The sequence below is a fragment of the Bacteroides sp. An269 genome (assembly GCF_002159755.1).
Classification (GTDB): Bacteria; Bacteroidota; Bacteroidia; order Bacteroidales; family Bacteroidaceae; genus Phocaeicola; species Phocaeicola intestinalis.
Genome location: NZ_NFJG01000010.1, coordinates 1 through 54432, shown reverse-complemented (window position 1 = coordinate 54432; position 54432 = coordinate 1). Strand labels below are relative to the sequence as shown.

50 protein-coding genes and 1 pseudogene are annotated in these 54432 nt (G+C 45.2%); 19 read left to right on the top strand and 32 right to left on the bottom strand.

Going from position 1 to position 54432, the window contains the following annotated elements; genetic code table 11:
- Positions 1-856: 856 nt before the first annotated feature.
- From rlmN to B5F71_RS03935, 8 genes are read left to right on the top strand one after another with little or no spacing between them, the layout of a single operon-like run.
- Positions 857-1927: a 23S rRNA (adenine(2503)-C(2))-methyltransferase RlmN gene (gene rlmN, locus B5F71_RS03970; RefSeq protein ID WP_087207832.1), complete on the top strand. Its 1071-nt coding sequence runs from the start codon at positions 857-859 to the stop codon at positions 1925-1927.
- 9 nt (positions 1928-1936) lie between these two features.
- Complete coding sequence (locus tag B5F71_RS03965; RefSeq protein ID WP_022039434.1) at positions 1937-3031, top strand: 4-hydroxythreonine-4-phosphate dehydrogenase PdxA; 1095 nt, start codon at positions 1937-1939, stop codon at positions 3029-3031.
- A gap of 2 nt (positions 3032-3033) precedes the next feature.
- On the top strand, positions 3034-3741 hold the full coding sequence (locus B5F71_RS03960) for an NTP transferase domain-containing protein (protein ID WP_087207849.1): 708 nt from the start codon (positions 3034-3036) through the stop codon (positions 3739-3741).
- A 47-nt stretch (positions 3742-3788) separates the two neighbouring features.
- Positions 3789-4658 (top strand): hypothetical protein, encoded by an 870-nt coding sequence (locus tag B5F71_RS03955; RefSeq protein ID WP_022039436.1) that lies wholly within the window; start codon positions 3789-3791, stop codon positions 4656-4658.
- A gap of 3 nt (positions 4659-4661) precedes the next feature.
- The gene (locus B5F71_RS03950) at positions 4662-5612 is read left to right on the top strand and encodes a CDP-alcohol phosphatidyltransferase family protein (RefSeq protein ID WP_087207831.1); all 951 of its coding nucleotides are present in this window, start codon (positions 4662-4664) and stop codon (positions 5610-5612) included.
- Positions 5609-6613 carry a lysylphosphatidylglycerol synthase transmembrane domain-containing protein gene (locus B5F71_RS03945; RefSeq protein WP_087207829.1) on the top strand — a complete coding sequence of 335 codons (1005 nt, stop codon included), beginning with the start codon at positions 5609-5611 and terminating at the stop codon, positions 6611-6613. The genes B5F71_RS03950 and B5F71_RS03945 overlap by 4 nt, the downstream gene beginning before the upstream one ends.
- Positions 6606-7331 (top strand): HAD family hydrolase, encoded by a 726-nt coding sequence (locus B5F71_RS03940; protein ID WP_087207826.1) that lies wholly within the window; start codon positions 6606-6608, stop codon positions 7329-7331. The genes B5F71_RS03945 and B5F71_RS03940 overlap by 8 nt, the downstream gene beginning before the upstream one ends.
- Positions 7332-7342: 11 nt before the next feature.
- Positions 7343-8560 carry a sugar MFS transporter gene (locus tag B5F71_RS03935; RefSeq protein ID WP_022039440.1) on the top strand — a complete coding sequence of 406 codons (1218 nt, stop codon included), beginning with the start codon at positions 7343-7345 and terminating at the stop codon, positions 8558-8560.
- A gap of 208 nt (positions 8561-8768) precedes the next feature.
- Here B5F71_RS03935 and B5F71_RS03930 read toward each other — a convergent pair whose 3' ends face one another.
- Both B5F71_RS03930 and B5F71_RS03925 read right to left on the bottom strand, forming a co-directional pair.
- A complete protein-coding gene (locus B5F71_RS03930; RefSeq protein ID WP_022039441.1) occupies positions 8769-9062 on the bottom strand; it encodes a hypothetical protein in 294 nt (97 codons plus the stop codon).
- Positions 9063-9490: 428 nt separating this feature from the next.
- Positions 9491-10306, bottom strand: a pseudogene (locus B5F71_RS03925) (sialate O-acetylesterase); the annotation flags it as partial.
- A 146-nt stretch (positions 10307-10452) separates the two neighbouring features.
- Here B5F71_RS03925 and B5F71_RS03920 point away from each other — a divergent pair.
- The 5 genes from B5F71_RS03920 (at position 10453) to B5F71_RS03900 (ending at position 15371) form a co-directional block, all read left to right on the top strand.
- Positions 10453-11607 carry a serine hydrolase gene (locus B5F71_RS03920; RefSeq protein WP_087207845.1) on the top strand — a complete coding sequence of 385 codons (1155 nt, stop codon included), beginning with the start codon at positions 10453-10455 and terminating at the stop codon, positions 11605-11607.
- A 120-nt stretch (positions 11608-11727) separates the two neighbouring features.
- On the top strand, positions 11728-12498 hold the full coding sequence (locus B5F71_RS03915) for a DUF1295 domain-containing protein (protein ID WP_022039444.1): 771 nt from the start codon (positions 11728-11730) through the stop codon (positions 12496-12498).
- 96 nt (positions 12499-12594) lie between these two features.
- Positions 12595-13830, top strand: a complete 1236-nt coding sequence (locus B5F71_RS03910; RefSeq protein WP_022039445.1) for an NADH:flavin oxidoreductase — start codon at positions 12595-12597, stop codon at positions 13828-13830.
- Positions 13827-14678 carry an SDR family oxidoreductase gene (locus B5F71_RS03905; protein WP_022039446.1) on the top strand — a complete coding sequence of 284 codons (852 nt, stop codon included), beginning with the start codon at positions 13827-13829 and terminating at the stop codon, positions 14676-14678. Before B5F71_RS03910 ends, B5F71_RS03905 begins: the two co-directional genes overlap by 4 nt.
- Before the next feature lie 66 nt (positions 14679-14744).
- Positions 14745-15371 carry an HD domain-containing protein gene (locus B5F71_RS03900; protein WP_225226367.1) on the top strand — a complete coding sequence of 209 codons (627 nt, stop codon included), beginning with the start codon at positions 14745-14747 and terminating at the stop codon, positions 15369-15371.
- Positions 15372-15472: 101 nt separating this feature from the next.
- Here B5F71_RS03900 and ndk read toward each other — a convergent pair whose 3' ends face one another.
- On the bottom strand, positions 15473-15940 hold the full coding sequence (ndk, locus tag B5F71_RS03895; protein ID WP_087207822.1) for a nucleoside-diphosphate kinase: 468 nt from the start codon (positions 15938-15940) through the stop codon (positions 15473-15475).
- 188 nt (positions 15941-16128) lie between these two features.
- Positions 16129-17031 carry a PfkB family carbohydrate kinase gene (locus B5F71_RS03890; RefSeq protein WP_022039449.1) on the bottom strand — a complete coding sequence of 301 codons (903 nt, stop codon included), beginning with the start codon at positions 17029-17031 and terminating at the stop codon, positions 16129-16131.
- A gap of 274 nt (positions 17032-17305) precedes the next feature.
- Here B5F71_RS03890 and B5F71_RS03885 point away from each other — a divergent pair, with 274 nt between their 5' ends.
- Positions 17306-18613, top strand: coding sequence for an inositol-3-phosphate synthase (locus B5F71_RS03885; RefSeq protein ID WP_087207820.1), 1308 nt, complete (start codon positions 17306-17308; stop codon positions 18611-18613).
- A 469-nt stretch (positions 18614-19082) separates the two neighbouring features.
- On the opposite strand, the gene B5F71_RS03880 is transcribed toward B5F71_RS03885, so the two are convergent.
- From B5F71_RS03880 to B5F71_RS03850, 7 genes are all read right to left on the bottom strand, one after another.
- Complete coding sequence (locus tag B5F71_RS03880; protein WP_022039451.1) at positions 19083-19655, bottom strand: AraC family transcriptional regulator; 573 nt, start codon at positions 19653-19655, stop codon at positions 19083-19085.
- A gap of 6 nt (positions 19656-19661) precedes the next feature.
- A complete protein-coding gene (locus tag B5F71_RS03875; RefSeq protein ID WP_087207818.1) occupies positions 19662-20804 on the bottom strand; it encodes an AMP-binding protein in 1143 nt (380 codons plus the stop codon).
- Complete coding sequence (locus tag B5F71_RS03870) at positions 20801-21883, bottom strand: o-succinylbenzoate synthase (protein ID WP_087207816.1); 1083 nt, start codon at positions 21881-21883, stop codon at positions 20801-20803. The genes B5F71_RS03875 and B5F71_RS03870 overlap by 4 nt, the downstream gene beginning before the upstream one ends.
- Positions 21884-21902: 19 nt before the next feature.
- Positions 21903-22724, bottom strand: coding sequence for a 1,4-dihydroxy-2-naphthoyl-CoA synthase (menB, locus tag B5F71_RS03865; RefSeq protein ID WP_022039454.1), 822 nt, complete (start codon positions 22722-22724; stop codon positions 21903-21905).
- 11 nt (positions 22725-22735) lie between these two features.
- Positions 22736-24382 carry a 2-succinyl-5-enolpyruvyl-6-hydroxy-3-cyclohexene-1-carboxylic-acid synthase gene (gene menD / locus B5F71_RS03860; RefSeq protein ID WP_087207814.1) on the bottom strand — a complete coding sequence of 549 codons (1647 nt, stop codon included), beginning with the start codon at positions 24380-24382 and terminating at the stop codon, positions 22736-22738.
- Positions 24383-24745: 363 nt separating this feature from the next.
- Positions 24746-25885 (bottom strand): isochorismate synthase, encoded by a 1140-nt coding sequence (locus tag B5F71_RS03855; protein ID WP_022039456.1) that lies wholly within the window; start codon positions 25883-25885, stop codon positions 24746-24748.
- Positions 25882-26307 carry a PaaI family thioesterase gene (locus B5F71_RS03850; protein ID WP_087207811.1) on the bottom strand — a complete coding sequence of 142 codons (426 nt, stop codon included), beginning with the start codon at positions 26305-26307 and terminating at the stop codon, positions 25882-25884. The genes B5F71_RS03855 and B5F71_RS03850 overlap by 4 nt, the downstream gene beginning before the upstream one ends.
- Positions 26308-26429: 122 nt before the next feature.
- Here B5F71_RS03850 and B5F71_RS03845 point away from each other — a divergent pair, with 122 nt between their 5' ends.
- Entirely contained in the window at positions 26430-27380 is a 951-nt protein-coding gene (locus B5F71_RS03845; RefSeq protein ID WP_087207840.1) for a DMT family transporter, read from the top strand.
- Here B5F71_RS03845 and bla read toward each other — a convergent pair.
- The 5 genes from bla to B5F71_RS03820 form a co-directional block, all read right to left on the bottom strand.
- Positions 27351-28235, bottom strand: coding sequence for a class A beta-lactamase (gene bla / locus B5F71_RS03840; protein WP_241148546.1), 885 nt, complete (start codon positions 28233-28235; stop codon positions 27351-27353). The genes B5F71_RS03845 and bla overlap by 30 nt on opposite strands.
- Positions 28236-28266: 31 nt before the next feature.
- On the bottom strand, positions 28267-28815 hold the full coding sequence (locus B5F71_RS03835; protein WP_087207809.1) for a hypothetical protein: 549 nt from the start codon (positions 28813-28815) through the stop codon (positions 28267-28269).
- A complete protein-coding gene (locus B5F71_RS03830; protein WP_022039461.1) occupies positions 28812-29192 on the bottom strand; it encodes a hypothetical protein in 381 nt (126 codons plus the stop codon). Before B5F71_RS03830 ends, B5F71_RS03835 begins: the two co-directional genes overlap by 4 nt.
- 10 nt (positions 29193-29202) lie before the next feature.
- Complete coding sequence (locus tag B5F71_RS03825; RefSeq protein WP_087207807.1) at positions 29203-29679, bottom strand: GNAT family N-acetyltransferase; 477 nt, start codon at positions 29677-29679, stop codon at positions 29203-29205.
- 188 nt (positions 29680-29867) lie between these two features.
- Positions 29868-31244: an NAD(P)/FAD-dependent oxidoreductase gene (locus tag B5F71_RS03820; RefSeq protein WP_022039463.1), complete on the bottom strand. Its 1377-nt coding sequence runs from the start codon at positions 31242-31244 to the stop codon at positions 29868-29870.
- Between the two features lie 162 nt (positions 31245-31406).
- Between B5F71_RS03820 and B5F71_RS03815 the strand changes: the two genes are divergently transcribed.
- The 3 genes from B5F71_RS03815 to B5F71_RS03805 all read left to right on the top strand — a co-directional run bounded on the left by B5F71_RS03815 (position 31407) and on the right by B5F71_RS03805 (position 33958).
- The gene (locus tag B5F71_RS03815; protein ID WP_022039464.1) at positions 31407-31970 is read left to right on the top strand and encodes a DapH/DapD/GlmU-related protein; all 564 of its coding nucleotides are present in this window, start codon (positions 31407-31409) and stop codon (positions 31968-31970) included.
- A 96-nt stretch (positions 31971-32066) separates the two neighbouring features.
- Positions 32067-33245, top strand: coding sequence for a MalY/PatB family protein (locus B5F71_RS03810; protein WP_087207805.1), 1179 nt, complete (start codon positions 32067-32069; stop codon positions 33243-33245).
- A gap of 200 nt (positions 33246-33445) precedes the next feature.
- Entirely contained in the window at positions 33446-33958 is a 513-nt protein-coding gene (locus B5F71_RS03805; protein ID WP_087207803.1) for an ECF transporter S component, read from the top strand.
- Positions 33959-34064: 106 nt separating this feature from the next.
- Here B5F71_RS03805 and B5F71_RS03800 read toward each other — a convergent pair whose 3' ends face one another.
- The 13 genes from B5F71_RS03800 to B5F71_RS03735 form a co-directional block, all read right to left on the bottom strand.
- Positions 34065-34559, bottom strand: a complete 495-nt coding sequence (locus B5F71_RS03800) for a GNAT family protein (protein WP_204428223.1) — start codon at positions 34557-34559, stop codon at positions 34065-34067.
- 95 nt (positions 34560-34654) lie between these two features.
- The gene (locus B5F71_RS03795; protein ID WP_022039468.1) at positions 34655-34909 is read right to left on the bottom strand and encodes a cyclomaltodextrinase C-terminal domain-containing protein; all 255 of its coding nucleotides are present in this window, start codon (positions 34907-34909) and stop codon (positions 34655-34657) included.
- 230 nt (positions 34910-35139) lie between these two features.
- Positions 35140-36300, bottom strand: a complete 1161-nt coding sequence (locus B5F71_RS03790) for a sodium ion-translocating decarboxylase subunit beta (protein WP_013618830.1) — start codon at positions 36298-36300, stop codon at positions 35140-35142.
- Between the two features lie 2 nt (positions 36301-36302).
- Entirely contained in the window at positions 36303-36731 is a 429-nt protein-coding gene (locus B5F71_RS03785) for a biotin/lipoyl-containing protein (protein WP_022039469.1), read from the bottom strand.
- A gap of 21 nt (positions 36732-36752) precedes the next feature.
- Entirely contained in the window at positions 36753-37682 is a 930-nt protein-coding gene (locus B5F71_RS03780; protein ID WP_022039470.1) for an OadG family transporter subunit, read from the bottom strand.
- A gap of 130 nt (positions 37683-37812) precedes the next feature.
- Positions 37813-39366, bottom strand: a complete 1554-nt coding sequence (locus tag B5F71_RS03775) for an acyl-CoA carboxylase subunit beta (RefSeq protein WP_087207801.1) — start codon at positions 39364-39366, stop codon at positions 37813-37815.
- Positions 39367-39479: 113 nt separating this feature from the next.
- Positions 39480-39884, bottom strand: coding sequence for a methylmalonyl-CoA epimerase (gene mce, locus B5F71_RS03770; protein ID WP_013618834.1), 405 nt, complete (start codon positions 39882-39884; stop codon positions 39480-39482).
- Between the two features lie 154 nt (positions 39885-40038).
- The gene (locus B5F71_RS03765) at positions 40039-43488 is read right to left on the bottom strand and encodes an AAA family ATPase (RefSeq protein WP_087207799.1); all 3450 of its coding nucleotides are present in this window, start codon (positions 43486-43488) and stop codon (positions 40039-40041) included.
- Between the two features lie 93 nt (positions 43489-43581).
- On the bottom strand, positions 43582-44844 hold the full coding sequence (sbcD, locus tag B5F71_RS03760; RefSeq protein ID WP_087207796.1) for an exonuclease subunit SbcD: 1263 nt from the start codon (positions 44842-44844) through the stop codon (positions 43582-43584).
- Between the two features lie 824 nt (positions 44845-45668).
- Positions 45669-46667 (bottom strand): aldo/keto reductase, encoded by a 999-nt coding sequence (locus tag B5F71_RS03750; RefSeq protein WP_087207793.1) that lies wholly within the window; start codon positions 46665-46667, stop codon positions 45669-45671.
- 19 nt (positions 46668-46686) lie between these two features.
- Positions 46687-47661 carry a GNAT family N-acetyltransferase gene (locus B5F71_RS03745; protein ID WP_022039477.1) on the bottom strand — a complete coding sequence of 325 codons (975 nt, stop codon included), beginning with the start codon at positions 47659-47661 and terminating at the stop codon, positions 46687-46689.
- Between the two features lie 82 nt (positions 47662-47743).
- Positions 47744-49381: a RagB/SusD family nutrient uptake outer membrane protein gene (locus B5F71_RS03740; RefSeq protein ID WP_087207791.1), complete on the bottom strand. Its 1638-nt coding sequence runs from the start codon at positions 49379-49381 to the stop codon at positions 47744-47746.
- Positions 49382-49392: 11 nt separating this feature from the next.
- Positions 49393-52134: a SusC/RagA family TonB-linked outer membrane protein gene (locus tag B5F71_RS03735; protein ID WP_087207789.1), complete on the bottom strand. Its 2742-nt coding sequence runs from the start codon at positions 52132-52134 to the stop codon at positions 49393-49395.
- A gap of 280 nt (positions 52135-52414) precedes the next feature.
- On the opposite strand from B5F71_RS03735, the gene B5F71_RS20105 reads away from it, so the two are divergent.
- Positions 52415-52597, top strand: coding sequence for a hypothetical protein (locus B5F71_RS20105; protein ID WP_158098031.1), 183 nt, complete (start codon positions 52415-52417; stop codon positions 52595-52597).
- A 59-nt stretch (positions 52598-52656) separates the two neighbouring features.
- Here the strand turns inward: B5F71_RS20105 and B5F71_RS03730 are convergent, their stop codons facing one another.
- From B5F71_RS03730 to B5F71_RS20735, 3 genes are all read right to left on the bottom strand, one after another.
- Complete coding sequence (locus tag B5F71_RS03730; RefSeq protein ID WP_087207787.1) at positions 52657-53457, bottom strand: N-acetylmuramoyl-L-alanine amidase; 801 nt, start codon at positions 53455-53457, stop codon at positions 52657-52659.
- Positions 53454-53996 carry a TlpA disulfide reductase family protein gene (locus B5F71_RS03725; RefSeq protein WP_087207785.1) on the bottom strand — a complete coding sequence of 181 codons (543 nt, stop codon included), beginning with the start codon at positions 53994-53996 and terminating at the stop codon, positions 53454-53456. Before B5F71_RS03725 ends, B5F71_RS03730 begins: the two co-directional genes overlap by 4 nt.
- A gap of 120 nt (positions 53997-54116) precedes the next feature.
- Positions 54117-54432, bottom strand: a 316-nt coding sequence (locus B5F71_RS20735; RefSeq protein WP_206423822.1) for a hypothetical protein, incomplete at its 5' end; no start/stop codon positions are given.

Here is a 54432-nt window from a genome sequence, read left to right as displayed (position 1 = left end):
ATGCTTGTATTATCGTGACAATGACAAATGACAAATGACAATTAACAAAGTGATGTAACGCACCACGAAGAAGAAAAGAGAATTGTAAATTAAATTATATTATATATATATTATAATATATATATAATATAATTTATAATGTCGCTCACCTGCCATTAAGGCATTTTCTGGAAAAAGTTAATTGTCATTTGTCATTTGTCATTGTCATCATTATGCTTATATCTTGCATATATCACGCATCTATATGCAAATTCCGGTATATATAGCTTCGCGCGCCTGTGCAAATAGTTGCATTTCAGTGGTTTAAGTATAACTTGCCAAAAAAAATAATTGCCGATTGTCAAATTTCCATTGTCCATTGCCTAATATCCATTGCCAATTGAAAAATTTTTCGTATCTTTGTGGAGTGAATCCTCCCTCACTATTCCCCTCTCCATACCGACATACGTGCCGAGACGGTGTATGTTTGACAGAGGGGGTCTCTGCGCAAGATAACAACGACCTACCTTGAAAGCAGGTCGTCTCTGAGATAAGGTAGTTTCAAACCACCCTATCCCGCAGGATGACCTTACTTGAATTAAGGTCATGGGGAAGACGATATGAGTTGAAACCATACCGTGCGCAGGGGTGTCGTTTCAACCTATACCCCTCTTGCATCCATTTTGTGAAAATAAATTAGCACATTGCCTATTATTCATTGGCACATTAAAATATCTGGTGAGAAAATGTACAATTTCATACCGCGCTTATTTTTCTTCCGGAAGTCTTAATTTGTAGTGTGAATTTCTGTATTCTGCTTTTTTATTTCGCGTAATTCAGAGATTTTGCCTATTTTTGCAAACAAAACAAGTGTTGAATGAGTGAAAAGAAGATATCCCTTTTGGGAAAAACACTGGGCGAGCTGACCGAAATCGTGACAAGCTTGGGAATGCCCAAGTTTACAGGGAAGCAGGTGGCACGCTGGATGTACGGGAGGAAGGTGGCTTCGATAGATGAAATGACCGACCTGTCGCTCAAGAACCGTGAACGGCTGAAAGAGATGTACGAGGTGGGGGCTTCTGCTCCGGTGCATGAGATGCGTTCGGTGGACGGCACGGTGAAATATCTGTTCCGTACGCCCGATAACAACTATATCGAGTCTGTTTATATTCCTGATGGCGAACGCGCTACGTTATGTGTGTCTTCACAGGTGGGATGCAAAATGAACTGCAAGTTCTGCATGACGGGTAAACAAGGCTTTTCGGGCAATCTGACCACTGCGCAAATCTTGAATCAGATTTATTCTATCCCTGAGCGGGACACACTGACCAATGTGGTGTTTATGGGGATGGGTGAGCCTATGGATAATCTGGATGCTGTGTTGCGGTCGCTGGAGGTGCTGACCGCAGACTATGGTTATGCCTGGAGCCCGAAACGAATCACGGTTTCTACGGTAGGCCTGAGACGTGGAATGGAACGCTTCTTGAAAGAGAGCGATTGCCACCTGGCGGTAAGCATGCACTCGCCTTTCCCGGCACAACGTGGTGAACTGATGCCTGCCGAAAAGGCTTTTTCCATTCGTGAAATTGTCGACATGCTCCGGGGGTATGACTTCAGCAAACAACGGCGCCTGTCGTTCGAATACATCGTTTTCGGCGGTGTGAACGATAATTTGGCATATGCCAAAGAACTGGTGAAGTTGGTGCGGGGACTGGACTGCCGGGTCAACCTGATTCGTTTCCATGCGATTCCGGGGGTGGATTTGCAGGGAACCGATGCGGATACGATGCTGGCATTCCGCGATTATTTGACCCGTCATGGGGTATTTGCCACCATTCGTGCTTCGCGGGGAGAAGATATTTTTGCTGCTTGCGGTATGCTTTCTACAGCAGAGAAACAGGCGGAAAGACAACATGTACATAAAGACAAGACAAAAATCAATAAATAAGGAAATGATATGGAAGGACGTAAAATAAAGGTGGGTATCACCCACGGAGATATCAATGGGGTAGGTTATGAGGTGATTCTGAAAACCTTCTCCAATCCGGCGATGCTGGATTTGTGCACACCGGTTGTTTACGGTTCGCCCAAGGTGGCGGCTTATCACCGTAAAGCGATGGACTTGCCTGCCAATTTCAGTATCATAAGTTCGGCATCGGAAGCGCAAGACGGGCGTCTGAACATTGTCAGCTGTACTGATGAGGAATTGAAAGTGGAACTTTCGAAACCTACACCCGACGGAAGCCGTGCCGCACTCGATGCACTGGAAAGGGCTTCGGCTGAATATAGTGAAGGATTATTTGATGTGCTGGTGACGGCTCCTGCAAACCAGAATGCCGTACAGACGGAAGAGTATCCTTTCTCCGGCCATACTGCTTATTTGGAAGAACGCTTTGGCAAGGGTAGAAAAGCACTGAAAATCTTGCTGAAGGATGATTTCCGGATGGCACTGGTGACAGGGCGTATCCCATTGAAAGAGGTATCTCCCAGGCTGACAAAAGAAGAGGTGATGGAAAAAATAGAAGTGTTCCACCGTTCGCTGAAGCAAGATTTCGGTATTGATAATCCGCGTATCGCCGTGTTTGCGCTGAACCCGCAGGCACAAAGCAATGTGCTTGTCGGTCTGGAAGAAGAACAGGCAATTGTTCCCGCCGTGGAAGCCATGACCAAACGGGGTATCTTATGCTACGGACCCTATGCCGCTGATACGTTTATGGGGTTGGGGTATTACCGGCACTTCGATGGGGTGTTGGCAATGTATTACGACCAGGGCGTGCTTCCTTTTATGACACTTGCCATGAATGAAGGAGTTTGCTATACCGCCGGCCTTTCCATTGTCCGCACGGCTCCGGTACACGATGCTGCATACGACCTGGCGGGGAAAGGTGTGGCTTCCGAGGATTCTTTCAGGCAAGCCATTTATGTGGCACTTGATGTGTTCCGCCGCCGGCAGATTGAAGAAGAAATCAATGCCCGCCCGTTGCGCAAGCAATATTACGAGAAACGTGACGATAGCGATAAGCTGAAACTGGACACGGTAGAGGACGAATGAATATGAAGTTTGCAATTATAGCGGCTGGAGAGGGGACCCGATTGTCACAAGAAGGTGTCCGGTTGCCCAAACCTTTGGTACAGCTGAATGGGAGAGCGATGATAGATCGCCTGATACATATATTTATGCAGAACGGTGCCGAAGAGGTAGTGGTCGTCATTAACAATGAATCACCTTTGACAAAGGCGCATTTGACAGAACTGGAAAAGCATTCAGACATTCCGTTGAGGGTGGTCGTCAAGACCACTCCCAGCTCGATGCATAGTTTCCACGAGTTGAGTCCTTATCTGAAAGAAGACCGTTTTTGCCTGACCACCGTAGATACTGTTTTCCGGGAAGATGAGTTTTCCCGCTTCATCGAAGCTTTCAAAGTTTCGGATAAAGATGGGCTGATGGCGGTTACGGATTATGTTGATGATGAGAAGCCGCTATATATCGGTACCGATACCGATTTGAACATTACCGGTTTTTATGACATGCCCATGCCTGGTATGAAATACATTTCAGGAGGCATTTACTGCCTGACTCCCCAAGCCATCGGCACTTTGGAGCATTGCATTTGTTCAGGTATGTCGCGTATGCGTAATTTTCAGCGGCAGTTGGTGAGCGACGGATTACGCTTGGAAGCATATCCGTTTTCGAAAATTCTGGACGTAGACCATGCTGCAGATATCCCAAAGGCAGAAGCATTTTTGAATGAAGTACATTGATGGGAGCTGTATATACTCCCAAAAATAAAGAGAGAAGCGCATAAGTCATGCAACACGAGGAGAGAAGAATCCAGCTTATTGGAGTGAGTCGTGGAAACCAGTTTTCACCCAATCATATCAATAATGATGCGGCTATTTTGATGAAGACAGCTGAAAAGCTGGGGAAAAAAGGCTGTGAGGTGAAACTGTTTTCAGAAACAGAGTTCGTACAACGGCGTATTCAGGCAGAATTCATTTTCAATATGGCACGCGACCATGCCACCATTCCATATTTGAAAGAACTGGAAAAGACAGGTAGTCTGGTTATTAATTCAGGACAGGGAATCGAGAATTGCATTCGCCAGCCGATGACCGAGATTTTAATGCATTACGGCATTCCACATCCCAAAAGTTATATCATTCCTACTGATCAGGGATTTACGCTTGATTTGTTCCCCTGTTGGATTAAACGGGGTGATTCACATGCTATGGTGAAAGAAGACGTGGTCTATGTAGAATGTAGGGAGGAGGCAAATATTGTTCTTGCTGATTTCCGGAACCGTGGGATACCGAGGGCAGTAGTCAACGAACATCTGGTAGGAGACTTGGTGAAGTTTTACGGGGTGAAGAATACCGATTTTTTCTATTCGTTTTATCCTACCGAACAATCGCATAGCAAATATGGACTGGAAGCCATTAATGGGAAGGCACGCGGTTTCCCGTTTTGTCTGGACAAACTGAAAAATTATGCCAACCGGGCGGCAGAGGTGCTCCAGGTACCTGTTTATGGAGGCGATTGTGTAGTAGGTCCGACGGGCGAAATCCGTATCATTGATTTCAATGACTGGCCAAGCTTTGCACCTTGTTGTGAGGAGGCGTCAACAGAAATAGCCGGTTATATTTACAATTGTATCATTGCCAAACAGAACAGCCATTAAGAGATGAGTACAGAAAAGAAAGGATTGAAAGCCTCTTTCAAGTCAATGGATACGGAAGAGTTTCTGGATATATATTTTAACCGTCCGATAGGTTATGCCTGGGCGTTGTTTTTCAGGCATTTCGATGTACACCCTAATGTAGTGACTATTTTGTCGATTCTGTTGGGCATAGGGGCAGGAATCATGTTTTATTATCCGGACTTGAAACATACGCTTGCCGGCATAATCTTGCTCATGTGGGCAAACCATTATGATAGCTGCGACGGGCAATTGGCACGTATGACTGGTAAAAAGACGCGTTGGGGACGCATGTTGGACGGATTTGCAGGCGACCTTTGGTTTATAGCCATTTATTTCACTATTTGTTTGCGTCTTACCTGCCAACCTTTGCCGTTAGGCATAGGCAGTAGTGAAGGAATGGTATGGGGAGCAGGCATTTGGATAATAGCCGCCTTGTCGGGGACACTCTGTCATAGCCGGCAATGTGCATTGGCAGATTATTACCGTAATATCCATTTGTTTTTCCTGAAAGGGAAAGCAGGAAGCGAACTGGATAACTTCAAACAACAGCGGGATTTGTTTTATAGCCTTCTCTGGAAAGGAAATTTCTGGTGGAAAGCTTTTCTGTATTTTTATGGCAATTATACCCGGAAACAAGAACGCATGACCCCGAATTTCCAACGTTTTTATGCCTTTATACAGCAGAAATATGGTGACGATATTCCCGGTACATTGCGCAACGAATTCCGCTCTTTAAGTCTGCCACTGATGAAATATGCCAATATCCTCACGTTCAACACACGTGCCATAGTGCTTTATGTATCGTTGCTTATGGGTGAACCGTGGGTATATTTTATATTTGAAATGACAGTTATGACTATCCTTTTTATCTATATGCGCCATCGCCACGAGGCTTTGAGTGCCTATCTGTATCATAAATACGCTCGACAATGAAAGAAAAAGCCCGTAACATATTTTGGTTTTTCGGTATCTTTGCCATTGTGGTGATGCTCTGCACATTTGATATGGACTACAATGAGTTGTGGAAAAATCTGCGTAGGGCAGGGATATGGCTTCCTGCTGTCATTTTCCTGTGGGTGTTTATCTATTACCTGAATGCATGGGCATGGTATGTGATTATCTGCGACGGGAAGAGTGGAAAAGTTCCTTTCAGACAAGTCTATAAACTGACTATCTCCGGTTTTGCCTTGAATTACGCAACACCGGTAGGGCTGATGGGAGGGGAGCCTTACCGTATCATGGAACTTAGCTCGTATGTGGGGGGAAGCAAAGCTACTTCTTCCGTAATATTATATGCCATGATGCATATCTTTTCGCATTTCTGGTTTTGGCTTGTATCGGCTGTGCTTTATGTGCTTTTTGAACCGATGAACTGGGGGGTAGGTATTCTGCTGGCTGTGGTTGTAGCGTTCTGTTCTCTGGCGATTTATTTCTTTATGAAAGGTTACCGGAACGGGATGGCGGTACGTGCACTGAACTGGTTATCGCACGTGCCTTTTGTAAAGAAGTGGGCAAAGCGGTTCTGCGTGGAAAAGAAAGATACGCTGGAACGGATAGATGCACAAATAGCAGAATTGCACAAACAGCGGAAAAGTACGTTCTATATTTCGTTGGGACTGGAGTTCTCGGCACGGATTGTGGGCTGCCTGGAAGTCTATTTCATTCTAAACATTCTGACTGCTGATGTCAGTTTCTTGGCTTGTATTTTGATTATGGCATTCACTTCGCTTTTTGCCAATTTATTTTTCTTCTCGCCCATGCAGCTGGGAGCTCGCGAAGGAGGATTTGTCCTGGCAACCGGAGGACTTGCCATTCCAGCTGCATTCGGTATCTATACCGGACTGATAGCTCGGGTGCGGGAGTTGTTTTGGATTATGATAGGAGTGTTGCTGATGAAGGTTGGCAACTGTAAAAATGAAAAGAAAAATGAGTGAAAAATTAATTGATATACAGGGTATCATCTTCGATTACGGAGGGACTATTGATACCAATGGCCGTCATTGGGCAGAAGTTTTATGGGAAAAGTATAAGACTTTTGACGTACCAGTCAGCAAACCGGAATTCCGTGAGGCATATGTATATGGTGAACGGACACTGGCACACAAACAATTGATAAAACCGGAATACGGCTTTCATGAAGTGCTTTCGGTCAAAACCCGTATTCAAGTGGATTATTTGATTGATAAAGGGGTCTTGTCGCGTACGAAAGCCGATAAATACGACTATGCAACACGTATAGCCGACAGTTGCTATAGGTATGTATGGGACGTATTACAGCGGACCCGTCCGGTTTTACAAACTCTGTCAAAACGGTATAAGCTGGTTTTGGTTTCCAATTTCTACGGAAACATTCAGGCGGTTTTGAAAGATTTCGGTCTGTCCGAAAGCTTTTCGGCCATTATAGAGTCATCGGTGGTAGGGGTACGCAAGCCCGATCCAGCCATCTACCAGTTAGGAATAGACGCTATGGGATTTCCGGCAGATAGGGTTTTGGCAGTAGGTGATTCGTATCCGAAAGATGTTGTCCCAGCCAAGCATATAGGATGCCGGGTGGCGTGGTTGAAAGGAGAAAGTTGGGACGAAGATGCAAACGAATCATTACCCGACCTGATTATAACTGATTTACCCGAATTATTAACTTATTTATTATAATAAAGATATCCATGGATAAACAACGGACTGTATTGGTCGACAAGCAGTATTTCCTGCCTTTCGTCCTGTTGACTTCACTTTTTTTCTTGTGGGGATTTGCCCACGCCATATTGGACGTATTAAACAAACATTTCCAGGAGATGCTGGACATTTCGAAGACTCATTCGGCATTGATTCAGGCAATGATGTATATGGGATATTTCGTAATGGCTATCCCGGCCGGATTATTCATCAACCGGTTCGGATACCGGAGCGGGGTAGTATTCGGCTTGCTGCTTTATGGCATAGGGTCATTGTTGTTCATTCCCGGACAATATTTTGTTTCGTTCAATGCTTTTCTCTTCGCTTTGTTCGTTATCGGTTGCGGACTGACTTTCCTGGAAACGGCAGCCAATCCTTATGTCACCGAACTGGGTGCAAAAGAAACGGCGGCGAGCCGTTTGAACTTTGCTCAGTCGTTCAACGGACTGGGGTGTATCTGTGCACCGTTGTTGGTGGGTTGGTTCCTTTTTTCCGAAACCAAAGAACATCCCAACAGCGTAGCTTTTCCTTATGCTTGCATGGGGATATTGGTGCTTTTTGTGGCAAGTATATTCTTGCGGGTAAAACTTCCCGAAATCAGGCATGAGGCAGAGGTGGACAAAGAAGGACATCGGGTGGGGCTATGGTCGCACCGGCTGTTTATCTTCGGGTTGATAGCCTTGTTCGCTTATGAGGTGGCGGAAATCTCCATCAATAGTTTCTTTATCAATTACGTGGTAGAACAGCGGTGGATGGACGCCCGTTATGCTTCGCTGGTTCTTTCTTTCGGCGGGCTGGGACTGTTTATGTTGGGGCGTTTCTCCGGAAGCTGGATTATGCAGCGTGTCAGTGCCGAACGGATGTTGTTCTGGTGTGCTACGGGTACGGTACTGACCACCACGGTGGTATTGTTCGACCTTGGTATCGTTTCTCTCATCGCCCTGCTGTGTGGGTATGCGTTCGAGGCGATTATGTTCCCCACTATCTTTGCTCTTTCACTGAAAGGGCTGGGCATCCATACCAAGCGTGCCTCTTCTTTCCTGATGATGTCGCCTGTGGGAGGTGTGGTAGGTCCGTTGCTGATGGGAGTGGTGGCAGACCATACCGACTCCATGGTTTGGGCGTTCGTAGTGCCTTGGGTGGCATATGTCGTGGTGTGGTTTTATGCACGGAAAATGCTTTCACAGCGTATCACCCTCTCTAAGTAAAGATATATTCAGCAACTCCGTGATAGGGGAATGGCTATGTGAAAAAGCATGTTCTCGATGAGGGGCTGTATTGGGGACTCATAAAAAAGGCGTGAGGCCTGTCTGTAGTTCATTCAAACTGAGGCATCGCCAAACGCCTGTCCTAAAATGAACATACAGACAATGCTGTCACGCCGTTTTTTTAGTATACTCTTCCACTGCGTAGACATCATTTGAGGAGCAAAGGCAAGTCGGTTATGAAGATGGCAGACAAATAGGTGAGGGCATAAAATAAGCATACGATGATGAAACACCAGCGTGCCACGGGGTAAAGCGGATGGGGGTTTTGACCGGCTTTGGGCCGCATGCGGCTGATAAGTGCAAGTACACTGGTGATGAACAGTAGCAGGTGGATGAGGCGGTAACTCAGGTCGCCCGTCCATACGGTATTGGTTTTTGCCAGATTGACGATGCCAATGACATATATCGCTGCAAAGATAAAAAGTTTGATAACTGTCTGCATAATTCTTGTTTTAGGGGTTTGTAAAAAAATCGTGCCAAGATATAAATAAAATCATTACCCCGCAAGCCGGACAAGATATTTTATGGCTCGCGGGGGATATTTATATCTGCATCGCTATTTTCAGATAGTTGCAACGATATATAAGTTGTTTCGTGTAAGATTATTAATCTTGCATGGAAAGGACATTATCTTCTTATCAAGGCGGTTGTACAATTTGTCTTTTGAAAGATAAGAGCTTGATAGAATATGAGAAGAAACTGTTTTGAATTTCTCCCAAAGCACACACGAAAACGGATACATCAAGCCAAGAAAAACTTTTTGGAGAAATTCAAAACAGCTTCTTAGTCTTCTTTGCGGATTAGTTTTTGTTGATTGGCATCCGGATAGGCAAAATCAAGCAAGTTTTTATCATCAGACTTGTCTATGCCCAATAGCTTCAGCATTTGGATGGCATAGCGTGTACCAAGCATCCGGTAGCCTTGTGCCGTGAAATGCAAACTATCCTTGGCGGCAGGACAACCTGCCGACGGGATGATATGTGCAGTAGGAATGGTGCGGGGCAAAGTGTCGATAATGGCATTCATCGAGGCACATTTCCCGTTTTGGTCAGCATTGACCACTTCACCAGCAAGCAAGGGAACGTTTTTCGCTTTCAGGTGAAGGTCGGAAAGCAGGTTTTCGTAAACCAGCTTTACTTTGTCTGGCCAATCGGGGTCGCCCGTGTTCGATTCTCCTTGATGCAGCAATATGCCTTTGATGACTCCGTCTTTTTGTGCCAGACGTGCCATTTCCACTAAACGCGCGTAAGGGTTGCCATCATATTCTTTTACCATGTTTTTTAACCATTCGGGTGATGAATCTACATACGATTGGTAGTTATCCTTGTCGAACAATTCGATACGACAGCCTCCGATGGCCACATGTACAATACCTATACGTATTTTTTCGGGCAGATTGTTTACTAATGTCCGACCAAAGTAATCGGCAGGAGTCAGTCCCGTATGGCATCGGCACAAAGGGGGTACGGCACGATACCAATGTCCTTTTACTCTGTTCAGTTCAGGGCAATCGACAGCAGACATCAGCAGGAAACGGTTGCTGATATTGCAAGTGTCCTGGGGCTCAAACTTAGCATTACCTTCCATATTCGACTGTCCCAGGCAGAGATAAATGTGGAAATCTTTGTCGCGTGCGGAAGCAGAAATGGCTATCAGCAACACGCTCAAAAATAAAAGCTTTTTCATCATACAATAAATAATTAAATTGTTTGTAAATACTTATACTAACCAAGGCAAAGTTATAAGTTTTTTTGGAATATATGTCTTATCGCTTACATCTTTCAAAGAAAATGTTTATCTTTCTTGCCAGAAAATTTATCGAAAGAATCCATATGACCAAGCAAAAGAAAACCATTTGCATCAGTGCCGGCATTGTTTTGGTGCTGGTCATTTCTTATTTGTCGTTGCCTTACTATGCCCGTCAGGCTCTTATTCATCTGATGCCTGTTATTGATGACTTGGAGACTTTTCACCGTCATGTCGTGCATCACGATGCAGACAGCGTATGGTTATGGCCTCAAGCAGAAGCGTATAATCAGCATCAGCTTTCGGAAAAGGATGCAGCTTATCTTGATAGTTTGCATACAGTATCCTTTCTTGTCGTCCGTCGGGACAGTATCCTTTTTGAGGATTATCGCGACGGATGGAATGACACTCTGACTTCCAATCTTTATTCGGCAACCAAAACCATCGTGGGCTTGTTGGTAGGAATAGCATTCGATGAAGGGAAAATACATAGTCTTGATGACAAGGTTTCGGACTATATACCTATATATAATAAAGGTATGCAAGCGGATGTTACGCTACGTGATTTGCTTACAATGAGTGGGGGGATGGCATGGGACGAATCATACGCTTCGCTGTTTTCGGTTACTACCCACGGTTATTATGGAAATGATTTGTACGAACTGGTTACCGGGTTGGAGGTAAAAGACCGGCCTGGTATACAATTCTCATACCGCAGCGGTGAGACGCAGCTTTTGGCGTTCGTGCTTGAAGCTGCAACGGGAGAAACGTTGAGCCGGTATGCTGAGGAAAAGTTGTGGAAGCCGATGCAAGCGGAAAAAGATGCTTATTGGTTGTTGGATAAACGTGACGGTGATGAAAAAGCATTCTGTTGTTTTCATACGACGGCACGCGATGCGGCGCGTCTCGGAAGCCTGTTGCTTCAGCAAGGTAAATGGCGTGGAAAACAGCTCGTGTCGCAAAGATATATGGACGAGATGCTGCGTCCTGCTTCTTACCTGAAAGACCAGTGGGGAAGAGATTCGCTCAGTTATTATGGCTTGCAGTTATGGTTGATACCCTATCGGGGCGAAACCATTCCTTGTATGCGGGGCATGCTGGGACAATATGTTTATGCGATACCTTCAGAAAATGCGGTAGTGGTTCGTTTGGGACGTAAACGTTGTGATGTGTACGATGGACCTTTTACGACTGATATGACACGATATCTTGACATTGCAATGCACATACTTCATCCTTGATAAGAATGTCAGATTTAATGAAAAACTTGTTTGTTTATCTGCTTTTGTAGGTTTTCTTACCTTTCTGTGTTTTATTTCACGGTTTTGACGTATCTTTACCTCGTTTTAATGATATAGTCTATGGATCAGGAAATTTTTCATCTTTTTCTGGCAGTCATGTCGGGCATTGCTTTTCTGGTATTTGTTGCCCTCTATTTTGTAAAGGCAGGATACGGAATGTTTCGCACTCCATCGTGGGGATTGTCACTGGACAATAAAATAGCGTGGATGCTGATGGAGGCACCTGTATTTGTGGTGATGTTTGTTTTGTGGATACGGAGCGGGGTAGGATTTGCATTGCCTCAGTTCTTGTTTTTTGCGTTGTTTCAGTTGCATTATTTGCAGCGTTCGTTTATCTTCCCTTTTCTGATGACAGGGAAAAGCCGTATGCCAGTAGCCATTATGGCAATGGGCATCGTATTTAATGTACTGAACGGGATGATGCAGGGAGGAGGATTGTTTTGGTTCAATGACAGTGTGCCTGTCGGCATTGGAGCCGGTTACTTGTTACAGCCGAATGCCCTGTTGGGGATAATCCTGTTCTTGGTGGGGATGGGAATTAACTTGCATTCCGATCATGTTATCCGTCATTTGCGTAAGCCGGGAGATACCCGGCATTATCTTCCGCAGAAAGGGATGTATAAGTATGTCACTTCTGCCAATTATTTCGGTGAACTGGTGGAGTGGACGGGATTTGCCGTGCTTACCGCTTCTCCAGCAGCTTGGGTGTTTGTGTGGTGGACAGCCGCCAATCTGATACCTCGTGCCAATGCTATTTATCATAAATATCGTGAAACGTTCGGTGTCGAAGCCGTAGGAAATAGAAAACGGATTATACCTTTTATATATTAGTTTTTCGGTTGACACTCAGATGCCTTGGTATATGTCATCAAGACTATCCGATAGTCTGTTAACTGATATTTTGTCAACAAAAACAAAAGAAGTAGTATGAAAGACTCTAAGTTGTTTACTCCGGTCACGATAGGACCGCTTACGTTGCGCAATCGTACTATTCGCTCAGCCGCATTCGAAAGCATGTGTCCGGGAAATAAGCCCTCGCAGATGTTGCTCGATTATCATCGGTCAGTAGCAGCCGGAGGGGTAGGTATGACAACAGTGGCATATGCCGCTGTTACCCGAAGCGGTTTGTCGTTTGACCGTCAGTTATGGATGCGCCCTGAAATAGTACCGGGCTTGCGTGAACTGACCAATGCCGTGCATAAAGAAGGTGCTGCTGCAAGTATTCAGTTGGGACATTGTGGTAATATGTCTCACAAGAGCATTTGCGGTTGTTTGCCAGTAGGGGCAAGCAGTGGATTTAATCTTTATTCGCCCACTTTCGTACGTGGGCTTCGTGCTGACGAATTGCCTGAAATGGCACGTGCTTATGGGCATGCGGTCAATCTTGCACGTGAGGCAGGTTTCGATGCGGTAGAGGTCCATGCCGGTCACGGTTATCTTATCAGTCAGTTTCTTTCGCCTTCCACCAATCACCGCAAGGATATTTACGGAGGTTCGCTTGAGAACCGGATGCGGTTTATGGATATGGTGATGGATGAAGTGATGAAGGCTGCAGGTAACGATATGGCTGTGTTGGTAAAGATGAATATGCGTGATGGTTTCAAGGGAGGTATGGAGCTGAACGAGACTATTCAGGTGGCAAAACGGCTGGAACATTCGGGTGCCCATGCGCTGGTGCTGAGCGGAGGTTTTGTCAGCAAGGCGCCGATGTATGTGATGCGGGGTGAAATGCCTATCCGCAGCATGACACATTACATGACTTGCTGGTGGCTGAAGTATGGCGTACGGCTGGTAGGTAAATGGATGATTCCCAGTGTACCTTTTAAGGAAGCCTATTTCTTGGAAGACGCATTGAAGTTCCGCGAGGCAGTTCGGATGCCATTGGTCTATGTAGGTGGACTGGTGTCACGGGAAAAAATAGATGAAGTACTTGATTATGGGTTCGAGGCAGTGCAAATGGGACGTGCCTTGCTGAATGAGCCGGGATTTGTAAACCGGATGCGGGACGAAGAACAGGCACGCTGCAATTGCCGTCACAGCAATTATTGCATAGCCCGGATGTATTCCATAGAAATGGCATGTCACCAACATTTGCATGAAGCATTGCCTCCGTGTTTGAAAAAAGAGATAGAACAGATAGAAGAAAGGCAGGCTGTAAAATGAAAGCAAGGAAACTGGCAGTGATTACAGGTGCCGACGGTGGAATGGGACAGGAAATAACCCGTGCCGTGGCAATGGCGGGATATCGTGTTATCATGGCATGCCTGCGGGTGGAGAAAGGAGAAGAGGTGCGTGAGGCATTGTTGCGTGAGCGTGGTGATTTGCAGGTAGAGGTACGTAGCATCGACCTGGCATCGTTTGTTTCGGTATCAGTGTTTGCAGATACTTTGGTCGCAGAAGGCGGGCAAGTCAGCTTGCTGATGAATAATGCCGGTACAATGGAAACCGCTTTTCATTGTACGGAAGATGGTTATGAACGTACGGTCCAGGTGAACTATATGGGGCACTATTTGCTGACTCGTAAGTTATTGCCATTGATGGGAGAAGGTAGTCGTATAGTCAATATGGTGTCGTGTACGTATGCCATCGGTAAATTGGATTTTCCAGATTTCTTCTACCGGGGAAGGAAAGGAGCTTTTTGGCGTATCCCGGTGTATAGTAATACCAAGCTGGCATTGATGCTTTTCACTATAGACTTGGCAGAGCGTGTGCGTGACAAAGGAATCGTGGTCAATGCAGCCGACCCGGGTATTGTCTCTACTGATATTATTACGATGCATGCATGGTTCGATCCGTTAACTGACATTTTTTTCCGTCCCTTTATCCGCACTCCACTGCAAGGTGCGTCTACTGCCATTCATTTGTTGTTGGATGAAGAAGCAGGCAAGCGGACAGGTACATTGAATGTGAGTGGGCATGCCAAGCCGTTATCAGATAAATATGTCAGACATCCGCAGATGCAAGAATTGTGGAACCGGACGGAGCAAATTGTGAACCGCTGGTTATTTTAAATTGAAGTATAAAAAGGTTTGGTGCATGAGCAGTGCATGAGACCTGTGAATGGAAAAAGCAGAAAAATGGATAGTAAGAAAAATAAGGAAGAATTTGTTGAGTTGTTGCGTTCTACGGGACGTGATGGAGTAGAGGACGTAATAACAGGGCTTGAAGAGTTGGGGTTTTTTACAGCTCCTGCCTCTGCAGGGCATCATCTCAACACTGAAGGTGGTTTGGTACTTCATTCCATCAATACGTGTAAGGCTGCTTTGGCAATATGGGAAGGGATGAAGGTTCTTGAACCGAGTTTGGAAAATGAAGTGGGAAGAGACAATGTGATTATTGCCAGCTTGCTGCACGATGTGTGCAAGAGTGACATTTATGTGCGCAGTGTGAAGAAACGCAAGAATGCGTTGGGCGTGTGGGAAGATACTGAAGGTTACAAGGTGACTTATAAAGGTTTTCCGATGGGACACGGCGAAAAATCAGTGATTCTTCTGCTTTGTAACGGACTGGAAATGAGTGATGATGAAATGCTGGCAATCCGTTGGCATATGGGGGCTTTCGGGTTGAACTTGAACAGTTATGAAGAATTGCGTAATTATGATACAGCACGTATGCTTTACCCGTTGGTAGCCATTGTGCAGGCAGCAGATAGTTTAGCCGCGAGTATTATGGAGCGTACGGGCAGCGATTTGGATGAGCTTTAAAATATAAAACGCGTAGAATCTCTCTGACTATATACACAGAGGTGCAGGGCTTTTTAATGGTTTCCTGCACCCCTGTATATACAAGTTTGACTTTCAGCTTGTTATTCTTCTCCTTCGTAATTTAGATAAGATTGTATAGGAAGGCTATAGTCGAAGATTTCTTCAGGTCTGAAGAAGCGGTTCAGCTCTACGATAGCATTCTCCGGAGAATCAGAAGTATGCACGATGTTTTCTTGTGCACTTACGCTGTAATCGCCTCGAATCGTACCGGGGGTAGCTTTACGGCCGTTGGTAGCACCTGTCATAGAGCGTACCACCTGCACTGCATCCACTCCTTCGTAGCAGCAAGCTATGACCGGCGATGCCATCATCGATTGCTTGATGCGTCCGAAGAAAGGTTTGTCTGCCAAATGGGCGTAGTGTTCGTTCAGTAAATCATCGGTGAGCTGCATCATTTTCATACCTGCAAGCCGTAGGCCTTTGCGTTCGAAACGTGTAGTAATTTCTCCGATTAACCCACGCTGTACGGCGCTGGGTTTTAAAATGACCAATGTTTTTTCTAGACTCATAGTGATAATTTTTAGGTTATTACAAATTATCACAAAGATATTAATTATCAGGGAAAAAGCAAAAGAGAGGGGATAGAAAATGTAAATTTTATCATAAAAAAGCGGTAAAAAAGCGGAACCGGCTTTATGGGTCCCGCTCTGTTTGTATTTATGTGACTGTCTGTGCCGGATGTATATAAGCGGTTTGTTCAGCACGATAAAATTTCGGGGATTAGATGGCTTGTACATACAATATCGGCTGCTGCCTGTTCTGTGCCACAGAACGGACCTGATTTTTCGAGCTTGATGGTAGACAATGCTGCGGCAAATGTTCCAGCCTCTGCATAAGATGCTCCTTTATTACGCATATAAAGGTAACCTAACATATAAGTATCGCCGCATCCTGTAGCATCCACCACTTCTTTGGGCGGGTAGGCAGGAATACGGAATAATGTATTCTCGGCGTATATCAATGAACCTTCACTGCCTAGAGTCAATAACACTTCTTTTACTCCCCATTCATGTAAAAGACGAATAGCCTCGCCATAATCAGAAGAACCGGTAAGTACGGCTGCTTCGTGTTCATTCACTTTCAGAATGTCTATATACTTTAAGGCTTCTTTCTTTTCGCTCCAATCCACCGGATAAACGTTTTCTCCTCGCACTTCACGCAAATATCCTTGTGCATCTACTGAAAGCACTCCTTTCTGAGAGAGAAATTTGATTACATCCAAAGGAAAGTCATCAGACAGCAGACTGCCCAGGTGGAAGAAACGTGCTTCAAGATGTTGTAATTTCTCTACAGTAAAAGGGTCTGCTTTAGCCAATACACGCTGGGTACGATTATTTTGGTTCTCTCCGTATTTGTTTTCAAAATATACAGTATGTTGGCTGGGGATGATTTCCACGTCAATGCCTTTATCACGTAATTCGTTAGCTGATTTATATTCACTGGGTGCCAAAGAGGTTACCAGTTTATAGTGTTTGTAATCGTTTAAATGATAGATTCCGTGTGAAAAATAATACGAAGTGCCTCCAGGCATGTAAATTGTCTGTCTGGGAGTGACTATTTTATCCAGTGTTATATGTCCTATGCAGCAAATGTCATTCATGTTACGTTACTGTTATTCAAGTTAAAAAACGGTGGCAAAGATAGTGCTTTTTTGTGAATTAAAGAGATTTTCCGGCAGCTTTCCTATGAAAGATTATCATTTCTATGGTTGTTTTTATAGGAATAATGTTCTATTTTTGCCGAATAAGCAACAAAAAAGGCAAAAGACATTTATTTTATTGATAAAAAGTCTACCTTTACGCGGCAAATGTAAGTGAAAAGAAAATTCATTACCTTATTAATGTTAATATAAAAACCGAAAAACTTATTAGAAAATGGGAAAAGTGAATGTACAACCTGCCACTGGGAAATTAGGTGTGCTGTGTGTTGGTCTAGGAGCTGTAGCTACTACATTTATTACAGGTGTCTTGATGGTAAGAAAAGGGTTGGCAAAGCCTGTTGGTTCGATGACTCAATATGACAAGATTCGTGTAGGACGTGGGAACGATAAGAAATACCTTCATTATAATGAAATTGTCCCGATGGCAGATTTGAATGACATTGTGTTTGGCGCATGGGATGTATATCCGGCCAATGCATACGAATCTGCAATCAATTGCGAAGTGTTAAAGGAAAAGGATATTAATCCGGTGAAAGATGAGTTGGAGAAAATCGTGCCGATGAAAGCAGCTTTCGACCATAATTATGCCAAACGTCTGGACGGGAAAAACGTGAAGGATTGTGCTACGCGATGGGATATGATGGAAGCCTTGCGCAAAGACATACGTGATTTTAAGGAAGCGAACGGATGCAGCCGCATTGTGGTATTGTGGGCAGCTTCTACTGAAATTTATGTGCCGGTGAACGAATCTGTGCACGGGACATTGGCTGATTTTGAACAGGCAATGAAGAATGATGACCGTGAAAACATTGCTCCATCCATGTGTTATGCCTATGCGGCTCTTGCCGAAGGTGCACCGTTTATTATGGGAGCTCCCAATACGACAGTGGATATTCCTGCGATGTGGGAAATGGCAAAAAAGACAAAGATGCCTATTGCCGGGAAAGACTTTAAGACAGGGCAGACATTGGTGAAATCTGGTTTTGCGCCGATTATCGGTACACGTTGTCTGGGATTGTCGGGGTGGTTCTCTACAAATATTTTGGGCAATCGGGATGGACTGGTTTTGGACGAACCTGCCAATTTCCATACTAAGGAAGTAAGTAAACTCTCTACCCTGGAATCTATTCTGATGCCTGAAAATCAGCCGGATTTGTATTCGGACTATTACCATAAGGTACGTATCAATTATTATCCTCCGCGCAATGACAATAAGGAAGGATGGGATAATATTGACATCTTCGGATGGATGGGGTATCCGATGCAGATCAAGATAAATTTCTTATGCCGTGATTCTATTCTTGCAGCTCCACTTTGTCTTGACTTGGTATTGTTGAGCGATTTAGCGGCACGTGCCGGACGTTACGGCATCCAACGTTTCTTGAGTTTCTTCCTCAAGAGTCCGATGCACGACTATACACAGCATGAAGTTCCTGTCAATCATCTCTTCCAGCAATATGTGATGCTGAAGAATGCCCTTCGGGAAATGGGCGGTTATGAAGCTGACGAAGAAATCGATTAATGTTTTTAGAAGCTGTTTTGAATTTATCGTCCAAAGCACACACGAAAACGGATACATCAAGCCAAGAAAAACTTTTTGGAGAAATTCAAAACAGCTTCTTAGTCGTTTGGAGAGGGATATTCCGTAAATAGTCATCTCTTGATAATTTATGAGCCTGTTTAAAAAAAGTAACAGGCTCTATATTTTAGCGAGATATTGTTGGGTAGAGCAGTATCTCGCTGTCTTTTTCAATGAGTTTCAAATTCCTGTGAAAGTTTTATGGATGTCCTGTAATTTGTCAATCCGGCTAAGTTGAAAATGCAGTAGTACTGCGTTTGCTGATGCAGTATATATCCGTAGGCGAATGCAGTATATATTCAACCGCAGTTGCAGTATATATTCAACCGCGGATGCAGTATATATTCATTTTTCAGAGGTATATATTGGCTGTTTGCGGGCATTTATTAAAAGTTTTCTTGTTTTGATGTATTCACACTTCATCCAGTGGTTTGAGCTTGGGATGTTTTAATTGCTTGAACTGAGTGGGCGAAAGTCCGGTGACGGAACGGAACTGAGAACTGAGATGGGCTGAACTGGAATAATGTAGCTTGTCTGCTATTTCGCTGATAGATAATTCATCGTACACTAAAAGTTCTTTAACACGTTCTATTTTTTGAGCAATGTAGTATTTTTCGATGGTAATGCCGTTGGTTTCGGTGAACAGCTTGCTGAGCGAGCTATAATCACGGTGGCATTGACGGCTGATGTAGTCGGACAGGTTCTGCTGTTCTGGGAGGTCATCATGGTGTACGTATTGAATGACGGCGGTGCGTACTTGTTCGATGATGCGTGTACGCTTGTCGTCAATCCATTCGAATCCGCAGTCTGTCAATTCCTTGCGAATGATGCCGGCTGTTTCCTTTGGTAGCGGCTGCGCAAGTATGACCGTACCCAGTTCGATGCTGGAAGGCTCGAAGCCGTGCTTTTGGAAAATCTGGTTCACGATGATGATGCACCGGCGGCACACCATATTTTTGATATGGATGGTAGTATGGCAGTTCATAGAAACTTATGGTGTGTTGGTGTCACTGGCTATTCTTTTGGCTTTTGCTCTGTCAGGCTTCCCTGTTTCTGTCAATGGAAGTTTGTCGGTGAGTATGATTTGCTTCGGTACCCAGTAAGCTGGTAAATATTGGAAAGCCTTGTCGAACTTTTTTTGTTCGTTGTCTGGCAGAGATGTGCCAGAGGCTTGTACAAGTAGCACGACGCGTTCGCCGAACTTGACATCGGGTACCGAGGTTACCATGAATGGTAGTGGAAGCAAAGGTTGCAGGATTGCTTCTATCTGTTCGATTTGTACTTTTACTCCTCCCGTGTTGATGGTATTGTCTTTCCTGCCGATGACACGGAATTGTCCGGATGCGTTAAATACAACAATGTCGTTGGTCGTGAGTCGTTCCGGACAGACCCAAGGAGCATCAATAACCAATGTTCCTTCGTCTGACTGGGAAAGTGTGACGTTTTCGAGTGGGGTGTACCATTCCGAAGCTCCTTTGCCGTTCAGTTTTCGTAGTGCGATATGTGAAAGGGTTTCTGTCATGCCATATGTGCTCCATATATTATTGGGAAAGGTTTGCAGGGCTTGCACGATAGTTGGGTCTATGGCTCCTCCGCCGATGATGAGTTGGTCGACAGCCTTCATCCGTTCGCATTCTTCAGGAACTTGCAATGAATTGAATACTTGCATTGGAATCAGGGCGGCAAATGTCGGGTGAATATCCAGCTGTTGGAAAGGATGTCCGCAGGGAGTGATTGGAATCAGGTCAAGACCGGCCACCAAGGCACGTACCACGACCATTTTTCCGGCAATGTATTTCAGTGGCATGCAAAGCAGGGCTGTGTCACCATGGTGGAGCCGGAGGAACGAAACCGTCAGCATTGCACTGTTCATCATGCGTCGTTTTTCCACATAGAGTTTTTTGGGGGTGCCGGTGGAGCCAGATGTGTGTACGCTGACCGTATCTTCATCGTTGAACCATTCGGTCAGAAAATCGGCCAGTGATGCCAGAAAATTGTCGCTTTCCGCAGGTTTGCGGAAAAGGATTTGCAGCCGGCTGAAGCAACCGGCTGTGGCTCGTGCATCATCGGCAGTATAGGTTTTCCCGTTGATGGTTATGGTTTGTCGGGATATTTCTGTATTGAAGTCATTCATGAATTATATATTTTTTCGTTTCCTTGCCAATTGAAGTATGCATTCCAGTCCGGCTCAGGTTGTTCGGGCAAATACCAGAGACAGTCACCTTTGATGCGAAGTGGGTAGGGAATGTTGTCTGTGAATAGCATGCCTGTGCCCAGTCCTTGCGGTATTTGAGGATGCATGGTAGCACACCATTGCGCAATACTATTCAGTCCGACATTTGATTCGAGTGCTGAAGTTACCCACGAACCGATTCCTCTTTCTTGTGCCAATCGTATCCATTCTTCCGAGCCGTTCATGCCTCCATGCAGTGACGGCTTTAGGATGATGTATTGCGGGCGGATTTGGTCAAGCAGTTCGGCCTTTTGTTCTGGAAGGTTTATACCGATTAATTCTTCATCAAGTGCTATTGGTATGGGAGTGTTCTGGCATAGCTTCGCCAGTGTGTCCCATTGTCCGGCACGGATGGGCTGTTCGATGGAATGCAAGTGGAAATGGCTGAGCTGTTCCAGTTTGGCTGGAGCTTCATCAGGCGAAAAGGCACCGTTGGCATCTACCCGCAGTTCGATTTCTTCGGGTGAGAAGTAACGGCGGATGTGAGCCAACAGTTCCAGTTCTTGTTCGAAATCAATAGCCCCGATTTTTACCTTGATGCATCGGAATCCTGCATGCATTTTTTCTTCGATACGATGATACATCTCATTGAAGTTTCCCATCCAGATGAGTCCATTGATGGGAATACCTTCTTTACCTTTAGTAAAAGGAGTGTCCCAGAACTGCAGACAGCCTGCTTGTAAGTGGCGGAATGCGGTTTCCAGTCCGAACAGCATGGACGGATAAGTGCGCAGAGCCTCGTAGTCGATGATGCCGTGCTCGGCCGTTTGCAGGCAATGGCAGGTCAGTACGTCCTCATAATCGGGTATGTCATCACAACTCAGTGCTGGCAGTGGAGCACATTCTCCGATGCCGTATTTACCGGTCTCTGAATCTTTCAATATCAGGTACCAGACGTTACGGGTGCGGTACACACCGCGTGAAGTCCCGGCAGGTTGTTTGAAATGCAAAGTGCGGGGGATGATTTTTATGGTGTACATAAGCGAGGTGTTTTAATAATTATGGCAGTTTCGGGTATTTAGACCAGTCGGGTTTGCGCTTTTCCAAGAAGGCCTTTCCTCCTTCCTGCGCTTCCTCGGTCATATAGTAAAGCATTGTCGCGTCGCCGGCCAGTTCCTGAATGCCGGATTGTCCGTCGAGTTCGGCATTCAGTCCTGCTTTTATCATCCGAATGGCAAGTGGGCTGTGCTGCATGATGGTTTCTGCCCATTCCACCACCTCGTCTTCCAGACGGTCGAATGGTACGACTTTGTTGACTAATCCCATTTCCAATGCTTCTTGAGCTGAATACTGGCGGCAGAGGAACCATATTTCGCGCGCTTTCTTTTGTCCGACCACACGTGCCAGATAAGAAGAGCCGAATCCGGCATCGAAACTACCTACGCGTGGACCGGTTTGTCCGAAGATTGCGTTTTCGGAGGCAATGCTCAAGTCGCATACTACGTGGAGCACATGTCCGCCTCCAATGGCGTATCCGTTTACCATGGCAATGACAGGTTTCGGGATGGAGCGGATTTGCTTCTGTACGTCAAGGATATTCAGACGGGGTACTCCATCGCTGCCTACATAACCTCCGTGTCCTTTCACGTGCATGTCGCCACCCGAGCAAAATGCTTTATCGCCAGCTCCGGTAAGTACGACTACGCGGATGTCGGAGCATTCGCGGCAGTAGACCAATGCATTACTGATTTCGTTGGTCGTATCAGGAGTAAATGCATTGCGATATCTGGGGCGATTGATAGTGATTTTTGCGATGCCGTTGTAGAAGTCGAAAAGAATATCGTTGTATTCCTTGATGGTTTTCCATTCTCTTTGTGCCATAATTCGTATGTTTATTGTTTCAGTTTGTGATAATATGCTTTTAATAAATCTGTATCGTGGGTCTTGTCGGTAAATACTTCCAGTAACAGTGGGTGAGGAGTGGGGTTAGGTTGTGTAAATACGTCTAATGCAGTCTGCAACTCGGTATCGTTGTGGGTGCATAAGTAATCGAATCCCCTGTCTTCTGCCCATGCTTTGCCAGATGCATGGTGTGTGCCGATGACAAAGTGGTGTGTGTGCTCGTCCAAGGAAAGCCCAGGCAGGGCGTGGAAGATTTCGCCTCCTTCGTTGTTCAGCAATAAGATGCGCACGTTGTTCCGGTAGTTCGGATTCCACAAGGCATTCATATCGTAAAAGAAACTTAGGTCGCCTATCAGGATAAAGTTCAGCTGGTTTGAAACACTAGCGTATCCGATTGCCGTTGATAAAGAACCTTCGATACCGTTTACACCCCGATTCGACTGTACTTCTACGCCTGTGGGCAAATCGAACAGTTGGGCGTAACGCACTGTCGAGCTGTTGGCTAAATGGAGTGTGCAAGGGTTAGGAAGCCTGCGGATAACCTCGCCGATGGCTTTCATTTGCGAATAGGCGAAAATGGCGTGGTCGAGGTTCTGTACTTTTGCTCTCCACGTCTGCGGATAATCAGAGCCGGGAAGGTTTTGTAGCTGTACCACTTGTTGCCAGAATGCGTGCGGTTCTATTTCGATAACCGTGCTGAGCGAGCCGAACAGGTCGACTATATTTCCGTCAGCACTTATGTGCCAATGCTCCATAGGCGGATGCTGACGTAAGAATTTTTTCAGACGCTTCGAGATGATATGCCCTCCATAGGTAATCAGTAATTCGGGACACATAGTTTCTTGTGCGCTGTTATCCATTGAATAGAGCAGTTGGTCGATATGTGTGATGGCCTGTTCGGGCAGGGTGGGATTGTTGATGTTTTCGACAATCCAAGCGAAATGCTTATATAATGTGGTATATTGTTCGGGGGTAAATGTTCGTCGACGGTTCATCTGTCCTGCCACCACCATACGTCTGGTGTATTGCCGGAGACGGTCGGCAAGCTGATTGTTCCAACCCTGATAGCGGGAAATGACACGCACATCAGGCAATTGGGTAACGGGAAACTGGAAGAATGGTTCGCTGACAGGCACGTTGATATGAACCGGTCCTTTGCCGTGATGGCAGGTTTCCAGTAAAGCTTCGTTGATGAGGCGGTTGCAGAACCATTCGTCTTCATCTGTCTGAATATCAGGTAGGTTGACCGATTTCTTGACCAGCGTGCCGAATACTCCAGGTTGAGGCAAGGTTTGTCCGTCCATTTGTCCAATCCAAGCAGCTGGACGATCGGCGGAGATTACCACCAAAGGTACTTGCTGGTAATAAGCTTCAGATATTGCTGGATGCAGGTTGAGCAAAGCACTTCCGGATGTGCAGCATACGGCAACGGTCGTATTGTCGTGAAGTGCCAGGCCAATGGCAAAGAAGCCGGCACTTCGTTCGTCGGTCATTGGGTAACATACAAAATCGGGGATGTGGGCGAATGTTTGTACCAGCGGGATGTCTCGGCTTCCCGGGCAAAGTACAATTCTTCGGATGCCATGTGCACGAAGCAAGGCAGCTAGCTGTAATATATTTTTCTTATGAGTATACATGCTTTTTATTTTGTCAAATAGCTTTTTGTGCGCTTTCCTACAACTGTTTTTTATGCAAATTATATGTGCGGTTGCAGATTTATACGTACGTTCGTATTTATTATTAAATGCATGTCCACCAACAGCCAATACATACCCCTGAAACAATGAATATATACTGCAACTGCGGTTGAATATATACTGCATCCGCCTACGGATATATACTTTATCGGCAAATGCAGTGTTACTGCGTTTGCAATTCAGTGGCTTGGCTAATTGCGGATATTCATTATTATTAATAATATTATTAATGTGCAGATGTGTTTAAAACCCGATTTGTTATGATATCCAATAGCCTGTTTTTATTCATCTTCTTCTCTTTTATTATAGTATACTTAGCATGGTATTTAATTTTTGTCGTGTTTCTTCCCATTCAGACTCTAGTGTGGATGAGGATAGGATACCTCCTCCGGCATATAGCGTACTTCTTTTACCTTCAATATTCATACAGCGCAGATTGACGTAAAGTGAAGTGTCTTCTTCCGGGTCAAGCCAACCGATAATTCCGGCATAATAACGTCGGTCGTATCCTTCGTTTTCGTTGATGAATTCGTATGTTTCGTTTTTAGGGAGTCCACATACTGCCGGTGTCGGATGTAGTTCGTACAAGATATTTCCTACTTGTGAGGCATCTTTCAGAATGAAATTGAAATCAGTTTTTAAATGCACCAGTTGACCAGCCCGTGCTGGATAAGGACCTTTTTCAGTGATTTTATTTCCAAACTGTTTTATGGTACGACGTATGTAGTCACTAACAAAAGCTTGTTCGCGTATATTCTTATCACTCCAGTCGGTCGGTATGACATCTCCTTGCATGGGCATAGTGCCAGCAAGGGAGACTGTATGCCATTGGGTACCATGTCCGCTAAGGATGATTTCCGGAGTACTTCCTAGCCAGGTACCAGTTTCAGGGGTATGGCAAAGGGAAATCATCATGCGTGGATAATTATTGCAAGCATTGATAAAAGAGGTGAGAGGCGAAAAGCCGTCAGGCAATTCCAGAAAAGTACGGCGTGACAATACCAGTTTTTGGAACTGCTTTTGCTGTAAGGGAGCAATGAATCGTTCGAATGCTTGACGATAATTTTCCCATTCTTTATCTGAAGCTTTCTGGGTGATGAAAGATGCTGTTTTAGAAAACGGCAATTCGGTCTGGGTAGGAATGAGGTCTGTTCGATCCTGCACCAAACGGGTTAATGTTTCGCTGATAGCTTCCCAATCATGTTCAACATGAGTTGGGCGAATCAAAACAATGGGATGTTGCTCTGTACGGCGGAAAGGAGCCAACAGAAAACCGCGTTGTCCGTTCAAATCAGTCAGGCTGTCAATGATTTGTGTGTTTCCACTTTCTTGCAATACCAATATAGGCATATCAGTCCACGGTTGACGGTAGAGGGCAAAGTTTACCGTGCTTCGTGTCAGGTTGTCTATCAGTTTGTGTATGTAAATGGAAGGTTGGTTCATGGCCGTTTCTTTATGATAAGATTGACAACACGTGCGGTAGACACCAGTTTGCCCTCGGGAGTGATGATGTCCACGTTCCATACATGCTGTGTGCGTCCCCGGTGTACAATATTCGCATGAGCTTCCACGTAACGTCCTTCTCCTACGGGAGTCATGCTTACATGGTTGGCGCTGACCTGTATGCCTACCGGCTCTTCGTCTTCAGCGCACAAGTGTATCGAACCATATCCGCTGACGATTTCAGCGAAAGCCAGTGATGCTCCTCCGTTCAGTATGTCGACAGGGGTGCAAGGACGTGCTGTATTGTCGTTTACGGGCATGGTTGCTTTTACATGTCCGTCTTTCATTTCCACCAGTTTGATGCCTAAGAATCTTCCTATGGATTCTTTTAGTTCGTATGGTTTGCCAGGTTCTATTTGCATATTCTTCCTGTATTTTTAATTAATAACCATGCAAAGGTACATTTATTTTGTGGTATTTTCTATCTTTCGATTCAAATTCTGATGTATTTTTGCATCCGATTTAATAAGATGTTGTTATGGAAATGCAAAAACTAAAAGGACACGGAGCGATGCTTTGTGCCAATGCCATGTGGGGGCTGATGTCGCCACTGGCAAAACTTGTTATGTTGGGTGGACTGCTTACACCGTTGGTCGTGACAGACTTGCGCGTGTTTGGCGCGATGGTATTGTTTTGGATTGTTTCATTTTTTCGCAAACCGGAGCATGTGGGACATAAGGATTTGGCAAAGCTGTTTGTGGCTTCGTTGCTTGCCATTGTGTTCAATCAAGGATGTTTCATCTTCGGGGTAGGGCTTACTTCGCCTGCCGATGCTTCCATTATCACTACCAGCATGCCGCTGTGGGCGATGGTGCTTGCTGCTATTTTCCTGAAAGAGCCGATTACAGGGAAAAAGGTGCTGGGTATTGCTTTCGGTGCTACAGGAGCGTTGTTGCTAATCATGGGCAGTTCACATGCAGGGACGTCTTCAACTGTATCGGGCGACAAGAGCATCTGGGGTGATTTGCTGGTATTGATGGCACAGTTGAGTTATGCATTATATTTGGTGCTGTTCAAGAATTTCGTAGGCAAGTATTCGGTTTTCACGCTGATGAAATGGATGTTTACGTATGCTTTCATCTGTCTGCTTCCGTTTTCGTACAATGATTTGCTTGCCGCGGGCTGGGCTGGGCTGAGCTTGATGGAAATCGGTTCGCTTGCCTTCATCGTGGTAGGGAGTACATTCTTATGTTACATCCTGGTGGTAGTGGGACAGAAGAACCTGCGTCCTACAGTGGCAGGCATGTACAATTATGTACAGCCTGTTGTAGCATGCATCGTGGCAATTTGCTGGGGAATGGATTCTTTCAACTGGGTAAAAGGAGTTTCCATCTTATTGATATTCGGCGGTGTCTATTTGGTGACAATGAGCCGTTCGCGTGCCGAGCTGGAGGCTCATGAGGCGTCAGTGAAGGGTACGGAAGACAACCGCTGATATATCGGCTATCACTCTCTCAGTAGCTTCGAAACTTAGCTTGGAATGCTTCACGAATACGACAAGGGTATATCTTTTGCCGTTGGGAAGCAGGATGAAACCGGCATCGTTGATTCCTATCCATTCGCCTTGTTCGTTTTGGTCGGAGGTGCCGGTTTTATGTCCGATACGTGTTTCGGTGCCTTGTAAAGGGAAGGGCAGACGTGCCTTTCCTGTCTGGCAGTCAAGTAAGGTTTCGCGGATAAAGTGGGTATATGAGGTATCAATCGGCAAAGTTTCGGCAGCCAATCTGTCCATCAGCCGGGCGGTAGAGAGTGGTGTGCTCCAGTTATTATAACATAGAGCCAGATTTTTGTGCATGTCGTCTTCGGTGGCTGTAACGGCGAACTGGTCGCATCCGATAGTGCGGAGATACTTGTCTGTTTCTTCCGTACCGCCTATGTAGTCGAACAGAATGTCGCAGGCATTGTTATCGCTCAACTGGAGGGTATAAGTGAGCAATTCGCTGATTGGCAAACTGATGTTCCCTTCCGGATAACGGTCGCGCAACGGGCTGTAAGTATCGGGTCGTAAGTCTTCTTTGCGGATGAAGACAGAGGTAGAAAGGGGCAGGTGGTGCTTGTCCAGGTAATGTGCCACGGCGAGTGCCTGGTGATATTTCATTACGCTCATTAGCGGATAGCGGTCATCGTTGTTTATTGTTATGGTGTCTTTTCCATCGATAATGAGTGCTACACCCACGTGTGCATCTGTGTTTGCTGTGATTTGTTGGATTTGTTCTTGCAGTGGATGAGTGGCTTGCGAGGATAATGTGCAAAAGGTATAGAGTATAATTAAAAGGAGTAGTTTCATCATTTGTAAAGTTCGAATTTGGGTGAAAATTTTGTCAGTTGCTTTCTTTTTGCAGTATCTTCAACAGGTTCTTCCGTGAAGTACGTACTCCGGCAGGTAAAAAGTCAGGTTCCATCATTTCCAGTGTCGTACGTAATTCTGTTCGTAATTCCGGAAAATGTTTACACTGTTCGTAGGTCAGTTTCATGCACAGAGATTTGATACTGATGGCTGTTTGGGGACTAAGCATCTGCGAGAAACAGAAATCAAGGAAATCAGTGCGGAGGTTTTCGGGAGGAAAGGGTTGTCGCAGCAGCAACGTCAGCAGTAGACGGCGTTTTGTATTGCTGGCAGTATGCAGTGTTTCGTTTATCAGTTCATTCTGTTTGTCATACAGCCATTCGTTATTATGTAAATCGAAGTGTGTAAATATCCATGCAGCATTTTCGGCTATCCGTTTATTGTTGTCGAACAAGAGACGGTAAAGTGTAAGTTTTGCTGCATTGCCATCTGTACCTTGGGTGGCATGGCAGATTTCCAGGATATCATTTTCATGAATTTTGCCGGAAAGCCTTTGCCGGAGGATGGTTAAGGTGTAATTCATATACTTTTTTTTATGATAACAGGTGAAAGGGCAGTACTCAGTACGACAAGTATCCATAAATTACCTGTCATCGGATTGTATGCCGATACCAATTCATGGAAAGTTTGTCCGGTGCTTGTTCCGAATATAAGTTCGAAAGTGATAGTCAAGACCGTCCATAGGCAAGCAATGGCATAACGTTCTTTTTGATTCAATATGCCAACGCGAGGTAATAGTAGCCATGTCAAGAGAATGATAAGTCCGCTTAACAGAACACCGCTTACGGGCAAGGCCCATTGATGCAACAAGGGATGCAGGCAATACTGCCGTACACCACCATTGAGAATGGCGGCAGGAATGAAGCAAAGCCAAACAAGCAATGATTTTAAAATTCGCATATAGAGGTCTTTATAGTTCTTTTTTCATTACATAGTTTATCATTTCCAACCGTTTGGCACGTTTCTTTTGGCTTTTTTCCACACTATAGCCTTGTTTTTCAAAAAAAGGACGTGCCGTAATGCTGACTTCTGACGTGATTTGTGTTATACCGAAACGGCATGCATAGGCTTCTATTTCTGACAGGAGCTGGGATGCTATGCCTTTTCTTTGCCAATCCTTGTGAACAAACATTGAGTGCAGATAGCCATCAGCCCGAATAGAAACGAAGCCAATGATACGTCCTTCACTATCTAATGCTGCAAGGAAATAGAGTGTGGATAGCAGATTTTTCCAGTGGATTGTACTGTCACCGCATGATGCCCAGTCTTCTATTTCTGCAGGTGTGTAATTCTGAATGTTTACGGCCTGTATTGTAGAGCGGAACAGATTGCGCAGTTCGTCTATGTCGTTTATCGTGACTGTTCGGGTTGGGTAAGTTGTTTTCATGCATTCAACTATATAGGATAATGTTTGAGGATGTCTGGCTGATAAAGTGTATCGGTTCCTGACTGTGTAAAGATAAATAATTATCCGAAACAGGCTCGTCGTTTCCGAGGTTTCCCTGTTTGGAAAGACAAGTCTGTTTCAAGTTAAATGGTTGGGGTATCAATATTTGATTCCTGTACCTTGGTTTATTATTTGGACTGGCTTTTTTCGTCAGTTGCGTTTTGTTGCATTTCGTCTTCTCCCCAGTGGGTCTCGGCTTCACGTTTTTCACGCTCAATGACTTCTTGAGCTTTGCGCGGATAAAGAATCAGGCGGAGTGAATGGTCATAGGTCATGTAGCTCCACATCCAGTTGAGCAGGACATTGATTTTGTTTCGTACTCCTAAGATGGAACGCAGGTGGACTACCAGCCACAAGAACCAGGCTATCCAACCTTGGGTCTTCAGGGAACTGAATTCGGCTACAGCCTTGTTGCGGCCTACGGTAGCCATGCTTCCCAGGTTGCGGTAATGGAAAGGCTTCATGGCTTTTCCTTTCTGCAGGCGAATCAGGTTTTCAGCCAGTAGGCTTCCTTGTTGGATGGCTACTTGTGCAAGTTGCGGATGTCCGTAAGGATAGTCCTTGTCGCCGTTCATGATACATTGGTCGCCGATGCAGAATATGTTGTCGAAACCGTCAACTTTATTATATTGATTTACTTTGATGCGTCCTCCGCGTCCGATGGAACTGGATGGCATATTGCCGATAGCATTGGCACGTACACCACTTACCCAAATGAAAGTACGGGTAGGTATTTGTGTCCCATCTTCCAGAATAACCTTGTGGTCACGGTAGTCCAGCACTTTTTTGTCCAGCCATACGTTGATGCCCATTTCACGCAAGAATTCTGCCGATTTTTGCGAAGATACGGGAGCCATACCCGACAGCAGGCGGCTGCCTGCCTCTATCAAATAGATTTGCAGCAGGTTTTCGTTCATGTCCGGATAGTCTTTCGGAAGCACATACCGTTTCATTTCAGCCAATGCTCCGGCTATTTCCACACCGGTAGCTCCTCCACCGACAATAACGATATTCAACAATTCTCTGCGTTCTTGTTCGGTAGCGCAAGTCACGCTTCGTTCAAAGTTGCCCAGTAGGGCATTGCGTAATCCCATTGCTTCTTGTAGAGTCTTCATCGGAATGGCCTCTTTTTCAATGTTCTGGTTCCCGAAGAAGTTGGAAGTGGTTCCAGCAGCCAGAATCAAGTAATCGTATTCTACTTTACCGATAGAAGTCTGCAGGATGTTCTTTTCAGGAAAAATCAGCCGGGCTTCCGCCATACGGTAATTTACATGAGATTTTTTCCCGAATATTTTCCTGAAAGGAAACGAGATAGAACTCGGCTCAATGCCGGCAGATGCCACCTGGTAAATGAGTGGCGGAAACTGGTGATAATTGTTTTTGTCAATCAGGATTACCTGGAAATTGGATTTAGACAACTTGTCTGCTAGTTTGAGGCCTCCAAATCCTCCTCCTACAATGACAACTCTCTTTTTACCTTTTTCTCTTTCAATGTTGAAACTCATATCATTTTGTTTTTGTGTAAAGCTGGTGCAAAGTTACAACTTTATCAGGATTTAAACATATGTTTGGCGGTAAATTAGAGAAAAATTTCTGTAATTCGTATACAATCCGGTATTTGATATTTCATTACTTTTGCATTTGTAGAACAAAATACAGGTAAACTTATGGAATTGGAAGACTTTTTGGCTTATGTAAAGACCGGTAAAGCATTGGCAACGGAAGAAATCGGCCGCTTTATGGATGAAATGAGTGACGAAGCGCGTAAAGTGACCTTTCGTCTGAATGCAGCTTATCATACGCCTGACGAAGTACGGGCATTATTATCCGAGTTGTTTGGAAAACCTGTCGATCCGACTTTACGGGTATTTCCTCCTTTTTATACTGATTTCGGGAAAAATATAACTATCGGCAAACATGTGTTTATCAATGCCTGTTGCCATTTTCAGGATCATGGTGGCGTAACGTTGGGCGATGGATGTCAGATAGGGCATAATGTGGTATTTGCTACACTGAATCATGGCATTGCTCCGACAGACAGGAAAAACACTTATCCTGCCTCTATCGTGTTGGGTAAGAATGTGTGGGTAGGTTCGAATGCCACGATTTTGCAGGGGGTGACTATCGGTGACAATGCGGTCGTGGCTGCCGGTGCAGTGGTGACCAAGGATGTACCAGCCAATACTATTGTTGGTGGAGTGCCGGCGAAAGTGATTCGCAGGATAGACTGATAAATTTATGTAAAATAGGTAGTATTATCTGTAAACAGGATACAAGGATATGGATGGAACTGCCTATCTTTGTAACTGAAAAAACAACTGAAGACAATGAAATACAATTTCGATGAATTAACCGACCGCCGTCATACCGGTTCATATAAGTGGGATTCGGCTGTTGGAGAGGATGTGCTTCCAATGTGGGTGGCTGATATGGATTTCCAGACGGTTCCAGTTATTATCGAAGCATTGCAAAAGCGGGTGGCGCACGGTATTTTCGGCTATACAAAGGTGCCTGATACATATTACGAAGCCATTATCCGTTGGTTTTCCAGGCAACATGGATGGAGCATTGACCGTGAATGGATACAATATACCATCGGGGTCGTTCCAGCATTGTCTGCCATTATCAAGGCAATGACTTGTCCGGGAGATAAAGTCGTGGTACAGACACCTGTATACAATTGTTTCTTTTCTTCCATTCGCAACAATGGGTGTGAAATCGTGACAAGTCCTTTGTTGCGTGAAGGAGATACATACCGTGTTGATTATGCCGACTTGGAAGAAAAGGTTTCCGACCCGAAGGTTAAACTTTTTCTGTTATGTAATCCGCATAATCCTGCCGGGCGGGTATGGACACCCGAAGAGTTGCGCTGTATGGGAGAGATCTGCTTCCGTCACGATGTGTTTGTCGTGGCTGACGAAATACATTGCGAACTGGTCATGCCGGGATATGTCTATACGCCTTTCGCGTCATTGGGCGAGAAATTCCTGCAACATTCGGCTACCTGCATATCTCCCAGTAAGGCATTCAATCTGGCTGGTTTGCAAATTGCCAACATTGTATTGTGGAGTGAAGAGCTTCGTAAGAAAGTAGACCGTGCTATCAATATTAATGAGGTATGTGATGTAAATCCGTTCGGAGTAGCGGCGTTGATAGCTGCCTATAGTGAAGAGGGAGCTGAATGGTTGAAACAGTTGAATGCATACATTGCAGGCAATTATCAGTATATGCAGCATTTCTGTAACGAGCGTCTTCCACAGTTCCCGTTGATAAAACTGGAAGGGACGTATTTAGCATGGATGGATTGCTCAGTGCTTGCACTGAATGCAGAAGAAATAGAAACGCAGTTGTTGGACGAGGAAAAGCTGTGGCTCAATGCCGGTACGATGTACGGAGAAGCGGGTGAAGGCTTTATGCGTTGGAACTTGGCTTGTCCGCGCAGCAGGGTAGAAGAAGGGTTGCGGCGTTTTAGCTGTTTTGTAGAAAAGAAGGTGAAGAAAAACTGAAAATGGATGTCCATATTCAACTATACCATGCCTACAGAAAACGAAGATAACTTCATAAGCCATTTCAGATAACTGCTACAGCGTATGAAGATAACTGCAATGGCAAAGTAAGTATATATTCATTTGGCACATCATTATGGGAGGCTGATTACGGACATTCTAAACCTGAATATTTATTTAATTATTAAAATTAAAGTGTTATGGAATCTGTAGTAAAACTTTATTCGTTATCGTATTCGAATTCGAAGACGTATCTTGCGGCTTTGCTTTTCGTGGCAGGCAATATTGCTTTGCCTCAGCTTTTTCATTTGGCTCCACAAGGAGGAATGACGTGGTTGCCGATTTATTTCTTTACCTTGGTAGGGGCATATAAATATGGATGGAAGGTAGGTTTGCTTACCGCTATCGCTTCGCCATTGATTAATTCGGCATTGTTCGGTATGCCTGCTCCTGCGGTACTTCCTGCCATTTTGCTGAAATCTGTCTTGCTGGCTGCAGGTGCCGGATTCATGGCTCATCGTTTCCAGAAAGTATCGGTTCTGGCTCTATTGGCTGTAGTTTTATTCTATCAGGTGGTAGGTACGTTAGGCGAATGGGCATTCTTTGCCGATGGCTTTTATGCTGCCGTTCAGGATTTCCGTATAGGTATTCCGGGCATGTTGTTGCAAGTATTCGGAGGTTATGCTTTCATCCGTTATCTGATTCAGAAGTGATTTTTAATAATGTGCAAATATGAAAATGTGCTAATGTAATAATGAGTTAATGTGCTAATTCATTTTCACATTGGCACATTTTCATATTATTACATTAGCACATTAATTACCCTTTCCGCTGGTAGGCAATACGTGGTGTACCATTGGATACATAAATAATGCCACAACGAACAAAACCGTGCTTTTCCAACAGATGTTGCATCACTTTATTGTCGGCATGAGTGTCGGCACGTAGTTGGGATGCACGGGCGGTACACCAGTCAAGGCAGGCGGAAAAGATACCTTTTTCGCTGCCATCGGATGCCAGACGATGGATGACATAGTAAGGTTCGTCATTCAGCCACTTCCCGTTTTCGATATGTGCATAGTTGGGGTCCGGACTGGGAACAAAACAGAAAGTACCGACAAGGACATTCTCTTCGTTTTCACAAACATAACAATTACCTTGGTTGATTTCTTCAGCAACCAGTTCACGTTGCGGATATCCGTTTATCCATTGGTTGGGATTTCCGGTACTCGTCATAAAGTGCCTGGCTGTATCAAATATTTTCATCAGGCGGTCTATATCGGTAAGGATGGCGGGGCGTATGGTCTGTATCATATTGTAAAGTGGCTTTAGTAAAATACAAAAAAGGTGAAACAAAACTGATGCTTCACCTTTTTTGTTGGTATGTAATAAATAAGCTTTAACGTCCTTTACTTGAACTCAATAATTAGCGATTGATTTGCTGGTATGATAAGATTTTTAGTGAAATCCACTTTTTTACCGGAAGTGAGGATTGTTCCTCCTTTAGAATCGCGAGTTAAAGCATTGTAGTGTTGGCACGGCAGAACTTGCTCTTTGTTAGTACTATTCAAGATAATCATTTCTGTTTTGCCTTCACTGGTACGGGCGTACACGTAGATTCCTTGTTCGGGAATGTGATACTTTACAGTTTTGTTTTCTGACATATTCTTGTTTAGTTTTAGTTTTGCACTCCAAAGGTAGAGTTTTCATTCTAAACAAGCGGAAAGAAAAGGGTTAAAATTGCAGGTTTTATGCGGTTTTTATGATATAAATCAAGTTTTTGACAAGGTGACGAGGTCTCAGTTGACAAGGTGGGCAAGGTTTTAAATAGTTTTTCGAATGGAATGTTTTCTAAAGCCTTGTCTCCTTGTCAACTGATATTTCGTTACTTCATTTATATTAAGAATCCCAGCAAGATACCTGCCGCTACGGCAGAACCGATGACGCCGGCTACGTTCGGGCCCATGGCGTGCATCAGCAGGTAATTGGTCGGGTCGTATTCGGCGCCTACGATTTGCGAGATGCGTGCCGAGTCGGGCACGGCAGATACGCCGGCATTTCCGATAAGCGGATTAATCTTGTTGTCTTTCTTCAATACCAGGTTGAATATCTTGACGAAGAGCACTCCCGATGCGGTGGCTATCACGAAGGACAAGGCACCCAGCCCGAAAATCTTCAGTGAATCCCAGGTGATGAATTCCGAAGCCTGCGTAGAGGCACCTACGGTCAGTCCCAGCAAGATGGTGATGGTATCAATCAGCGGTCCGCGTGCAGTTTCTGCCAGACGGCGTGTCACGCCGCTTTCCTTCAGCAGGTTGCCGAAGAAGAGCATGCCCAGCAGGGGAAGACCCGAAGGCACCAGGAAGCAGGTCAGCAGCAGACCCATAATCGGGAACAGGACCTTTTCGGTATGCGACACGGCACGCGGGGCTTTCATGCGGATGAGACGCTCTTTCTTGGTGGTGAGCAGGCGCATGATGGGCGGTTGGATAACCGGCACCAGTGCCATGTAGGAGTAGGCAGACACGGCGATGGCTCCCATCAGGTTGGGCGCCAGCTTCGATGAAAGGAAGATGGCAGTGGGGCCGTCTGCGCCACCGATGATGCCGATAGCGGCTGCCTGCATGGGGTCGAATCCCCATTCGAGGGCAATCATGTAGGCACCGAAGATACCGAATTGGGCTGCCGCCCCGATAAGCATCAGCTTCGGATTGGAAATCAGTGCCGAGAAGTCGGTCATGGCGCCGATGCCGAGGAAAATGAGCGGCGGATACCAGCCCGATGTCACGCCTTGGTATAAGATGTTGAGTACCGAACCCTGTTCGTAGATGCCGACTTGCAGTCCGGCTTCCATATTGAACGGAATGTTGCCTATCAGCATACCGAATCCGATAGGAATCAGCAGCATCGGCTCGAATTCCTTTGCCACGGCAAGATAAATGAAGAATATACCGACGGCTATCATGATGAAATGCTGGTAAGTGGCATTGTAGAAGCCGGTATACGTCCAGAAATCAGCCAGGTTGCTCTGTAAGAAATTGATGAATTCTCCCATAGTTATTCGATGATTATAAGGTCTGTACCTTCAAGAATAGATTCTCCTTTGCTCACGTTGATGGCAGTCACTTTGCCGTCGCGGTCCGACTTGATGTCGTTTTCCATTTTCATGGCTTCCAGTATCAGCAGGGTCTGTCCGCGTTTCACCGTGTCGCCTTCCTTTACCTTGATATCGAGGATGACTCCGGGCAGCGGAGATTTTATGCCCGACTTGCCTTGCGACACTGTGGGGCGGGTTACGGCAGGAGGAGGAGCGGCAGGCGTGGTGGAAGCCGTGCGGATGACCGGCTTGATTTTCGGGGTTGCAGGCTTCTCCAGTTCTACGGTGTAGGGCGTACCGTTTACTTCTACGTGTACGTTGTTTTCTTCGATGTCTCCTACGGTCACTTTGTATAAGTTTCCGTTGATTTTGTATCTATATTCTTTCATGGTTATCTATTCGTTAGAGGGTTATTTCTTGTGAGGATTTTCGCGCAGTGTATAAATCTTCGAGCTCCACGGCGAGTAGCTCCGTTTCACACGGCTGATGGTCAGGATGGTTTCTTCCACGTCGTGGTCGCTTCCCTGCGCTTCATGCAGCGCCATGGCAATGGCGGCTATCACGTCGCCCGGCGCTTCGCCCAGCCGGCGTTCCTTGGCTTCCTGCTTGTCGGTGATGTTGTGTGCCTTCATGGCGTTGCGCTTGCGCAGCTTGACGGCGATTTTCCCGATAATCCGGAAGCTGACGTACAGCAGGATAAGCCCGATGAAGACTACGCTCATGGCGGTGATGGTCATGCCGAATCCTGCCGAGTCGTGCTGTTCGAACTTGTCCATCTTCGGGTTCCCTTCCAGCGTCTGGTTGTTCGTGCTGGGAGTGACGTATTTGGTTTCGCTGTCATCCTTCACTTCCCATTCGTCTGATCCGTCGCTTATCCGTGCATACGACTGGTCTGTCTTCAGGACTCCTGCCGGCACCACGATTTCGTCCAGCAGCTTTTTGCCCGAGTCGTACAGCCCTATCCAGTTGTCTTTCGTCTTGCTCAGTACGAAATTGGTATGGAAGGTGCCTCGGCGCGGTGCTCCGTCTGCCCAGAACAACGCATGCTGGCGCGGGCTGATGGCGGTCAGCACGTCGCCCTTCGGAATGAAATAAGAGAGGGTGTCGCCCGGCTCGCTGCTTACTTTCAGGTAGCATCCGGCAAGGTTGACACTGTTGTAAGAGGTGTTGAATATTTCCACCCATCCGCTATGCACGCCGTAATCGTCCTGAAAGTTTTCCTGGTTGTCTACCAGCACTTCGTTGATGACGATTTTACTCTTGGCTTCCGGCGTGGTGCACGAACTGAATGCTCCCAGCAGGGCGGATGTAAAAAATATTCCGGCTATATATTTATTCATAATTAAACGCGTTTTTTTGAGTTTTTAAGTTCTTAAGTTCTTGAGCTTGTAAGTTCTTGAGTCTTTAAGTTTTTAAGTTTGTAAGTTGAGAAACTCAAAAACTTAAAAGCTCAAAAACTTATAAACTCATTTACAAAGGAATGTTCCCGTGTTTCTTCGCCGGATTGGTCTGCTTCTTGGTTTGCAATTGCTGCAGGGCACGGATGATGCGGAAACGTGTGTTGCGCGGTTCGATGACATCGTCGATATACCCGTACTTCGCCGCATTGTATGGGTTGGCAAACAACTTGGTATATTCGGCTTCCTTCTCTGCCATAAAGGCTTTCGGGTCGGCAGCTTCCTTGGCTTCCTTGGCATAGAGCACTTCTACGGCTCCTGCGCCTCCCATGACGGCGATTTCGGCAGTAGGCCATGCGTAGTTCATGTCGCCGCGCAGCTGCTTGCAGCTCATCACGATGTGCGAGCCTCCGTACGACTTGCGGAGAGTGACGGTCACCTTAGGCACCGTAGCCTCGCCGTATGCATACAGCAGTTTGGCTCCGTGCAGGATGACGGCGTTGTATTCTTGTCCGGTACCCGGCAGGAAGCCCGGCACGTCGACCAGTGACACGATGGGGATGTTGAACGCGTCGCAGAAGCGGACGAAGCGTGCGCCCTTGCGTGAGGAGTTGCAGTCGAGCACGCCTGCAAGGAATTTGGGTTGGTTGGCTACGATGCCCACCGACTGTCCGTTGAAGCGGGCGAAACCGATGATGATGTTTTTGGCGAAGTCGCGTTGCACTTCCAGAAACTCGCCGTTGTCGACAATGGCTCCGATTACCTCATACATATCGTAAGGCTTGTTGGGGCTGTCGGGGACGATTTCATTTAATGAGTCTTCCAACCGGTCTATCGGGTCGGTACAGTCCACGTAAGGCGGTTCTTCAAGGTTGTTTTGGGGAATGTAGCTCAGAAGCTTGCGTATAAGGGCCAATCCTTCTTCTTCAGTGGCGGCGGTAAAGTGTGTTACGCCCGAGCGGGTAGAGTGCACGCTGGCGCCTCCTAAGTTTTCCTGAGTCACGTCTTCGCCGGTAACGGTCTTCACTACTTTCGGCCCGGTGAGGAACATGTACGACGTTCCTTCCATCATCAGGGTGAAGTCGGTCAGGGCAGGAGAGTAAACGGCTCCTCCCGCGCAGGGACCGAAGATGCCGGAGATTTGCGGAACTACGCCGGATGCCAGAATGTTGCGCTGGAATATCTCGGCATATCCTGCCAGCGCGTTAATGCCTTCCTGGATGCGTGCGCCTCCCGAGTCGTTCAGCCCGATGACGGGTGCGCCCATCTTCATCGCCATATCCATCACCTTGCAAATCTTTTGCGACATGGTTTCCGACAGCGAGCCTGCCGATACGGTAAAGTCTTGTGCAAAGACATACACCAGCCGTCCCTCGATGGTTCCGTATCCGGTTACTACGCCGTCGCCCAAGTATTGTTTCTTGTCCATGCCGAAGTTGGTGCAACGGTGTTTCACGAACATGTCCATTTCTTCGAAACTGCCTTCGTCGAGCAGCATGGAAATGCGTTCGCGTGCTGTATATTTCCCTTTTGCGTGTTGTTTCTCAATCGCTTTCTCGCCGCCTCCCAGACGGGCTTGGGCACGCAGCTCGATCAGTTCTTTTACTTTTTCAAGTTGGTTACTCATGGCATTAAGTTTTAGTGTTTGATTTTAGTTGTCTAGGAGCTAGGTTTTAAATTGTTTTACTGATGTATTCAGAACCTAGTCGCCTAGTACCTAGTCAACTAGTACCTATAATATTATTTTTCACACAATTCAGTCAGTACACCCATCGTCGATTTCGGATGCAGGAAAGCAATCTGCAGGTTTTCCGCCCCTTTGCGCGGAGCCTTGTCAATCAGGCGTATGCCCGCTCCTTCGGCTTCTGCCAAGGCGTTGGCCACTCCGTCTTCGATGGCGAAGGCAAGGTGATGGATGCCCATGCCTCGCTTTTCAATGAAACTGGCGATGGTACTGTCCGGACTAGTCGGTTCCAACAATTCGATTTTGGTGTCTCCGCATTTCAGAAAAGCGGTCTTTACTTTTTGGTCTTCTACAGTCTCTATGTTGTAGCAGGTCAGTCCGAGAACTTTTTCGTAATACGGAAGGGCTTCTTCGATGCTTTTTACAGCAATGCCCAAGTGTTCGATGTGGGAAATTTTCATAAATGTTGTTTTTTATAAAGTATTAAATTCTTTAATTTATTCGCATTGATTGCACAAAGAAAAGAAAAATGTGCTGAAAAACGAAATCTTTCTTCGATTTATTTTCAGAAAAGATGCATGTCTGGTTTTTCTCACGGCATACAGATGGTGATATTTACTTGACAGGCATTGTTCCTTTCAATTCGATGCGGCTGCGTCCTTCTCCTTTTTTTATGACACGGATTTGTACATTGATTCTTTCATCTAACTCTTCACGATGCGATATGATGCCGACACGTCGCCCGTTTTGTCCTGCAATTTCCTGTAGTCGTTCAAGGGTAGACATGACAGAGTCTAAACTTTTTTCATCAAGTGTGCCGAAGCCCTCATCAATAAACAGAATGTCTATATTCATGTCCGGACGGTTCAACGACGAGAGTGCTAGCGATAATGCCAATGAAATCATGAAGCGTTCGCCTCCCGAAAGCACTGTTACGCTGCGCACTTGGTTTTTGTTGTAACAGTCTAAGACTAAAATGGAAAGCTGTTCGTTTTCTTCGCTGCATGTCAGCTTGTAACGGTCGGTAATCTGTGCGAGATAGATGTTTGCATTGTTGAGTAACGGCCGCAGGATATAGGATTGTACGAGTGTGCGGAAACGAGTTCCTCCAAAGCGGGAATTTAGCCGGTCCCATTTTGTAAAATTCTTTTTTACAGCTTCCAGTCTTGCTGTTATCTTTTTGAAGTTATCTTCGTTGCGTTTGTCTTCTTCCAGTTTACTGCAGATAGTTGCCTGTTCACTTACAAGCTGGTCACGGGTAAGTGCAAGTATGTTTTTTTCTTCCTGTAGCAGTGTAAGGTCTGGGATATCTTGTCCTTCACAGATACCTAGCTTTTCCATAGCTTCAGTCTGTTGCCTTTGCATTGTGGCAATGGCATCACGTCGTGAGGTGATACTTGCCTGAAGGTCATTGATACGTTGGCGTGCCTCTGGTATTTCTTTTTCTTTTCCAACGAGGGCAATAAGATCAGATTCGGCTGTGCCTGATGTCTTGTAATATATACCCAGTGTGGTTTCGCAAGCTGTGATAATGGCAGTACACTCACACGTGTCTTTGGCTATTGTATTAATTTCAATATAAAGCCTGGTCCATTCATCATTGATGTCACTGCATGGATAAGTGGCAGGAGAGGCTGAAGTGTCCCATCCGGCATGTAAATGGAGGATTTTGTCTCTTGTGTTTCCGATGGAGACTGCTGTAGCCTTTGCTGTTTGTAATTGTTGTGCAGCTGTATCAAACTTTTTTTTCATATCTGCGTATTCGTTAGCATCACGGCAAAGAATATTTTTGGTGCTGTAGGTGTCTTGTTGCCAACCGGGCATCCAGTTTGCCAATATTGCGTTCAAGTCAGTGAAGAGGTTGATTGCGGTCCGTTCTCCAGCTTTCTTTTGTTCGTGTAATTGATGTATATGTTGCTCGTTGGCATAAAAATCTTTGTCTGCCTGGACTTTGGCTTTATCGGCTGTTGTTTTTTGGATTTCAAGCTTCTTCTTCTCATTCAGCAACAGATTAATCTTGTTTTGTAATTCTTCGGCATCTTTTTGTTGCAGTTTGAGTTGGTGGAGGATCTGTCCGATTTCGTTTATGGCTATGTTGACCTGTTGTGCTATGGGTTTCGTTATATCCAGACCCGCTTGTTTTGCCACGGTCAGTGCCTGTTTTTGGGTAGCATCGGCTTTATTCTTTTGCTCAGCCAGTATGTGTCTTTGGGTTTCGAGCATGCCAGATGCTGTGTTGTATCTTTTTTTTGCTTCATCATATGCTGTGGTAGCTTTCAACAGGTTTTCCTCTGTAATGTTTTTCTCTTTTTCAAGAGGGGTAAGCACGGCTTTGAAGTCTTCGTCAAGATATATGTGATTGATGTGTTGTCCACACAAGGGACAGATGTCTGCCTGCTCAGCAATGAGACGTTTGCGTAACGTGACAAGGTGTTCTTCCAGACTGGTTTGCATGGTGTGGAGCAGGTTATTGGCTTTTTCGTCTTTTTCTTTAGCAGCCAGATAGGCTTCTTCGGCTTTTTGGACTGCTTGATGGAAAATGGTCAGTTTTTCGGTTTGTCCTTTAATTTCTTTATCAAGTTTTTCCAGATTGTTTGTATCAGTCTCCATGTTCTGTAGGGTTTGCTGAAGCTGTTTCAACCTGGTATTTCTCATGTTTGCCTGTTCAAGGTTTTGGTTTATCAAAACCGGGTTCAGCATTTCACGCTGTTTGCTTAAGGTCTCTATGTTTTTTTGTATGTCAGCTATTGCGTTATCTGTATTTGCTGCTGCCTGTGCGGTCTTTTCTACAATGTTTTTTAAGGTCGTTGTTCGGGCGGTTTCAGTTTCTATCTGTCTGGCGATGGTTTGTATTTCTTTGTTGGTGTCTTCATATTGTCGTATCTTTTGAATGATTTCTCCGGTTTTGCTATACACTTCTTCTTGACTTTGATGTGCCGTTATCCATTGGTGTAACTTTTCGGTTTTGTCGGATAGTAGGGACATGTCATGGTTGCGTTGGGCAAAATCGGCGGAAAGTCGGTTGAACATTTGTTGGCACATGGGTTCTTGGGAAAACGATTGTTCCCTTTTGACTTTTGCTTCTTGCATTTTGACGAGTGTCTGGCGTTGGGCAGTGGTGTTGTCCCAGTTTTTGACCAGTTTCATGTCTGCTTTGTATTCTTCCCCTTGTAAGCGTTTTTGCAGTTGCTCCAGTTCTTCTTGAGCTAACGTTTGGTTTTTGCGGCATTGATTGATGGTATTGACTAAAGTGAGTTGCTGTTCGTTTAGTCGGATTTTTGTTTCCAGTGTCTGTTTTTGAGTGTTTATATTGGATTGTTCGGCAAGCAGTTTTTCTTTTTCTTCTTTGTCTAAAATATGTGTTTTTTCTGTTTCATATTCAGTTTGAGTTTGCTTGTAGATAGCCTGGGCTTTGTCGAAGAGGTTTTTGATAGCGGCACCGTATTTTGAGAAACGTTCGGTATTTGTCAGTTGTTCCAAGATGGCTTCACGTTCGGATTTGTTACCGGTAAGGAATGTTGCGAATTGTCCTTGTGCCAGCATGGCCATGCGTCCGAATTGTTCGAAGGTAAGTCCTACTGCCTGTAAAATGGTGTTGGCTACTTCTGTATTGCCGGATATCCAGTCGTTGTCTCCTTTTTTAACTTCCCATTTAGGCTGTCGATGCTTTAGCTGTTTACGGCTTCGCTGCATGCCAAGGGAAAGCCGTGCATGGTAGTTCATTCCATCGTTTCCTTCGAATATCACTTCGCTGTAACATTCTTCACGTTCGGATATTCCTAAGCGGGTATATTGCTCGATGCTGGCTACCCGCAGGGTTTCTCCTTCGGCATTGACATAATCATTTCTCATAGCGTTGGCCACTCCGTCTATGCGGGGAGTTTTCTTGTATAAAGCCATTGAGATACAATCCAGTATTACAGTTTTTCCGGCACCGGTATCTCCGCTGATAAGAAAAAGCGGGGCAGTTTCGCCACTTATGGCATCACGTAACCCGTTTTCAAAATCAATGTCACCTTTCTCTATGGAAGCAATGTTCCTGATATGTAGTTCTTTTATTTTCATGATTATTTGATTATCAAGTTTTTAGTCTTGTATGGGGTATGCATTTGCTGGCAATGAATGATTTACAGACTTCGGAATCTGCTGTTTATGCGGTTAATTCTGTATTGTTTTTTTGCGCGAAGCATTGCTTTCTTCTGCCATGCGTTTTACTTCCGCTTCTATTTCGACAAATGCCTGACGTACTTCATCCATGTCGAGTTCTGGATATTGTTGTTTGGTTTTTTCTATAAAGAGAACCGGATTTGTCATCTGTTGTATTTCGGCTACTTCAAATTTGGGTTTGGTTGCCTCGACAGTGTTGTTTTCTGAAGTTCCTGTCCATTTTATTTTCGGATTGTAGCGCAATTCACCGTTATAAGCATCGGTGATGGTGTAGACCATTTGATTGAAATCTGAAGGTAACGATGTTGCATAATCCATTTGCAAGCGGATGTATCCTCTTCCACCTTTTTCGGCAAATTGTTTGATGCCGTTCAGTGCTTCTTCGGCACTGGCAAATGCAGTTTCATTGGCAGGTAAAAGATAGAAATGACGTAATTCGTTGATGCGTAATTGCCGTATACGTACATTGCCTCCATGACTTTTTATCTCTATGACACTGACGGTGTGAGGATAGTTTTCATCGCTACTTACGTGCAGGGCACTGCCTGCATAGCGTATGACAGGGGCAGGGTAGGTTACGTCTGTCTGCTGGTTGTCATCTCTGTGTCCGATGGTTTGCGGTCTATGTATGTGTCCAAGTGCCAGGTAGTCGTATCCTGTGCCTAAGCTGGCAATTTCTTGGGTACGTATGTGCCCGATATCGAAGTCGTGTCCTGTCATATCACTTCCTTTGACAGTAAGATGTCCTGTCATGATAACTGGCTTCCCTTCAGTATTTTCCGCTTTTACATAGTCCAGCAGTGACTGAATCATGGAGGTACGTTCGCCAGTCATATAAGGTAATGCAATAATGTACCCGTTCGGCAGACTGATTATGAAATTTTTTTGCCATTCGTCTGCCGATGTAAAATCGGCAGGTGGCGGTGTTCCTATAAGGTGTGTATTAGCCAGCTTCCATATCTCATGATTAGATTGGATGCGGGAGGCTGAATCGTGATTGCCTGCGACGATGACCAGATGCATGGTAGGGGAGGCTTGGTGTAAGCGTACAAAACGGTCGGTAAATGATTTCCAGACGGCAGCCGAAGGTTGTTGGATATCGAATACATCCCCACTTACGATTAAGGCGTCGGGCTGTTCTTCTTGGCACCATCGTTCCAATTGTGAGAAAAAGCAATCGTGCTCATCGTTCCGTTCATAATTTTGATAAATGATTTGTCCCAAGTGCAAATCGGCAGTATGAAGTATTTTCATGCTTGTAATTATAGGTTTCTAAAGGCAAGTTATCAAAAATAGTTGGAATATGCAAGAAAAAACGAGAATATGCAATTGGGGGGCTTTTAATTTCCCAAGCACCTGCTTCTGCTTTCTAAGAAGCTGTTTTGAATTTCTCCAAAAAGTTTTTCTTGGCTTGATGTATCCGTTTTCGTGTGTGCTTTGGGCGATTTTTTGGTCCTTTTCGCTCCTGTTCTTCGTCAGATAGCCCGCTATCTTCCTCATCACAGAAGCGAAAAATGCCTCAAAAACTCATCCCAAATCATCGCACGATAAATCCAAAACAGCTTCTAAACTATATTCTTTCTCAGCAGCAGATAACTTCATCTGATGTAAGATTAAGAATCTTACAGCGGATGGACTATATGTTTGTCTTAAAATGCATGTCCGACAACAACCAATATATACCCCTGAAAAATGAATATATACTGCATTCGCGATTGAATATATACTGCATTCGCGATTGAATATATACTGCATTCGCGATTGAATATATACTGCATTCGTGATTGAATATATACTGCATTCGCCTACGGATATATACTTCATCGGCAAATGCAGTACTACTGCGTTTCCGACTCGGACGGATTGGCTAATGGCGGCCATTCATATTTCCTTAGAAGAAGCTGTTTTGAATTTCTTCAAAAAGTTTTTCTATTCATTTTCGTGTGTGCTTTGGGTGATTTTTTGGTCCTTCCCGTTTCTGTTCTTCGTCAGATAGCCCGCTATCTTTCTCATCACAGAAGCAGAAATGCTTCAAAAACTCATTCCAAATCATCGCACGATAGATTCAAAACGGTTTCTTAAAGTATTTGTTCTATTTGCTTGAGTTCTTCGGAACGGAATGCTGTATTCTTCAAGCACATTAGATTGTCTTGCAATTGCTGTACGGAGCTGGCACCGATAATGACCGAAGTAACCAGGTCATCTTTCAGTAACCAGGCTAGTGCCATTTCAGCCAGTGTTTGTCCACGTGAAGCTGCGATTTTGTCTAAAGCTTTTATTTTGCCGATTGTTTCAGGGGTAAGGGACTCTTTCTTTAAGAAACCGCCTCGTGCGATGCGTGAGTCGGTGGGGATACCATTCAGGTAGCGGTTTGTCAACAGTCCTTGAGCAAGTGGTGAGAAAGCGATAAATCCGCTGCCAGCCTGTCGTGCTTGGTCGAGTATGCCTTCTTGTTCTACTTTACGGTCGAACATATTGTATCTTCCTTGATATAACAGGCAATGTATGTGCTGCGATTGTAGGTAGTTGTAGGCTTCTTCTGCCTTGTCTTTCGGGTATTTAGAGATACCTACGTAGAGTGCTTTGCCTTGGTGTATGATGTCTACCAATGTTTGTAAGGTCTCTTCCAAAGGTGTTTCCGGGTCATAACGGTGGCTGTAGAAAATATCTACATATTCCAGATGCATCCGTTTTAAGCTTTGGTCGAGGCTGGCTATAAGATGTTTGCGTGAGTTCCAGGTTCCGTAAGGACCTTGCCACATGTCGTGTCCGGCTTTTGTTGAGATAAACAGTTCATCGCGGTAAGGTGCCATTGATTTTTGCATGATTTGCCCGAATGTTTCTTCTGCCGAGCCTGCTGAGGGACCGTAGTTGTTTGCTAGGTCGAAATGTGTGATTCCATGGTCGAAAGCATAATGGACGATGTTTTTACAAGTCGAAAAGATATCTATGTCTCCGAAGTTGTGCCACATTCCCAGTGATATTTCCGGCAGGAGAATGCCACTTTTTCCTGCACGCCGGTATTTCATGCCACATTCATAACGGTTTTTGTCTGCTGCGTAAACATAATTATTCATAGAGTCGTTTTTTTTAAGATTATATGTAAAAATGAATGAGTATCCGATTCAGCCATTTCCATCTGATTCTGAACCATCGGCGTGTGCTGATTTGCCTGCCACCGAAGCGGAGAATGAAGTCACGGTATGTATATTTTTTGAAAGGAATGCCAGCTTCGATGAATTCGAAATGTCTGTATCCGTGTTGGCGTGAATAAGTCATGGCTTTCCATACAGCCAAGATGCCAGGATAGAGTAGGGGATAGCTTTTCCGCATTCCGGCAGAGAATAGTAAGTAAGCAGTGTCTTGCGAAAAAAGGCAGACAGAGCCGCCGATGATTTTGTTTTTGTAGCGAATGACGAATATTTGTCCCAGTTTATCTCGGGTAGGATGTTCTAGCAGGGAAATAAAGAAACGGAGGTCGGGTAGGAAACGGTGAATTTTCGAAGCATAGTATTTTCTCAGCATGGCAAAGAACTCTTCAAGGTCTTTGCGGTTGTTTACTACATCCATTTGGGCTCCGTTTTTCAGTCCGCGTGCGATCTGGCGCTTGCGGGACGGGCTGGCCCATTTGTCTAATGCAGTGTGATGAATGGAATTGCGTACCCGCAACCAGCGTACAGGGAAATATCCGTTCTGGCGGAAGTATTTGTAACCGAAAAGCGATTGTTCCAAATTACGGAATTCCAGAAAGAACGAATCGTCTTGAAAACGTACCGTAAGGTAAGAAAGAAATTTGCCGAAAATGGTCTCGTCTTTCACAGCCGAGTGGAAATATTCGCCTGTCCCGTAAGCATACGTTTTGTTACATAGTCCGGTAATCCGTGCGTTACGCCGGGTAATGCAGAGTAGTTTGCCTACTGCTTTATTACCTTCCCAAGCTACTAGCAGTACCGGACGGTAACCGGGAGTTTGTTCTAATATCTGGAACAACTCGGTAGAATGAAAAACATTGGTTCCTGGAAGGTCCGGGATGTCTTTCGACTGTTCGTATATATTCACTTGGATAGCCATGATATTGCAAAGATAAACTTTTTTTAGGTAACAACGGGCTTCGGGGCAAAGGATTTTGCTTCTGTGATATCAAGCCAACCTGTTATTCGTATCCCGGATTCTGTTTCATGGCTTTGTTCATACCAAGTATTTTTTGTGGAATGGGGAATACGGTGGTAAAACCGCTTGTTTCGTTTTCCACCTTGGGGCGAAAACTGTAAGGACGGGTGAAAGTACCGAAACGGATCATGTCTTGACGGCGCCAGCCTTCCCATGCCAATTCCAATTGTCTTTCAGCCAGCAGGTTCTCAAGGGTAGCAGTTCTTGGCGATGCACCTGCCCGGTTACGTATTTCATTCAGTTCGGCATTGCCGTCTTCTCCGTTGCGTACTTTGGCTTCGCTTTGCATCAGCAACACGTCGGCATAGCGGAACAGGACAATGTCGTTGTTGATTAGTTTTCCGTCCTTTAGCGCGGTTTTGTCTACTTCGTATTTTTTCATCCTGGCTCCGGCGGTTTGTTCGTATGCGGTTCCAGACAGGTCAAGACTGACTTGCCAAGGTTCGTAGACCAAAGGTGTCTGCTCGTCATCCAGCAATATCGGATTCCCGTCAAGGTCTTTTACCGGACCGGCAAAATAGCAGAAATCGAAGCGGGGATCTGTATCAGGGGTATCGTATCCGAATGTTTCCAATACTTCGAGGGTAGCACTCGAACCGTTTTCGCCACCTAAGCCATACGCTTTGGCATGGTTGTAATGGCGTGAGCGGAACAGATAGATGAACTGGTTGGTATATAGTGTCTTGTCCATCGGTATGACAAAAATGTTTTCTTGCGATGATTCGTTGAAAATAGCGAAGTTGAGTGTGTAGTCTGCTTCCAGTCTGTATCCGGCCGAGGTAATCTGCCTGCAGTAATATTGTACGGTTTCCCATGCGTTCAGCTGGTTGCCATCTATGTCGAAGAATAATTGTTTGCCGTCTGGCTTGTCGGAGTCTGTCCAGAGGTCATCGGCATAGATTTCTGCATTCAATGCCAGTTTTGCCAGCAAGAAGTATGCTACTGGCTGTGTGATTCTTCCGTAATAGATGCCTGGTTGGTTACTGCGTTCTTTACTTAAGAAAGGAACTGCATCTTGCAGTTCATCGAAGATGAAACGGAATGTTTGACTTCGCTTTTGTTGTTCGATGTCGCTGACATGTAGGTCGGAAGATAAGAGCAGGGGAATATTACCGAACAGGTCCATGGTATAATAATAGAACATGGCTCTCAGTGCCCGTACTTCTGCAGCATAGATACGGGTGTCTTCATCTGGATGTTTTTCTGCGTATGATTGGATTTTCTTCAGCGACTTGTTGCACAAAATGATGACTCCGTACAAGTATTCCCATGTGTCGTGTATCGCATCGTTGTTCACTCCCCACCGGTGCAGGTAAAGTCCTTGCCAGAATCCTCCATCAAACCAGTCGGCACCCCGTGTGGGCATAATGGCTTCATCGGTTGTGAAAGTATTCAGGTCGTATACGCCACGTCCGGTTCCTTGCAGTCCCTGACTGTCGTTGTATCCGCCGATATGGTTATAGAGCGACAAGACGCCGTTTTGGAATAACTCTTGTAACGTTTCGTAAGCGGTGTCTTCGTCAAGGCTGTCGCGTGGGTCTTCTTCCAGAAACTTGCTGCACGAAGGCATTCCCAACAAGAGGGAAAGCAACAAAAAAATAAAGGTATACTGTCTTTTCATAAGGCTCGTAATTAGAAGTTAAGACTAAGACTGATTGTGTATGTGCGCGAAAGCGGATAGGTACGTTTGTCGTCTACCCCTAGCGTGTTGTCCGCTAAACTGGAGTTAATTAATGGAGTCAGTCCCGAATAGCTGCTGATGGTTCCCAAATTGTTGACAGTGCCTGCCAGGCGTACTCCTTTCAGGAAACGGGTATGTTTCAGAGGGATGGTCCATCCGATAGTCAGGTAATCGAAGTTGACATAATCGCCTTTTTCCAACCAGTAATCGGTAGCGGTCTGGTCTTTTATCATTTGTTTGGGGGCTTCTTCCAGCACATTGTAATCAGGCAGGCTGTTCATGTTCATATACGAGAGGGATGTCCCGTTGTATATTTTATGTCCGAATGCTCCGTTTATCTGTAAGGAAATGTCTATATTTTTGTAGCGGAAACTGATGTTCGAACCCAATAGCGTTTTCGGAATGGCTTGTCCGGCTATGTAGCGGTCTTCGCCATCTTCCAGGTTTACCCCGCCACCGTTCAGGTCGGCAATCTGATAAGTATATCCTCCTTTTCCGTCTGCTGCAAGTCCTTCGCAATGTGGTAAGTAAAATACGCCCAAAGGTTGTCCTACAATCTGATACACGATGTTGTTGTATCCTCCGTGTGTGCCAGCACCGTTTAATCCGGCGATGGCGGTGTATTCGGAAGCCGAGACGTATTCTCCGTTATACATGCCGCTTAACGAGAGGAGTTTATTTTGTTGGAAAGTAATGTTTGCGTTGATGTTCAGTTCCATGTCTTGTGTTTTCAGTGGTGTGATGCCTATGGATATTTCTGTTCCGCTGTTCCGCATGGAACCCAGATTTGCCAGTAAGGTGTTGTGGGCAAAGGGAGGTACGCTTACATTATAGGAATAAAGCATGTCTGTGGTTTTCGAGTTGTAGTAATTGACCGAAAGCAGGAGCCGATTGCCGTATAATCCCACATCGAATCCTGCATTGAACGTGCGTTTCACTTCCCATTTTAAGTTAGGGTTGATGTTCCGGAGGTTTTCGTATGTGACCAATGGGGCATTGCCAGTAGGTGTTATTCCGTTAGGACGGACTAATGCCATGGTGGTATACGAATCGATACCTGCCTGATTGCCTGCAAGCCCGTATCCCATACGTATTTTCAGGTTGTCTATGTAGCGGAAACGTTTCATGAATGCTTCTTCCGAAATGTTCCATGCAATGGATGCCGAAGGGAAAAATCCCCATTTATGGTTTTTACCGAATTTGGATGAAGCGTCTGTACGTGCATTCAGGGTCAGTACGTAACGGTTGTCGAATGTATAGTTCACGCGTCCCAAGAATGAAACCAGATGCGGTTCTTCGAAATATGAACCGGTGCCTTCCCATGGCCGGAGTGCTCCGCCTTGCAGGTTATCGAATCCGGTTTCATCGGAAGAAAAGTTAGTCACGGTTGTATAAAATCCTTTGTAAATATCTTTCTCCAGTTCGCCCAGTGCCAGTGCGTCAAAGAAATGCACTCCTTTGTGTTTGCGGTAGGTAAGCATCAGATTTCCCAAAAGTGATTCAGACTTTCGGTCGCCTCGGTAAGCCTGCCCATGTGCCCATACACTGGTAGGAAGATATTGCGAGTCTTCGCTGTCACTGTATGTGTACGAACCGAACAGAACCAGCTTCAGGTCTTTCAACAGGTGGAAGGTCAGGCGGGCGTGGGCACTAAAATATGATGTGGCATTCTGGTTGTTCACTTCCATCCACGCCAAGGGGTTTGTTATCTGGCTGGCTGTGGTTATCTGGTCCCATCCTCCTGTCTCAGGATTTTTGTGGTTGGGGTAGGTAGGGTTGAACGTTGCTGCCGAGTAGAATGTCTTTTGATAATCGAACAAGGTGCGGTTACGCTTTACTGAGCCGAACAGTCCCAGTTCGCAATCAATGAAGCCATCCAGTAATTTCTGGTTCATATTCATGTTCGAGGTGAATAGTTTCATATTTTCGTGTCGGACAACTCCTTCACGGTTCTGGAAGCCTAGTGAGACACGATAGTTCGATGTTTCACCTCCTCCATAAAATGCGATGTTATGATTTTGTTGCAATCCGGTTTGTTCTATTTCCTTTTGGAAGTCTGTATCATAACCTTTGTCCAGAAAGTGCAGACCGTTTTCGGTTGCCACTCTTCGATATTCTGTTCCTGAAAGCATGTCCAAGTGGCGGTAGACGTGGGCTATGCCGAAGCTTCCGCTGTAATTTATCCGTGTTTTCCCTGCCGTCCCTTTTTTAGTGACAATATTGATGACTCCCGAAGCTCCCCGAGAACCATATTGGGCAGTTTCTGATGCATCTTTCAGGATGGTGAAACTTTCGATGTCGGCTGGGTAAATGGATGTCAGCATCGTTAAGTCACCCAGTACACCGTCGACAATGATTAGCGGGTCGTTTCCGCTAGTCAGTGAAGTGGTACCCCGCATACGTACAGATTCCAGTGCAGCCATACCGTTGCTGCTTTTCAGAATGGTAAGTCCTGCCACTCGTCCTTGGATGGCTTCTAAAGGGTTGGTGATTTGTTCTTTATTCATCTGTTGTTCGGTAATCCGTTCTACCGAACCTGAAAGGTTTATCAGGCTGCCTTGTGCATATCCGATGTTCAATACAGAATCGGGAATCGATTCCGTATGTTGTTTTTTTTCTTGTGCCGACAAGGGTTGCAGGCAAAAAGAAGAGACGATAATACATGTTGTCAAAAAGTGTTTTTCTTTTTTCATAAGCGTCTAAGGAACATGGTTTATGCAAATATATGTAATATTATCGACAATTCCTATTATTATGGATACAGATTATAAGTTTTCGGATATTGTCCCAAATTGTCCCAAATATGTGCTTGAGCCAGGACATAGACGATTTATATGCTGGTTGTGTTGGTTTTTAGAAAGAGCTGTTTCTCATAAGGGTATTTCAATAAAAAGAGGGTGTGCCGGAATTTGATACACCCTCTTTTTTCACAAACCAATTTTGTCTTAGAAGCTGTTTTGAATTTATCGTGCGATGATTTGGGATGAGTTTTTGAGGCATTTTCGCTTCTGTGATGAGGAAGATAGCGGGCTATCTGACGAAGAACAGAAGCGGAAAGGACCAAAAAATCGCCCAAAGCACACACGAAAACGAACACATCAAGCCAAGAAAAACTTTTTGGAGAAATTCAAAACAGCTTCTTACTATAACTTCTAACCGGAGTGCTGGCTCTTGTGAAACATAATTGCTTGCAACTCCTGATTAGCGCCTGCTGATTATTTCTTATAATCTTTTACAATAGCATCGGTAATCCAGTTTGCTAAAGCTTGACGGTTATCGGGAATAACCAGACGTTTTTGGTCTTGTGCGTTTTGGATATTTCCCAATTCCAGAAAGACAGCGTAAGGAATAGTATTACGCAATACAAACAAATCACGTGCACTTACCGTCCCCTCAAAGCCACGATTGGGTTGATGACGATCGTATTTTGCCTTGAACGTTTTGTGCAACTGAGTAGCAAGTCGTTTTCCATATTTACTTTGGGGGGCATGATAAAAATATACATCGGTCTGCTTGCCACGGCTCCTGCTGTCAACATGAATGAATATCGCTCGTTTGTATTTGCTTTTATCCTTGCGGTAAAGTCGGTTGATGGCGTCGCAACGTTGTTGTAACCGTGCTACCTGCTTTAGTGGAATGGGTCTTCCCATACATGTTTCACGCTTGCTATTTTTCAGGATCGTTGTGTTGCGGATGCCGTCTTTGGCATCCTGGATGATGAAATGCACTTTTGCGCCCCGTTTTAGTAATTCGCGTCCCAGCCGTAAAATGATGTCATAAGCATACTCGTCTTCATGCAGTTCCTTGCCTTGATACTTACCGATGCATCCCGGATCAGGTCCTCCGTGTCCGCTTACCAAATAAAAGGTAGCTCCCTTCAAACTGTTGGACGTAACTTGATAAGTGGCATTAGCTTTTCCGAACAAGGGCTCGCGTCGGGTATTTTTCTTTTGGGCATAAGCAGGTGCGAGCAACAGCAGGCACAATGCTACAAGTGTCAGTCGCAAACGGTTCATTTCAGCAATTCATCTATTTTATTGCACAATGACGCAAACTCGTCTTCGTTGTAGAGGCGGGTCATCAACACAATCTTGCCCGTCTGGTCAATCAGCACGTTACGGGTAATGCCAGCACTACGCTCTGCGTAAAGCGCAAAAATATTGGCATCCGGATCAAGCCCCATTGGATAAGTTACTTGGGTCTGTTCCACGAAAGCTTTCACTTTATCTAGCGGTTCGTCTCGGTCAATGCCATACAGTGCGAATGTGTCGTTGTCCTTGTGCTTCTGCCAGATGTCACGCTCAATGAAAGGCATTTCCTTGCGGCATACGCCGCACCAACTTGCAGTGAACTGAAGCATCACCACTTTGCCGCGTAAATCAGAAAGTTTTACTTGGCTGCCGTCAGTGAGCATCATTTCAAAATCGGGTGCTACATCTCCTACCTTTACTATATATCCATTGGAATCGGGCATAGGTTGCTGCGCGTGTAAAGCTGGAACTATTCTCAGCATAAGGATACAGCCTAAAAGCATCGATAAAAACAGTTTTTTCATACACATTATCTTTAGTCACTAGGCAAAGATAATGCAAAAAAGCGAGACACCGAGCAAATCAGGGAAATATAATGAAGAATAATCACGGTTTTTTTCTCTTTTGTAACCAAGTAATGCAAGTCATGAACGTTGTTTGGGGTTGTTAGTATTAGCTTGGTTCGTCTCATATCGTGTGCACATCGTGTCACAATGGATACAACGGCATCTTCTATATCTATCGAAAAGGACTCCGAGAATGATGGTTATCTCGTTGAATTTGTTCGTCAGACAGCCTGCTATCTTTTTCATAAAACCAGAAAAACGTCCACGAAAATAATTCTCAATACATGATTGAGAAGCTGTTTTGAATTTATCGTGCGATGATTTGGGATGAGTTTTTGAGGCATTTCCGCTTCTGTGATGAGGAAGATAGCGGGCTATCTGACGAAGAACAGGA

What these genes read in the sequence shown, in the direction of transcription:
- bla (WP_241148546.1), bottom strand. Translation starts at nt 28,235, where the DNA reads ATGATGAAACTACTCCTTTTAATTATACTCTATACCTTTTGCACATTA.
- B5F71_RS03775 (WP_087207801.1), bottom strand. Translation starts at nt 39,366, where the DNA reads ATGAGTAACCAACTTGAAAAAGTAAAAGAACTGATCGAGCTGCGTGCC.
- B5F71_RS03805 (WP_087207803.1), top strand. Translation starts at nt 33,446, where the DNA reads ATGGAATCTGTAGTAAAACTTTATTCGTTATCGTATTCGAATTCGAAG.
- B5F71_RS03810 (WP_087207805.1), top strand. Translation starts at nt 32,067, where the DNA reads ATGAAATACAATTTCGATGAATTAACCGACCGCCGTCATACCGGTTCA.
- B5F71_RS03905 (WP_022039446.1), top strand. Translation starts at nt 13,827, where the DNA reads ATGAAAGCAAGGAAACTGGCAGTGATTACAGGTGCCGACGGTGGAATG.
- menB (WP_022039454.1), bottom strand. Translation starts at nt 22,724, where the DNA reads ATGGCACAAAGAGAATGGAAAACCATCAAGGAATACAACGATATTCTT.
- B5F71_RS03850 (WP_087207811.1), bottom strand. Translation starts at nt 26,307, where the DNA reads ATGCAAATAGAACCTGGCAAACCATACGAACTAAAAGAATCCATAGGA.
- B5F71_RS03875 (WP_087207818.1), bottom strand. Translation starts at nt 20,804, where the DNA reads ATGAATGACTTCAATACAGAAATATCCCGACAAACCATAACCATCAAC.
- B5F71_RS03965 (WP_022039434.1), top strand. Translation starts at nt 1,937, where the DNA reads ATGGAAGGACGTAAAATAAAGGTGGGTATCACCCACGGAGATATCAAT.
- ndk (WP_087207822.1), bottom strand. Translation starts at nt 15,940, where the DNA reads ATGAGTCTAGAAAAAACATTGGTCATTTTAAAACCCAGCGCCGTACAG.
- B5F71_RS03845 (WP_087207840.1), top strand. Translation starts at nt 26,430, where the DNA reads ATGCAAAAACTAAAAGGACACGGAGCGATGCTTTGTGCCAATGCCATG.
- B5F71_RS03885 (WP_087207820.1), top strand. Translation starts at nt 17,306, where the DNA reads ATGGGAAAAGTGAATGTACAACCTGCCACTGGGAAATTAGGTGTGCTG.
- B5F71_RS03945 (WP_087207829.1), top strand. Translation starts at nt 5,609, where the DNA reads ATGAAAGAAAAAGCCCGTAACATATTTTGGTTTTTCGGTATCTTTGCC.
- B5F71_RS03765 (WP_087207799.1), bottom strand. Translation starts at nt 43,488, where the DNA reads ATGAAAATAAAAGAACTACATATCAGGAACATTGCTTCCATAGAGAAA.
- B5F71_RS03800 (WP_204428223.1), bottom strand. Translation starts at nt 34,559, where the DNA reads ATGATACAGACCATACGCCCCGCCATCCTTACCGATATAGACCGCCTG.
- B5F71_RS03790 (WP_013618830.1), bottom strand. Translation starts at nt 36,300, where the DNA reads ATGGGAGAATTCATCAATTTCTTACAGAGCAACCTGGCTGATTTCTGG.
- menD (WP_087207814.1), bottom strand. Translation starts at nt 24,382, where the DNA reads ATGTATACTCATAAGAAAAATATATTACAGCTAGCTGCCTTGCTTCGT.
- B5F71_RS20105 (WP_158098031.1), top strand. Translation starts at nt 52,415, where the DNA reads ATGATTTGGGATGAGTTTTTGAGGCATTTTCGCTTCTGTGATGAGGAA.
- B5F71_RS03750 (WP_087207793.1), bottom strand. Translation starts at nt 46,667, where the DNA reads ATGAATAATTATGTTTACGCAGCAGACAAAAACCGTTATGAATGTGGC.
- B5F71_RS03730 (WP_087207787.1), bottom strand. Translation starts at nt 53,457, where the DNA reads ATGAACCGTTTGCGACTGACACTTGTAGCATTGTGCCTGCTGTTGCTC.
- B5F71_RS03910 (WP_022039445.1), top strand. Translation starts at nt 12,595, where the DNA reads ATGAAAGACTCTAAGTTGTTTACTCCGGTCACGATAGGACCGCTTACG.
- B5F71_RS03880 (WP_022039451.1), bottom strand. Translation starts at nt 19,655, where the DNA reads ATGAACTGCCATACTACCATCCATATCAAAAATATGGTGTGCCGCCGG.
- B5F71_RS03870 (WP_087207816.1), bottom strand. Translation starts at nt 21,883, where the DNA reads ATGTACACCATAAAAATCATCCCCCGCACTTTGCATTTCAAACAACCT.
- B5F71_RS03795 (WP_022039468.1), bottom strand. Translation starts at nt 34,909, where the DNA reads ATGTCAGAAAACAAAACTGTAAAGTATCACATTCCCGAACAAGGAATC.
- B5F71_RS03725 (WP_087207785.1), bottom strand. Translation starts at nt 53,996, where the DNA reads ATGAAAAAACTGTTTTTATCGATGCTTTTAGGCTGTATCCTTATGCTG.
- mce (WP_013618834.1), bottom strand. Translation starts at nt 39,884, where the DNA reads ATGAAAATTTCCCACATCGAACACTTGGGCATTGCTGTAAAAAGCATC.
- B5F71_RS03855 (WP_022039456.1), bottom strand. Translation starts at nt 25,885, where the DNA reads ATGAACCAACCTTCCATTTACATACACAAACTGATAGACAACCTGACA.
- rlmN (WP_087207832.1), top strand. Translation starts at nt 857, where the DNA reads ATGAGTGAAAAGAAGATATCCCTTTTGGGAAAAACACTGGGCGAGCTG.
- B5F71_RS03935 (WP_022039440.1), top strand. Translation starts at nt 7,343, where the DNA reads ATGGATAAACAACGGACTGTATTGGTCGACAAGCAGTATTTCCTGCCT.
- B5F71_RS03735 (WP_087207789.1), bottom strand. Translation starts at nt 52,134, where the DNA reads ATGAAAAAAGAAAAACACTTTTTGACAACATGTATTATCGTCTCTTCT.
- B5F71_RS03930 (WP_022039441.1), bottom strand. Translation starts at nt 9,062, where the DNA reads ATGCAGACAGTTATCAAACTTTTTATCTTTGCAGCGATATATGTCATT.
- B5F71_RS03900 (WP_225226367.1), top strand. Translation starts at nt 14,745, where the DNA reads ATGGATAGTAAGAAAAATAAGGAAGAATTTGTTGAGTTGTTGCGTTCT.
- B5F71_RS03960 (WP_087207849.1), top strand. Translation starts at nt 3,034, where the DNA reads ATGAAGTTTGCAATTATAGCGGCTGGAGAGGGGACCCGATTGTCACAA.
- B5F71_RS03920 (WP_087207845.1), top strand. Translation starts at nt 10,453, where the DNA reads ATGACCAAGCAAAAGAAAACCATTTGCATCAGTGCCGGCATTGTTTTG.
- B5F71_RS03890 (WP_022039449.1), bottom strand. Translation starts at nt 17,031, where the DNA reads ATGAATGACATTTGCTGCATAGGACATATAACACTGGATAAAATAGTC.
- B5F71_RS03830 (WP_022039461.1), bottom strand. Translation starts at nt 29,192, where the DNA reads ATGCGAATTTTAAAATCATTGCTTGTTTGGCTTTGCTTCATTCCTGCC.
- B5F71_RS03815 (WP_022039464.1), top strand. Translation starts at nt 31,407, where the DNA reads ATGGAATTGGAAGACTTTTTGGCTTATGTAAAGACCGGTAAAGCATTG.
- B5F71_RS03745 (WP_022039477.1), bottom strand. Translation starts at nt 47,661, where the DNA reads ATGGCTATCCAAGTGAATATATACGAACAGTCGAAAGACATCCCGGAC.
- B5F71_RS03740 (WP_087207791.1), bottom strand. Translation starts at nt 49,381, where the DNA reads ATGAAAAGACAGTATACCTTTATTTTTTTGTTGCTTTCCCTCTTGTTG.
- B5F71_RS03950 (WP_087207831.1), top strand. Translation starts at nt 4,662, where the DNA reads ATGAGTACAGAAAAGAAAGGATTGAAAGCCTCTTTCAAGTCAATGGAT.
- B5F71_RS03955 (WP_022039436.1), top strand. Translation starts at nt 3,789, where the DNA reads ATGCAACACGAGGAGAGAAGAATCCAGCTTATTGGAGTGAGTCGTGGA.
- B5F71_RS03785 (WP_022039469.1), bottom strand. Translation starts at nt 36,731, where the DNA reads ATGAAAGAATATAGATACAAAATCAACGGAAACTTATACAAAGTGACC.
- B5F71_RS03820 (WP_022039463.1), bottom strand. Translation starts at nt 31,244, where the DNA reads ATGAGTTTCAACATTGAAAGAGAAAAAGGTAAAAAGAGAGTTGTCATT.
- sbcD (WP_087207796.1), bottom strand. Translation starts at nt 44,844, where the DNA reads ATGAAAATACTTCATACTGCCGATTTGCACTTGGGACAAATCATTTAT.
- B5F71_RS03825 (WP_087207807.1), bottom strand. Translation starts at nt 29,679, where the DNA reads ATGAAAACAACTTACCCAACCCGAACAGTCACGATAAACGACATAGAC.
- B5F71_RS03940 (WP_087207826.1), top strand. Translation starts at nt 6,606, where the DNA reads ATGAGTGAAAAATTAATTGATATACAGGGTATCATCTTCGATTACGGA.
- B5F71_RS03915 (WP_022039444.1), top strand. Translation starts at nt 11,728, where the DNA reads ATGGATCAGGAAATTTTTCATCTTTTTCTGGCAGTCATGTCGGGCATT.
- B5F71_RS03835 (WP_087207809.1), bottom strand. Translation starts at nt 28,815, where the DNA reads ATGAATTACACCTTAACCATCCTCCGGCAAAGGCTTTCCGGCAAAATT.
- B5F71_RS03780 (WP_022039470.1), bottom strand. Translation starts at nt 37,682, where the DNA reads ATGAATAAATATATAGCCGGAATATTTTTTACATCCGCCCTGCTGGGA.